Here is a 51,080-nt window from a genome sequence, read left to right as displayed (position 1 = left end):
TGGGCGTGTCCCTCCGCTGCGCTCCGGGCCGGGCTGCGCGCGCCGTAGGGCACGATACGACCGTGCCCAACGGCGCCGGGCCACCGCCGCCACGAAACCCCTGTGGCGGCGGCGTCCCGGCCCTGTCGGGCGCGCATCCCTTACGCGGGTCTCGTCGCGCGAGGTACCATGGGTGTCGCAGGGGCGAGCCTGCGAGTCCGTGCAGAGCAGCCCTTCCGCAGGTCCCGACCGATCGCGCACGAGCCGCCCCGCCGGTCGAGGCATGCCTCGCCCCTACGCGAGCCTCCAACCTCCGCGCCGGGTCGTAAAGTCCACCCTCTCCCGAAGTTGGGAGAGGGTTGCCGCTCTAAGGCGGCGGGTGAGGGCCCCCGCCGCCGCACCGACGTCCGCCTCTCGCACCAAAGCCACAGCCCCGGCCGACGCACCGTCGCCCGGGGCTGCTGCCATCATCGTCCGCGGTCCGGCTCGGCCACCGGACCGGCTCACGCGGCGGCGGCCTCCTCCTCTTCGTGGAAGTCCATCTTCCCCGTGCGGGTCACGCAGTGCTCGCCGCAGCCGAACTTGTAGCGGTTGCGCGCGAACCAGCGGTAGAAGCGGTTGAACAGCTCCCCGAAGAAGGGGACCTTGAACGCCCACCCCAGCAGCCCGCCGAAGGGGAGGATCTTCAGCAGCTGCTCGATGGCGTCGCCCCCCTGCCACGTCTGCCCGCCGGGCCCCACCAGCTGCATCGCCTCCGCGTAGGCGGACGCGGGGATCCAGGGGAAGCGGTCGAGGACCGTGGTGTTCTGGAAGGGGATCACCTCGATCTCGTTGCGGGTGTCCCACCTGCGCAGGAGCCCCACCAGCCGGTTGCACACCTTGCACTGGCCGTCGTAGACCACCGTCCATGGGCGGCCCGACCCGCAGGCCTCCGTCTCCTGCCCGGCGATCACGAAGCGGACCACGGGGAACGTCTTCATGCCGCCTTCGCCTCCGTCTTCACCTCGGTGGCGACCTCGGGCGGGTGCGCCAGCGTCACCTTCACCGTGCACATGTCGGCCACCCGCCTGGCCGCCGCCAGCCGGTTCTCCGGCAGCCCCGGCCACTCGATGTCCACCTCGTAGCGCGCCACCCGGTGCGGCTCCTCCGCGAAGCTCCACCCCACCTCCAGCGCCAGCCCGTCGGCGGGGAGCTTCGCGTGCGTGGCCCACGACTGGAGCACCGCGTAGGTGCAGCTCGCCAGCCCGCTCGCCATCATGTGGAAGGGCGAGTACGTCATGTCGGCCGAGGGCGCCTCGATGGTCATGGGCCCCCCGCCGCCGTCCAGCCGGATGCGCTCGTCCGAAAGCAGCGTGATCTTCAACCCTGTCCTCCCTCGTTCCGTCCTCCCGGCCGCCCCGCCCCGTGCTGCGGCGGGCCCGCGTGCGCGTGCGTGAACGCCGGCGGGTCGCTCGCCGGGAAGCTCTCGTCCGACGCTTCGTCCACCGTCTCGTCGGTGTGCCCGTGCTCCGCCTCGCGGTCGGGGCGGGCGGAAGCGGGGAGGTCGCCGTGCTCTCCCGTGCCCTTCACGGGCTCGGCCGGCGCCTGGTCGGTCGGCTCCGCGGCCATGGGCTCCTCCAGTGGCGGCATCACCCCTTCAGGAGCGACTCGCCGCCGTCGATCCAGATCGGCGTGCCGGTGATGTGGTCCGACGCGTCGGAGGCCAGGAAGAGCACCAGCCGTGCCACCTGCTCGGCGCTGCCGGGTCCGCGCTCCAGCGGCATGTGCCCCTCGGGGAACTCCACCGGCGTCTGCACCTTCTCCAGGTCGCGCTTCTCGGTGTTCTCGTCGATCTCCGTCTCGATGGCACCGGGGCAGATCACGTTCACGCGCACCTTCGACGGCGCCAGCTCCAGCGCCAGCATCTTGGTGAGCGCCACCTGCCCCGCCTTCGAGGTCGAGTAGGCCGTCGCCCCCGTGTTGCTGAAGATGCGCGTGCCGTTCACCGACGAGGTGACGATCACCGAGCCACCGCGCTTCTTGAGGTGCGGCACCGTGTACTTGATGGTGAGGAAGGTGCCCTTGAGGTTGATGCCGAGCGTCTGGTCCCACTCCTCGGGAGTCAGCTCCTCGATCGGCGCCCACACCCCGTTGACGCCAGCGTTGGCGAACACCACGTCGATGCGCCCGTATTCCTTCACCAGCTGCTCGACCGCCGCCTCCATCTCGTCCGGTTTCGAGATGTCGGCCAGCAGCACGGTCCCCTCCCCGCCCGCCTTGCGGATCTCCTCCACCACCTTGTCCAGGTCCTCGCGCGTGCGCCCGAGCGCCCCGATCCTGGCGCCCTCCTTCGCCAGCAGCAGCGCCGCCGCCCGCCCGATCCCCTCTCCCGCGCCGGTGATCAGCGCCACCCGTCCTTCGAGCTGCATCCTGCTCCTCCCTGGTTCCCGTGCTCCCTCGCGAAGCCCGGACCCCTCAGAGATTTTCGTACCAGCACACGAATCTGACCGGGTAATTCCCGTAGGGTCGAGGCATGCCTCGACCGGCAGATGCCAGCCCATGCGCTGGAAGCAGCCACTCGCGCCGGGCCGGCCTGTCTTCGGACTCGCATGCTCGCCCCTACGAAACGCGTCGTGCCATTCACCTCCAGAGTTCTTCATTACATGGCTACTTGAACCACCCCTCTTCCGGCCCCGTGAGCGCCCCGCCCGATGGCTGCCAGGTGGCGACCTCCTCGATGCGCCGGGCCAGCTCGAAGTCCTTGTCGGTGATCCCGCCCGCGTCGTGGGTGGTAAGCAGCACCTTGAGGCGCGGGTAGCTCAGGTGCAGGTCGGGGTGGTGCCACGCCGCCTCGCCCACGAAGCCGATGGCGTTGGCCAGCAGCAGCGTGCGCTGCCAATCCCCCGTCTCGAAGGTGCGGGTGAGGTGCCCCTCCTCGTGCTTCCACGCCGGCAGGTCGCGCTGGAGGCGCTCGGCGATCTCGCGGTCGGTGTAGGGGATGCTCATCGGCTGACGCTCCGGGGCTGAAAGGTGGGAACTGCAGGGGACAGGGAACAGCCTGCAAATAGCAACGGTCCCGCTGGCTGTCCCCTGTTCCCTAGGTCAGCGGAAAGCTCTCCATCCGTTCGTAGCGCGGCGGCCCCCCGCCCAGGTGGCTGCGGAAGAGGACGAACGAATCCACGGTCATCCGCCCGCCGAAGGGCCTCGCCGTCTGCACGTCGCGGCGCAGGTCGGCCGGCGGGTTGAGGCGGCTGAGGGTGAGGTGCGGCGAGAACTCCTTCTCCTCGGGCGCGAACCCGGCGTCCCGCGCCGCCTGCTCGACCTTCGCCGCCAGCGCGCGGATCTCGTCCCTCCCCTCGCCGACGCCGACCCACAGCACCGTCGCCCGCGCCGGCCGCGGGAACGCGCCCAGCCCGCCGAAGGAGAGCCCGAACGCCGGCCCGGCTCCGGTCTCCCGCAGCCCCTCCACCAGGCGCCGGTGCCGCTCCGCGTCCGTGTCGCCCAGGAAGCGCAGCGTCAGGTGCCAGTTCTGCGGCGGCACCGGCTTCCCCGGCACCCGCTCGCCGAACGTCGCGCGCAGGTGCGCCTCCAGCGCGCTCCGCACCTCCCCCGGGATCGGCACCCCCACGAACAACCGCCCCACGCTGGATCGATTCATCTTCCCCACCCTCGACAGGCTCTTGACGCACGAAGCCAGCCCTGATTACTCTCAAGGCGCAAGAAGAGATAACCTGTGGGGAGTAGCCCGCCGGCGGAAGCGTGATCGCGCCGCCGGCACCCGCGGGCCGTCAAGACGGGGCGTCCGGCAGGCGCCCCCGGCCCGCGGGGAGGCCCGGAGCGGACCTCGGCGAGACCACTACGACACGCAACGTGCCGTAGGGTCTCGCTTTTGTTTTGCCCTGCGGCCACACGCGGGAGGACACCTGGCGGACAGCAGCTGGTCCTGGGACGGCGGAGGGGCCTGCCAGCGTGGCGGGAACATTAGGGCACGCGCGTTGCCGGAACGCGTAACCGTCAACGGAGTAGGCAGATACGGCATCCGCGGGGCGGGATCGGCTGATCGTGACCGCGGGGCTTCGCACGCAACGGAGAGAACGATGAACAACGTGAAGGTCTTCCTGCTGATGGCGGCCATGACGGCCCTGCTCGGCGCGCTGGGGAGCGCGTTCGGCGGCCAGAGCGGGTTGATCATGGCGCTGGTCTTCGCCGGGCTGATGAACTTCGTGATGTACTTCGCCTCGGCGTCGATGGTGCTCCGGATGTACGGCGCCCGCGTGGTGGGGCCGCAGGAGGCGCCCGAGCTGTACGCCATGGTCGACCGGCTGCGGCAGCGCGCCGGCCTGCCGATGCCCACCGTGGCCGTGGCCCCGCACGCGCAGCCCAACGCCTTCGCCACGGGGCGCAGCCCCGAGCACGCGGTGGTCTGCGTCACCGAGGGGATCATGCAGATCGTCTCGCGCGAAGAGCTGGAGGGGGTGATCGCGCACGAGCTGGCGCACGTCAAGAACCGCGACATGCTCCTGCTGACGATCACCGCCACCCTGGCCGGCGCCATCAGCAACCTGGCGCACTTCGGCCTGTTCTTCGGCGGCGACGAGGACGACAACCCGGCGACGGGGCTGCTGATGGTGATCCTGGCCCCGATCGCCGCCATGCTCATCCAGCTGGCCGTCAGCCGCCAGCGCGAGTTCAAGGCCGACGCCGTGGGCGCCCAGATCAGCGGCCGCCCGCTGGGGCTGGCGAACGCGCTGCGCAAGCTGGACGCCGCCGCGCACCGGATCCCGATGCACGTCTCCCCCGCCGTGGCCCCGCTGGCCCAGGTGAACCCCCTGGCCGCGTTCGGCGGCGGCCTGACGAAGCTGTTCTCCACGCACCCGCCCACCGAGGAGCGCGTCGCCCGCCTGGAGGCGCTCGCCACGCGCACGGATCCGCGCCTGGCCGCCTGAGCGTATCACGGGGCGCGGGGGGACCCATCCCCCCGCGCCCTTTGCTTTTTCGCCGCGGAACACGCTTCGTAGAAACGCGGTTGCGAGCCGCATCGGCACCGGCCCGCGAAGCCTCGCCCGCGCCGGACTCCGCGTCCACGACGAAGGTTGTCGGCGAGGCTTCCTGCAGTTGTTGCCGCGGCTTCAGCCGCCCGGCAACGGCGCGAGGCCGGCCTCCACGGAGGAGACTCCATGCCCGCGACGAACGTCTTCCTCACCGGCGGCACCGGCTACATCGGCCGCCGCCTGGTCCCCGAGCTGCTGGCCCGCGGCCACACGGTGCGCGCGCTGGTCCGCCCCGGCTCGGAGGGGAAGCTGCCGCCCGGCTGCGAGCCCGTCGTCGGCGACGCGCTGGACCGGGCGACGTTCGCGCACCGGGTCCGCCCGGGCGACACCTTCGTCCAGCTCGTCGGCACCCCGCACCCCAATCCCCGCAAGGCCGCGGAGTTCCGCCGCGTGGACCTGGTCTCCGCCCGCGAGTCCGTGGCCGCCGCGAAGGCCGCCGGCGCGGCGCACTTCGTCTACGTGAGCGTGGCGCAGCCCGCCCCCGTCATGCGCGCCTACCAGGAAGTCCGCGCCGCGGGCGAGGCGATGATCCGCGAGGCGGGGCTCGACGCCACCCTCCTGCGCCCCTGGTACGTCCTGGGCCCCGGCCACCGCTGGCCGTACGCGCTGGTCCCGCTCTACCGGCTCCTGGAGCGCCTGCCGCCCACGCGCGACGGGGCCCGGCGCCTGGGGCTGGTGACGCTGGAGCAGATGGTCGCCGCGCTGGTGGAGGCCGCCGGGAACCCGGCGCGCGGCGTGCGGATTGTCCCCGTGGAGGAGATCCGCCGGGCGCGGCTGGCGCCCGTCGCCGCCGCGCCGTCCGCCCGGAACACCCCCGCCGGTGCCGCGCTATAAGCTCGCTCCCCCGGCGAACCCTGTGGAAGGCAGTGCCATGCTGATCAAGCACCCCGACGACATCCCGTCTTCCGAGATCACCCCGGAGCGGCTCCACCTGGACCGGCGCGAGTTCCTGGCGACCGCGGCGGCCGCCCTGGCCGTGGCCGCCGCGCCCGCGCTCGCCGCCGGCCAGGGCGCGTCCCGGGACCAGGAGGAGGACGCGCAGGAGAAGGACAAGCCGAACTCGTGGGAGCAGATCACCGGCTACAACAACTTCTACGAGTTCGGCACCGACAAGGAGGACCCCGCCCGGTATGCGCCGCGGCTCCTGCGCACCCGGCCGTGGACCGTGGTCGTCGACGGCCTCTGCCGCAAGCCGGGGCGCTACCTGTACGAAGACCTGGTGCGCCCCCACCGCGTGGAGCACCGCGTCTACCGGCTGCGCTGCGTGGAGGCGTGGTCGCTGGTGGTGCCCTGGGACGGGATTCCGCTGCGCGACGTGCTCCGCCGCGCCGAGCCGCTGCCGTCCGCCAAGTTCGTGGAGTTCACCACGCTGCACGACCCGCGGCAGATGCCGGGGCAGCGCCACGACGTGCTGGAGTGGCCGTACACCGAGGGGCTGCGCCTCGACGAGGCCATGCACCCGCTGACGCTGCTGGCGACGGGGATCTACGGCCGGGCGCTCCCGGCGCAGAACGGCGCGCCGCTGCGGCTCGTCGTGCCGTGGAAGTACGGCTTCAAGTCGATCAAGTCGATCGTGCGCATCCGCTTCACCGCCAGCCAGCCGCGCACCGCGTGGAACGTGGCCGCGCCCAACGAATACGGCTTCTACGCCAACGTGAACCCCCAGGTCGACCACCCGCGCTGGAGCCAGAAGCGCGAGCGCCGCATCGGCGAGTGGCTGAGGCGCCGGCCCACGCTCATGTTCAACGGCTACGCCGACCAGGTGGCCTCGCTGTACGCGGGGATGGACCTGCGCCGCAACTTCTGACCGTGCCGCTCTCCCCGCGCGCCGAGCGCGTCTCAAGCCGTCTGCTCAAGCCCGCCGTCTGGACCGGCGGGCTTCTGCCGCTCGCCCTGCTCGCCGGGGCGGTCCTCGCCGGGACCGTCTCCCAGGACCCGATCGAGGACGTGACGCACCGGACGGGGAAGGCCGCGCTCACGCTCCTCCTGGTCACGCTGTCGATCACCCCGCTCCGCCGGCTCAGCGGGTGGAACGGGATCGTGGCGGCGCGGCGGCCGCTGGGGCTCTTCGCCTTCTTCTACGCCTGCCTGCACCTCCTCGTCTACCTCTTCGACCAGTCGTTCTCCTGGGGCTTCGTCGTGGAGGACGTGGCCGAGCACCCGTACGTGACGGCGGGCGCGGCCGCGCTGGGAATTCTGGTCCCCCTGGCCGTCACTTCCACGAAGGGATGGATCCGCCGGCTCGGAAAAGGCTGGCAGAAACTCCACCGTCTCGTTTATCTTGCGGTGGGCCTCGGCGTCATCCACTTCCTGTGGGGAGTGAAGAAGGACGTCCGCGAGCCCCTGATCTACGCCGCGGTGTTCGCCGCGCTGATGGCCTTCCGCCTCCCGCTGCTGCGCGGGAAGAAGCCGCGGAAGGCGGCACGGCGGCCTGAAACCGCGGTCCACACCCCGGCGTAGGTGCCCGGGCCGGAACCCCCGGCCGTGGCCGAGCAAGCGTTGCAAGGAGCCTCGATGAGCCCCGAGACCTACCTGACCATCGTCATGGTCACCGCCATCCTCACCTGCGGCGGCGTCCTGATCTTCCGCCCGATCTCCAGGCGGCTCGGCGCGCTCCTGGAAGTCATGACGCAGCAGAAGATGAAGACCGGGGCGGCGGAGCCGGGCGAGACGGCGCGCATCCGCGAGCTCCTCGTCTCCATCGACAGCCGGCTGACGCTCCTGGAGGAGCGCCAGGACTTCGCGGAGGCCCTGATGTCGGCCGGCGACACCAAGCTGCTCTCCATCCAGAGCGCGCAGCACGCGCAGGAGCGCAACAACTAGCGGCACACCCGTTCAGCGTACCGGCAGCCCCAGGGGGCCTCGCGGACGCGAGGCCCCTTCTTCTTTCGGTTGGATCGATTGGATCGGCGGACGAGAAAGGCAGGTGGCGATGAGAGCGACTTCCGGCGGTGCGAAGCCCTGATCCGCGATCCCGCGGGTCCGGGGGAGTTCGATGCAGGACGATTGAGCGCGCACCCGCGAGAGCGGGAGGCCGGGTGCGCATCCACCACAATGACCGAGGAGGACCGGGCGGGGTGCCGCTCCGGTCCGGAGGATGGTATCTTCATGTCGCGCATGGCTTTCCTGAACGCGAGGCTCCGGGCCTCGCCCGGCGCCCTTCCCTGGCGCCCCCGCGCCGCGGCCGCCCCGGGCCGGCGGCGGCGCGGGATCCTCTTCGCGCACGAGGCCGGGCGGCTCCTGCGCCTGGCCGGCCCGATCGTCGTGAGCCAGCTCGCGGCGATCGGGATGACCCTCACCGACACGCTGATGGTGGCCCCGCTGGGGCCCGAGGCGCTGGCGGGCGTGGCGGTGGCCGCCTCGTTCCACATCGTCACCATCGTGCTGTGCACCGGCACGGTGCTGGGGATGGGGCCGCTGGTGAGCCAGGCGTTCGGCGCCGGCGACCGCGCCGAGTGCCGCCGCGTGCTGGTGCAGGGACTCTGGGTGGCCGCGCTCCTGGCGCTGCCGATCACGGCGGTGACGGCCGCGGGCCGGCCGCTGGCGCACCTGCTCGGGCAGGCGCCCGCGGTGGCCGACGGCGCGGGCGACTTCCTGCTGGCCCTGTCGGGCGGCGTGGCGCCCACGCTGTTCTTCGTGGCCTTCCGGCAGTACCTGGAGGGGATGGGGATCACGCGCGTGGCCATGGTCCTCTCCTTCCTGGGGCTCGTCGTCAACGCGCTGGGCGACTGGGCGCTGATCTACGGCGTCCCCGGCGTGGTCGCGCCGCTGGGGGTGATGGGGTCGGGGCTCGCCACCACGCTGGTGCGCTGGTGCATGCTGGCCGCGCTGGTCGTCTACATGGCCCGGCGGGCGGACCTCACCCCCTTCGGGCGCGAGAGCCTCAGGCCGGTGTGGGCGCGCATCCGCCGCATCGTCTCGATCGGCGTGCCGGTGGGGGCCACCATGGCGGCCGAGGTGGGGATCTTCGCGCTCGCCGCCGTGATGATGGGGTGGCTGGGCGCGGTGCAGCTCGCCGCGCACCAGGTGACCATGAACCTGGCCTCGGGCACCTTCATGGTGGGCGCGGGGGTCAGCCTGGGCGGGTCGATCCGGGTGGGGCACCACATCGGCGCCCGGAACCCGCGGGCGGTCCGGCGGGCGGTGCTGGTCACCTACGGGCTCAGCCTGGGCTTCATGGGCCTGTGCGCCGTGCTGTTCCTGGCCGTTCCCGAGGCGCTGATCGGCCTCTTCACGAAGGACCCGGGGGTGGTGGCCTACGGCGCGCAGCTGCTCTTCATGGCCGCGCTCTTCCAGGTGTTCGACGGGGCGCAGGTCACCGGGCTGATGGTGCTGCGCGCCGCCGCCGACACCCGCGCGCCGATGCTGCTCACCGTGGTCGGCTACTGGGCGGTGGGGCTGCCGGTGGCGTACCTGCTCGGCTTCCACACCCCGCTGCGGCACGTGGGGATCTGGACCGGGCTGGTGGCGTCGCTGATGGTGGTGAGCGTGCTGCTCGCCTGGCGCGTGCGCCGGGTGATCTGGCGGCGCCCCCTGGCGTACTCCATCGCCCCTGCGCCTCGCGCCGAAGCGCCGGAGGCCGCGCTGGCGATGGGCGACTAAAGAGAAAAGCATCACACGGAGTCAACGGAGTCAACGGAGAACAGAAGGGGTTCTCTGTTGACTCCGTTGACTCCGTGTGAGACATGCAGTTCGGATGGGCCGCCGGGCGAAACCCGAAGCCGCCCGATCCCGTTCTCCCCATTCGACATCCATCACCTCTACCTCGGGTCCGACCTCCCATCGTGATCTCTCCGCAGTCCCCTGCCGCGCATGCGAGCGCCGGCCGCACGACCGGGCGGCCCGCCGAAGACGCGCGGCAGACTCCGTTTAAACCCTCCAGAGCCGGGGCGCATCAGAGTGCTCGCGGGTCGGACGGACGACACCCTCACCCGGTCGGAATCGATGGCGACGATGCTGGTTGAGCAGGGCAGTCCGACCGCGAACGCCGACGTGGTGCGGCGGGCGCAGGAGGGCGACGTCGCCGCCTTCGAGCAGCTCTACCGCGAGAACCTGAACCGGGTGTACGCGATCTGCCTGCGCATCTCCGGAGACGGGATGCGGGCCGAGGAGCTCACGCAGGACGTGTTCGTCCGCGCCTGGGAGAAGCTCGCCCAGTTCGAGGGGAAGAGCGCCTTCTCCACCTGGCTGCACCGCCTGGCGGTGAACGTCTGCCTGGGCGAGCGGCGCTCCGAGGGGATCCGGGCGGGGAAGGTGTTCGCCACCGACGAGCTGGAGGCGTTCGAGACGCCCACCCGGCCGCCGGATCCCGGCGAGGCGCTCGACCTGGAGCGGGCCATCGCCACGCTCCCGCCGGGGGCGCGCGCGGTGTTCGTCCTCCACGACGTGGAAGGCTACAAGCACGAAGAGATCGCCCGGATGCAGGGGTCCGCGGTGGGCACCTGCAAGGCGCAACTCCACCGGGCGCGCAGGCTCTTGAGGGAGGCACTGGGACGATGATCACGCACGAACAGGCCCTGGAGCGGCTGGACGACTTCGCCGGCGGCGAGCTGCCGGACCGGGAGCGCCGCGCCGTGCAGCTCCACCTGCAGACCTGCGCCGAGTGCCGCGCCGAGGTCGACGCGCTCCGCTCGCTGCTGGACGAGGCGCGCTTCCTCCCCCGCGAGATCGCTCCCGGCCGCGACCTCTGGGCGGGGATCGAGTCACGGCTGGAGCCGCGCGGGGGCGCGAAGGTGATCCCGCTGCGCCCCCGCTCCGCCTGGGCGCCGCCGCGCTGGATGACGCTGGCCGCCGCCGCCGTGGTGCTCATGATCGGCACCTCGGTGACGACCATGTTCTTCATGCAGCGCGGCGGCGACCCGGCCCCGGACAGGCTGCCCGGGATCGTGGCCGACCAGCCCGCCGCGCCGACGACCACCGCGCTGGTGGCGCTGCAGCCGGCCGAGGCCGAGTACCAGAAGGCCATCGACGACCTGGCCGCCGTGCTGGAGACGCGGCGGAGCCGGCTCGCCCCCGAGACGGTCGCCACGCTGGAGCGGAACCTCCGCATCATCGACCAGGCGATCGCCGAGAGCCGGGCGGCGCTCGAGCGCGACCCGTCGAGCCGCGAGCTGGCGCAGATGCTCTCCGCCGTCTACGACACCAAGGTGCGGATGCTCCAGCAGGCGGTGGAGCTCTGAGGGCGAAGTGCGAAGTGTGTTAGTCCTTAGTGCTTAGTCCTTAGTAGACACCACTGGGCACTGGGCACTAAGACACTAAGGACTAAGGACTGTTGTTATCCCGATCCGAACGAGGGAGAGAACCCCCGATGAAGGCTAAGATCATGGTCCCGGCCGTCCTCGCCGCCACGCTGGCGGCGGCGGGGAGCGCGGGAGCACAGGAGCGGGTGGACCAGCGCCGGAGCACCGGCCCCACCGGGGTGGTGGAGATCCACAACGTCGCCGGCTCGGTGCGCGTGGTGGGCTGGAGCCGCAACGAGGTGCACGTCACCGGCGAGCTGGGGCGCGGCACCGAGCGGCTGGACCTGGTCCCCGAGGGCGACCGGCTGGTGGTGCGGGTGGTGCTCCCCCGCCGCGGCAGCTCGCGCGGCTCCGACATCGAGGTGCGCGTCCCCGCCCGCAAGACGGTGCGCATCCACACGGTGAGCGCCGACGTCGAGGCGCGCGACCTGGCCGGCGACGTGGAGGCCCGCGCCGTGAGCGGCGACGTGGTCGCCCGGGGCCGCCTGCGCGAGGTGTTCGTGCAGTCGCGCAGCGGCGACGCCACCTTCGACGGGCAGGCCGAGCGCGTGCACGCCGAGTCGGTGAGCGGCGACGTGAGCGTGGCCGGCACCGTGCGCGACCAGGTGGAGGCCACCAGCGTGAGCGGCAACGTGGGCGTCACCGCATCCACCGGCGAGGTGCGGGTGAACTCGGTGAGCGGGGGGGTGGAGGTGGGCTCCATGCGCGGCCGCGCCGAGGTCTCCACCGTGAGCGGCGACCTGCGCCTCTCCGGGCGGCAGATCGAGGGCTCGTTCCAGACCGTCTCGGGCAACGTCTTCGTCTCGGGCGACCTGGCCCGCGACGGCACCACCACCATCGAGAGCCACAGCGGCACCGTGGACGTGCGCCTGGCCCCGCCGCTCAGCGTCACGGGCGACGTCACCACCTTCAGCGGCACCATCACCAACGACCTCCCCGGCGCGCGGATCACCCGCCAGTCGCGCCGCGAGCAGCGCTTCACGGTGGGGCGCGGCGAGGCGAGGCTCAGCATCCGCACCTTCAGCGGCGACGTGAAACTCGGCTCGCGGTGACCCCGTAGGAGGCGGCTGAATCCGGTTCAGCCGCCTCTTTTTCTTTCCCGGAGCACCGTCCGATGCTGGGCATCCTCCTCCTTTCCGCCGCCGTGTCCCTCCCTCAGAACGGCGGCGGCGACGACCCCTCCCCGAAGCTCGACGCCTACCGGCTCACCCCCACGGTGGGGGCCCCCACCCTCGACGGAAAGCTGGACGACCCGGTCTGGGCCGCGGCCGACTCGATCGGCGGCTTCATCCAGCGCGACCCCGACGAGGGGCAGCCGGCGAAGTTCCCCACCGTGACCCGGGTCGCCTTCGACCACTCCGCCGTCTACGTGGGCGTCCGCGCCTTCGACCCCGAGCCGCGGAAGATCGTGGCCCAGCTCACCCGGCGCGACGAGGACTCGTCGTCGGACTGGCTGCTGGTGGCCTTCGACTCGCGCCACGACCTGCGCACGGCCTACGTCTTCACGGTGAACCCGGCGGGGGTCAAGCGCGACTTCACCATCGTCGACGGGCAGAACGACGACGTGGGGTGGGACGCGGTGTGGGACGTGGCGGTGGAGCGCGACGAGCACGGCTGGACGGCCGAGTTCCGCATCCCGCTCTCGGCGCTGCGCTTCTCGCCGGGCGGCGACGGGGTGTGGGGGTTCGAGGTCGCGCGGGTGGTGCAGCGCGCCAACGAGCAGAGCTTCTGGGCCCCCCTGCGCCGCGACGACTCGCGCGTGGTGGCCCGCTTCGGCGAGCTGCACGGGATGACGGGGCTCCCCTCGCCGCGCCGCCTGGAGCTGCTCCCCTACATGCTCTCGGGCGTCACCCGCGCGCCGGGTGACGGGGCGGACCCGTTCTACTCGGCGAGCGACTGGCGGGGCTCGGCGGGGATGGACGTCAAGTACGGGGTGACCTCGGACCTGACGCTGGACGCCACGGTGAACCCCGACTTCGGGCAGGTGGAGGCCGACCCCAGCCAGGTGAACCTCACCCAGTACGAGACCTTCTTCCCCGAGAAGCGCCCCTTCTTCACCGAGGGCGCCGACATCTTCCGCTTCGGCATCGGCCTGGGCGACGGCGACGGCGGGAACGAGTCGCTCTTCTACTCGCGCCGCATCGGCCGGGCGCCGCACTACGGGGTCGACGCCGAGTTCGCCGACGTGCCGGGAGAGACCAACATCCTGAGCGCGGCCAAGCTCTCGGGGCGCGTGGGCCGCGGCTGGTCGGTCGGCGCGCTGGGGGCGCTCACGGCGCAGGAGCGGGCCCGGGGGATCGACGACGCGGGCGGGCGCTTCTCGCAGGTGGTGGAGCCGCTCACGGGGTTCGGGATGCTGCGCGGCCGGCGCGACGCCAACGGCGGGCGCACGCAGTACGGCTTCGTGGGCACCGGCGTCTTCCGCCGGCTGGACGGCACCGGGATCGAGGACCTGCCGGGGACCGCGCTGGCGGGCGGGGTGGACGCCTCGCACCGCTGGGGGAACGACGCCTGGATCGCCTCGGGGTACCTGCTGGGCTCCACGGTGCGCGGGAGCGAGGCGGCGATCGTCGGGCTGCAGCAGTCGCCCGCGCGCTACTTCCAGCGCCCCGACGCGGGCCACGTGCGGCTCGACTCGGCGGCCACCTCGCTCTCGGGGTTCGCGGCGAGCTGGCAGCTGGCCAGGGTGAAGGGGAGCGTGCAGGGCGGCCTGCTGGGGATGGTGCGCTCGCCGGGGTTCGAGACCAACGACCTGGGCTTCATGCGCGAGGCCGACCAGGTCACCAACGTCGCTTATCTCGGCTACCGCAGCTTCAAGCCGGGGAAGGTCTTCCGCGGCTTTGGGGTGAACACCAACCTCTGGAACACGCAGACCTTCGGGTGGGAGAACACCTCCACGGGCGGCAACGTGAACGGGTGGGGGGACTTCCTGAACTACTGGGGGATGTACTGGGGCGTCGAGCGCGGGGTGGCGGCGTGGAGCAACGGCTCGCTGCGCGGCGGACCGCTCATCCGGCGGCCGGGCTCGACCAGCGGGTGGGCCGGCTTCTATTCCGACGGGCGCAAGCGGGTGAACGGCGGGGCCGACTTCAACTGGTGGACCGAGGACGACACCGACGGCTGGCGCTACAACGTGTCCTTCAACCTGGGGGTGCGCCCGACGGCGGCCACGCGGATCTCGCTGTCGCCCTTCTACTCGCGCAACCGGAGCGCCTGGCAGTTCGTGGACGCGCCCGGCGACGCGGCCGGGGCGACGCACTACGTGTTCGGCGGGCTGGACCAGCGCACGCTGGGGGTGTCGGCGCGCTTCAACCAGACCTTCTCGCCCACGCTGTCGCTGCAGGTGTACGCGCAGCCCTTCATCAGCGACGGCTCGTTCGCCGACTTCCGCGAGGTGGCGGACCCGCGGGCGAAGGACTTCGCGGAGCGCTTCGCGCCGCTCGGCGAGGCGGGGACGCGCCCGGAGGGGTGGAGCTTCGACGACCCGGACTTCAACTACCGGGCGCTCAACCTGAACGCGGTGCTGCGCTGGGAGTACCGGCTGGGCTCCACGCTCTTCGTGGCCTGGTCGCACTCGCGCGACGGCGCGGCGGACGGCGGCACCGGCCGCTTCCGCCCCGGGGAGGACTTCGACGAGCTGTGGCGCTACCCGGCAACGAACGTGCTGCTGGTGAAGGTGAACTGGTGGATGAGCCTGTGAGTGCGAAGTGCGAGGTGCGAAGTGCGAAGTGCGCGCGCCTCGGCGGGCGTTTGCGCGGCGGCGGGGGCCCTCTCCCGCCGCCTTGGAGCGGCAACCCTCTCCCAAGTCCGGGAGAGGGTGGACTCGATGGGGCTCGGTGCGTGGGCCGGCTGTTCCCTATCCCCTGCGGTTGCGTGAGGGATGCGCGCCCGACAGGGCCGGGACGCCGCCGCCACAGGGGGTATCGTGGCGGCGGTGGCCCGGCGCCGTTGGGCACAGTGGTATCGTGCCCTACGGCGCGCGCAGCCCGGCCCCCTCCAGGGGGACACGCCCAAATCCGTAGTTCGCAGTTCTTTGATCGTAGTCGAATCCCGATGAATCCAACCCGGAGGACGTCGATGCGACACCACGTGATCCTCCCGCTGGCGCTGGCGGCGGCTTCGCTGGTCGCCACGCGGGGCGAGGCGCAGCGGACGGAACGGTTCACCCTGGACGGCTCGCGCGTGGCGGTCTACAACCTGGCCGGCGAGGTGCGGGTGGAGCCCGGCTCGGGGTCGGAGGTGGTGGTGGAGGTCACGCGCGGCGGGAGCGACGCGGGGGAGCTGCGCGTGCGCGAGGGCGAGACCGACGGCGCCGCTTCGCTGGTGGTGCTCTACCCCGACGACCGCGTCGTCTACCCGCGGATGGGGCGCGGCTCCAACACGGAGATGTCCGTGGAGCGCGACGGGACGTTCGGGCGGTCGGGCCGCGTCCTGGGCGGGCGGCGGGTGCGCATCCACGGCTCGGGGTCGGGGACGGAGGCCTGGGCGGACCTGCGGGTGCTGGTGCCCGCCGGGCGCACGGTGTCGGTCAACCAGGCCGTGGGGCGGGTGGAGGTGTCGAACGTGCACGGCGACCTGCGCGTCAGGGGCGCCGCGGCGTCGATCCACGCGCTCGGGACGCGCGGGAGCCTGAACCTGGACACCGGCTCGGGCGGGATCGAGGTGCGCGACGCGCAGGGCGAGATCGTGCTCGACACCGGCTCGGGCGGGGTGCGCGTGAGCGGCGTGAGCGGGCCCCGGCTGAGCGTGGACACGGGGAGCGGCGGGGTGGTGGGCTCGGGGCTCGACGTCGAGAACCTCCACGTGGACGTGGGCTCGGGCGGGGTGCGCCTGGACGCGGTGGACGCGCGGGACATCCTGATCGACACCGGGAGCGGCTCGGTGGAGCTGTCGCTGCGCGGCGACGTGAACCGGGCGCGGATCGACACGGGCTCGGGCGGGGTGACGCTGGGGGTGCCGGCGGGCTTCGGGGCGGAGCTGGACATCGACACCGGCTCGGGCGGGATCGACGTGGACGTGCCGGCCACCGTGCGCCGCGCCGGGCGCTCGCACTTCACCGGCACCATCGGCGACGGCAACGGCCGCGTGGAGATCGACACCGGCTCCGGCGGCGTTCGCGTCCGCCGCAGCTGAGCGAGCCGGCTTCGAACAGAAAACGACAAGCCTCACGCAGAGACGCAGAGACACAGAGGGGTTCTCTCTGCGCCTCTGCGTCTCTGCGTGAGACAAGTCTTTTCCAATCTGGTGATCACCGGCAGCCGGGGCCGATCGGGAGGCGCAGGACGACGGTGCCGTGGGGGCGCTCGGCGGGGCGGAGGGTGAGGTCGTCCTGCAGGCGGCGGAACTGGGCGTTGGCGATGTAGAAGAGCGAGTCGCCCACCACCACGCCGGTCGTGGGGTCCACGTAGGCGGGGTGGCTGCGCTCCAGCACCTCGGCGGCGACGATGGAGTCGCCCGCGGGCGAGAGGACGAAGCGGGTGACCTGCTGGAAGTGCGCCATCCGCTGCACGGCGACCAGCGAGCCGGGGCAGGCGTACAGCCCGTCGACGTCCGCCATGGCGACGGCGGGCGGGTGGCGCAGCGGCTCCATGCGCCCGGTGCGCGGGTCGACGACGCTGATCCCCTCCAGGTGGGCCGCGTAGAGCCGCGACTCGTCGGGCGAGAGGGCGATGCCGTTGCCCCAGTGGAAGCGCGGGCCGCGGGCCAGCGGCTCCAGCGCGTCCGCCCCCGCGCGCAGGCGCCAGACGGCGTTGCCGTGCACGTCGGTGACGTAGAGGTCGCCGCGGGAGGAGACCGCCAGGTCGTTGAAGAGGTGCGCCCCGCGGTCCGGCGGCGCGTGGCGGGCGACTTCGCGGCCGGTGCGCAGGTCGTAGCCGCGGAGCGAGGTCCACCCCCCGGTGCCGCCGTAGGTGCGCGGCGCGGCGGTGTCCCATGTGGTCTCCAGCACCCACAGCCGGCGGCGCGGCGCATCCACTTTGATCCCGATCACCCTCCCCTTCTCTTCCATCGCCGCGAAGTCGCGCACCGAGCCGTCCGGGGCCACGCGGACCACCTCGTGGTGCGCGAGCGAGCCCAGGTACCACGCGCGCTCCACCGGGTCGTAGGCGATGCTCTCGGGGAGCAGGTCGGGATCGCCCAGCGCCAGGGCGGTGTCGCTGCGCACCAGCGGGGCGGCGTTCGCCGCGAGGCGGTCGGCGAGGCCGCGGAAGGCGGCGGAGCCGCGCAGCGCGGTGAAGGCGGTGTCGCGCATCACCGGCACGCCCAGCCCCATCGGCGCCAGGCGCTCCAGCGTGGCCAGCGCGCGGACGGTGTCGCCGGTCAGCGCGTAGGCGCGCGCGAGCTCGTAGATGAGCAGCGGATGGTTGGACGTGAGCCGGTCGAGCGTCTGCAGGTGGCGCAGCAGCTCCGGGTGCGCGCCCGCGCCGTACGCCTCGCGCATGCGCCCGAGCACCTCGATCGCGTCCTCCTGCGCCACGGGCGTCTGCGCGCGTGCGGATGGCGGTCGGCAGGCGGACACCGCGACGAGGGCGAGGATCGGGAGGATGCGGCGCACGGGGACGCTCCGGCAGGGGAGAGGCTCGATGAAACGAGCGAATCCTAACTGCCCTCACGCACATTGAGGAACAGGCGTTCTGTTAGGCGTGGATGAAGGCGGATTCGAAGTGGATCAAGCCGGCGGATTCACTTCCTGCCGCTGCACCAGACCCCGCACACGACCCCACTCCAGCCAGTGCGCGATCATGCGCGATAGCTCACCGCGTTCTTCGGACGGAACGGGGTTCTCTCCGGTGATGGCGCGCAGGGCCCAGAACCAGTTCCGCCCGGTTCGTTCCAGATCGTTCAAGAGGACCGGCAGGACATCCGGACCGAGACCAATGATCTGCTGATAGGCGGAATGCATGAACAGTGTAGTCGGCGATGATTCGTGCTCCGTCTCTCGCTGCCACACTTCCACCAGTTCGCGGAAGCGTCGCGCGACGGCATCTCTCGCCGGCGGATCGATCGCCTCGACGGCCGGGTCGTCGGGTTCCGGAGAAGCAGCCATCTTTAGCCTGGACGTGCAGCGGCTTAGGTTGAAGCAGGTAACGAGCGCTTGGCAACGCTATGAGTCCGAATCGGCATACACAAGCTCGCACCCTCCCCGCCCTGATGCTCCTGCTCGCCGCCTGCGGGGCGCCGCAGGGGGCGACGCGGGCGCGGGACGAGATCCGGCCGCTGGGGCCGGCGGGGGCGCCGGCGAGCGCGTTCCCCGCGGCGGCGCGGCCGGTGGCGGAGATCGTCACCGACACCTGGAGCAGCGAGGAGGCCCGCGACCGCGCCGGCGAGGCCGACACGGTGATGCGGCTGCTGGGCGTGCGCCCCGGGATGCGCGTGGCCGACGTGGGCGCCGGGAGCGGCTACTACACGGTGCGCCTCTCGCCGCGCGTGGGGCGCTCCGGCCGCGTCGTCGCGCAGGACATCGTCCCCGCGTACCTGGAGCGGCTGCGCGAGCGCGTGCGGCAGGCGCGGCTGGAGAACGTCACCCTGGCCCTCGGCGAGCCGCACGACCCGCGGCTGCCCCCCGCCTCGGCCGACCTGGTGCTGCTGGTGCACATGTATCACGAGGTCGAGCAGCCGTACGCCTTCCTGTACAACCTGCGCCTGGCGCTCGCCCCGGGCGGCCGCGTGGCCGTGGTCGACCTGGACCGCCCCACGCAGCGCCACGGCACGCCCCCGGCGCTGCTGCGCTGCGAGATGGCCGCGGTGGGATACGAGCAGTCGGCCTTCCGCGCGCTCCCCGCCGGGAGCGGCTACCTGGCGGTGTTCACCGCGCGCCCCGGCCCGGCGCCGCGCCCGGCGGACATCCGCGCCTGCCCCGCGCCATAGGGGTCCGTCCGCACCGGGAGACGCCCGCTTCGCCCCGCGCAGAGCGCCGTTCGCACCGTGCGGGTTGACGCGGAGCGCACCTTCGTACATCGTTCACCTGCTAAGAAACTCGCACCCGGGTTCCGCGCAACGATTTCAGGCCGGGCGGCATCCAACGCATCGGCTTTCCTCTTTTCCTCCCGTTCGGCACTCACCCTCACCCTCTCCGCAGGAGCAGTTCCGTGAAACGATTCTTCACCTTCGCGCTGTGCGCGGGCGTGGCCGGCTGCGCGTCCGCGCAGGCGGCGCGGCCCGCCGCCGCGCCGCCGCAGCAGGCCGGCGCGCAGCGCACGGCCGCGGCGGCCCCGGGCGCGCGCCCGGCCGGCGCCCCCGCCCAGGAGGCGCGCCCCGCCAGCCCCTTCAAGCCGTGGGCCGAGGTCACCCGCGACGCCACCCGGCGCCAGGGGTGGTTCGACACCTACGAGAAGGGCGACGCGCTCTACCTGGCCATCCCCGCCGACCGGCTGGGGAAGGACTTCCTGATCAGCTACCAGATCGCGCAGGGGATCGGCGCCAACGGCCTCTTCGGCGGCACCATGCTCAACATCTTCGAGGGGAGCGTGGTGGCGCTGGAGCGGCACGGCGACCGGGTGTTCCTGGTGCGCAAGCCGGTGCGCTTCACGGGCCCGCAGGGCTCGCCCACCGAGCAGGCGGTGAACCTCACCTTCAGCCCCAGCGTGCTCGAGTCGGCCAAGATCGAGTCGATCGGCGAGGGCGGCATGCTCCTCGTCAACATCTACGACTGGGTGGTCTCGGACCTCTCGGGCGTGGGCGAGCGGGTGCGCTTCGCGGCGGCCCAGCCGCAGCAGCTGCAGAGCCCCGCGGGCCCGCCCCCGGTGCCGCTGGAGAAGGGGCGCAGCTACGTGGAGAGCGTGAAGGCGTTCCCCTCGAACGTGAACATCCGCGCCAAGCTCACCTTCCGCCCCTCGCAGGCGGCGGGGATCACCTCGGTGCCCGACGGGCGCTACATCCCCGTGACCGTGGCCTACACGCTGGCGCCGCTCCCCGAGCAGCCGATGACGCCGCGCGAGGCGGACGACCGCGTGGGCTACTTCCTGACCGCGCGCAAGGACTTCTCGACCTTCGAGGACAACTTCTTCCGCCGCTACGTCAACCGCTGGCGCCTGGAGCCGGGCCGCCAGGTGGAGGGCGGCCTGTGGGAGCCCAGGGAGCCGATCGTCTACTACCTGGATCCCAACATCCCGGTGGAGTACCGCCCCTACATCAAGGCGGCGGTCGAGGCGTGGAACGTGGCGTTCGAGGCGGCGGGGTGGAAGAACGCCATCCGCGCCGAGATGCTCCCCGAGGGCGCCGACGCCGAGGACCTGCGCTACGCCACCATCCGCTGGAACGTCTCCGACCAGCCGGGCTACGGCGCCATCGGGCCCTCGATCGTGGACCCGCGCACGGGTGAGATCCTGGACGCCGACATCCTGATGGAAGCCAACATGATCAACGGCTTCCGCCGCGACTGGCGCACCGTGGTGACCCCGTCGGCGGCGATCGAGGAGGTGCTGGGCGGCACCGACGGCGTGGGCGAGCGCGCCGCCCTGGCGGCCGAGATCGGCGCGCAGGGGACGCTGCTGCGCACCCTGCTGGTGGAGGCCGGCGTGATCGGGCCGCGCGACCCGGTGCCGATGGACTACGTGGGGCAGGCGATCAAGTGGGTGATGATGCACGAGGTGGGTCACACGCTGGGGCTGCGCCACAACTTCCGCTCCTCGTACGACACGCCGCTGGACCGGCTGAACGACCGCGGCTGGGCCGAGCAGAACGGGGTGTTCAGCTCGGTGATGGAGTACCCGGCGCTGAACCTGCCGGAGCGCGGCCGGGTGGGCTACGCCTACAACCCGGGCGTGGGCAGCTACGACCGCTGGGCGATCTCGTACGGCTACACGACCGACGAGGCGCGCGCGGCGCGGCTGGCGCGCGAGGCGGCGCTCCCCGGACACGCCTTCGGCACCGACGAGGACTCGGGCGGCCCCGGGGCGCTGGACCCCACGGTGAACATCTTCGACCTGGGGCAGGACCCGCTGGGCTGGGCCCGCGCCCGCGCCGACGTGATCCGGGGGATCTGGCCCAAGCTGCCGCAGTACGTGCTGGCCGACAACACCCGCTACGCCGAGCTGACCGACGCCTTCAACGGGCTGATGAACCAGTACGGCCGCACCCTGGCCGTGGGCGTGAAGTACATCGGCGGGCAGTACGTGAACCGCGACCGGGTGGGCGACCCGAGCGGCCGCGCGCCGTTCGTGGCGGTGCCCAAGGCCAAGCAGCGCGAGGCGCTCCAGTTCGTGACGCAGTACGGCTTCAGCGAGAGCTCGTTCGCGATCCCGCAGAGCCTGCTGGCGAGCTTCGGCGCCAACCGCTGGACCCACTGGGGGAACACCAACAACTACAACGGCCGCATCGACTACCCGCTCACCGAGCTGGTGCTGGGGGCGCAGCGCTCGCTGCTGAACCAGCTCACCTCGACGGCGACCTTCGCGAAGATGCGCGACGGGGAGCTGAAGTTCGGCAGCGCGGGCACGCTCACCACGGCCGAGCTGATGGGCGAGCTGACGCGGGCGGTGTGGAGCGAGGCGTACGCCGGTTCGCGCAACATCACCGTGATGCGGCGCGAGCTGCAGCGCGCCTACCTGGACCGCATGACGGAGATGGTGGCGCAGCGGCAGGCCGGCCTGCCGGGCGACGCGCGCGCCGTGGCCCGCGCCTCACTGGTGGACCTGCGCGGCCGCGTCTCGGGCGCGCTGGCGTCGGGCGGCATCGACGCCATGACCCGGGCGCACCTGACCGAGTCCCGCGCCCGCATCGACAAGGCGCTGGAGGCCGGGCTGGACGTGGAGCTGGGGCGGTAAGCGGCTTCGCGAGCACCTGGAGCCGGGCCGGGTCTTCGGACGGCCCGGCAGACGGTTGACGGAGGGCGGCATCCCGCGAGGGGTGCCGCCCTTCGCTCATGGGGTGGTCTGAAAAGTCTCATACCGGATTCCAGGAATCAGTGTGCAATCCGGTCCTTTCGCGAACCATGTCATTCCGAGCGGCGCCGCAGCACCGATCCGGATTCCACACCTCGGCTGGGCGGCGCCCGAGGAATCCACTCACCCCGCCCGGACGCTGGCTCCCTGCATCGGTCCGGCCTCCTGCCGGCCGCGAGTAGATTCCTCGGGAGCCCGGCCGACTTCGGTGGCGAACGCGAGATCGGCGCATCGGGCTCCACTCGGAATGACAGCTTCCCAATGCACAGCGAATCTCGAAAAACGGTATCACACGGAGAAACAGAGAAACAGAGGATCGGGTTCTCCGTTCCTCTGTTTCTCAGTGTGATTCCAATCTTTCGACTTTTCGAGCCAGAACGACGGGGTGTTGCGGCGTGGCGTATCTTCAGGGTCGGTGAGCACCCCGATTTCGATGGAGCAGATGAGCGAAGGCGAGCGGCGGCCGGCGCACCACGGGGCGGATGGGAAGTTCCGCATCCCCTGGCCGATGGAGGCGGGGGACGAGCGGCGCGGGGGCGGCAGCCTCCTGCGCTGGCAGTGGGAGCGGCTCACGCGCGGGGTGCCGCCGGACCCTCCGCGCGGCGCGCTCCCCGTCGTCCCGCACCGGGTGGCGCGGCCGCGCGCGCCGGCGGGTGAGGCCCGCATCACCTGGGTGGGGCATGCGACCTTTCTCGTCCAGGCCGGCGGGCTCAACCTCCTCACCGACCCGGTCTGGAGCAGGCGCGCCTCGCCGCTGCAGTGGCTGGGGCCGGCCCGCTTCGCGCCGCCGGGCGTTCCGTTCGACGAGCTCCCGCCGGTCGACGCGGTCCTCCTCTCGCACGACCACTACGACCACTTGGACGAGGGGACGGTCGAGCGGCTGCGCGAGCGCCCCGGCGGCGGGCCGCGCTGGATCGTGCCGCTGGGCTACCGCGACTGGTTCGCGGAGCGCGGCGTCGCCGGCGTCACCGAGCTGGACTGGTGGGACGAGGCGGAGGTCGCGGGGGAGGCGGGGACGGCGCGGGTGGTCTGCGCGCCCACGCAGCACTGGACGCGCCGCCGGCTGCGCGAGCTCAACGACCGGCTGTGGGCCTCGTACGCGGTGCTGCTGCCGGACGGGCGGCGGGTCTACTTCGGGGGCGACAGCGGCTACTTCGCCGGGTTCGCGGAGATCGGGCAGCGGCTGGGGCCGTTCGACGCGCTGCTGCTGCCGATCGGGGCGTACGAGCCGCGCTGGTTCATGCGGCCGGCGCACATGAACCCGGAGGAGGCGGTGCGCGCCTACGGCGACCTGGGCGGCCGGGGCGCCTTCGTGGCGATGCACTGGGGCACCTTCCGGCTCACCGACGAGGACCCGCTGGAGCCCCCCGGCCGCACCCGCGACGCCTGGCGCGCCGCGGGGCTGCCGCCGCAGGACCTGCACGTCCTCCGGCACGGCGAGACGCTCGTCCTGCGCTGAGCGGACCGGCGTCGTGACGGAGCCCGGCGAACGACTTTTTCTCACGCAGAGTCAGCGGAGGGGTTCTCGGCTACCTCTGCTGACTCTGCGTGAGGCCCGCTGTTCTTCCGAATCCGGGGAATCACGGCTGCTGCGCTCCGCCCGCGCTGTCGTTGCCCGTGGGCGACGGCGTGGTGGGCGACGGGTTGGAGTCCGGCGGCGTCGGGTTCACGGTGCCCGCGGGCGGCGGCGCGGCCTGGATCTGCGTCCCGCTGGCCGCCGCGCCCGGTCCGGTCGTCGCCGCCTGCCCGGTGTCCTGCTGCACCGTGTCGGGGTCGTTGTGCTCCCCCGCCCCCTCGCACGCGGCGAGCGCGAGCAGGGCGGACAGCGTGAAAGCGGCGGCGGCGCGCGTCTTCGACATGGCTCCTCGCTGAATGATCGTCGTTCCGGCCCGTGGTCGCCCGGGGATGGCATCCCGCGTACCACGAGTGCGTCAGCGCGGAAGGGCGTGAGTGCGGGAGTGGACCGGCACTGGGCACTGGGCACTGGGCACTGGGCACTGGGCACTGGGCACTGGGCACTGGGCACTGACTTTCGGCCGTGACCGAAACAGCGCCGAAAGGGTTGCGGGGAAATCGCTTGGGCGTCAATAATTGGGGCCGATCGAACCGGGGGCTCGAAAAGATTCGACCGCGCGGGCGCGAGGGAAACGGAGCGCCCGCCGCGGCCCTTCGTCGCCTCCGGCGGCGGGGATTCCCCGCCCGCGAGTCTTTCCGGCTCCGCGCCGGACCCGTACGATTCATCCTCCTCCACCGTCACCGCGGCGGCCCGCGCCACTCGGCGCCCGCCGCGGAAACCCGTCCGGACCACCATGGCGAAGCATCCTCCCCTGACCGACCAGGACCTGTTCGAGATCGAGGCGCTGGCCTGCGACGCCACCCCCGGCCCGTGGGAGGCCCAGACGGTCCTCGACTTCCAGACGGGGGAGAGCACGCGGGTGGTGGCCCACGCGCCGCCGGGCTCCGACGAGTACGTCTACGTGGTGGAGCGCGACGCCGAGCCCACGGAGGAGGACCAGCGCTACATCGCCGCCATGCACCCCGACGCGGCGCTGGGGCTGGTGCGCGAGATCCGGCGCCTGCGCCGGGTGGAGGAGCGCTACGACAACCTCTGCTCCATCCTGCAGCACCTGAACACCTTCCTGGAGCGGCGCGGGCTGGTGTCGCAGGCGCAGCGCTTCGTGGAGGTGCGCGCCCAGCTCGAGCGCCTGCACCCGGAGGGCCGCGAGCAGGACGCCGCCGGCGCGGCACCCGCCCCGGCGCGCAGCCGGGGGCGCTCCGTCTCGGTGGTCTGACGCGCGGGGCGCCTGGCGGCGCCCCGCTTTTCATCACCCGCTCTCCCTCTCCGGCAGGGCCGCATGAGGATCCGCGCGATCCGGCTCCCCGACCGCTTCTACCTCCCCCGCACCGACGCCGACGGGCGCGAGGTGCGCGACGTGATGCCCTGGGAGGGCGCGGTGAGCTACGCCACCGACGGGCAGCGCCTGGGGATCCAGTTCGAGGACGGGCGGGTGATGTGGCTGGGCCGGGCCGCCGCGGCCGAGGTGCAGCCCCCCTCCGCGGGATCCGCCGACGGGCCCGGAGCGCCGGCGCCGGTGCCGAGCCTGGACGCCTTCGCGGAGGACTTCGAGGGCGTGAACATGGACGCGCTGGTGGAGGGGCTCCGCAACTACATCGACCTGCACCCCGTGCTGAAGACGGTGTGGCGCGACGACCTCCAGGCGCTCGACGCGCTGCGCGGCCGCGCCCCCCATCACGGGGACGAGGACGCCGACGGCGCGTAGAAGGCCCATGGACGGACGAGGCGAGGGGCGGCTCCCGGCCGGGGAGCCGCCCCTCGCTCGTTTCCCTTCGGCCCAGGCTCAGCGGTAGCCGCCGTCGCCCTCCTGCGCCCGCGGGTTGATGATCTGCTCGGCCAGGGCGGTGAGCCGGTGGTCGGTCTCGCCCTCCTCGTCCAGCGTGGTCTGCAGCGTCCGGGCCTGGTCGCCCAGGCCCAGGCGGTCGGCGTAGGTGCGCACGCAGCCGTAGCCGGCGATCTCGTAGTGCTCCACGCGCTGCGCGGCGGCGATCAGGCCGGCGTCCAGCGTGTCGGGGTCGCCCTTCTCCTTGATCATCTCCTGGCCTTCCTTGAGGAGGCCCTCCATCCCCCTGCAGTGGTGGCCGCCCGGCTTCTCGCCCAGCCCGTCGAAGATGGTCTCCAGGCGCTTGACCTGGTCGTGCGTGACGCGCTCGTGCTCTTGGAACGCGGCCTTCAGCTCGGGGTTGTGCGCCTTCTCGGCCATCATGGGCAGCGCCTTCAGGATCTGCGTCTCGGCGCTGTACAGGTCCTTGAGCTGCTCCACGTAGAGGTCGCGCAGGGAATCCATCGACATTCGTCCACCTCCTCCTCTAAAGATCCACCCGGTCCGCCGTCCATTCCGTTCACAGGCGGGGTGGAGGGACGATGCAGGGGGAGTGCCAGACGGCCGGTGCGAAGTGCGAAGTGCGAAGTGCGAGGTGCCCAGTGCCCAGTGCCCAGTGCCCAGTGCCCAGTGCCCAGGTGTCGAGTCTTGTGCGTTGTCATCCTGAGGCCCGGACACACGGAGCCGGCCCCCGCCTGGATGATCGCAGGGCCGAAGGATCTACTCGCCCTGGCACGTGGGCCGGGCGGCGCAGGGCCTGCCTGCGCCAGGCCTCTGATACCGGATTCCAGGAATCAGTGTGCAATCCGGTCCTTTCGCGAACCATGTCATTCCGAGCGGCGCCGCGGCACCGATCCGGATTTCACACCTCGGCTGGGCGGCGCCCGAGGAATCTACTCACCCCGCCCGGACGCTGGCTCCATGCATCGGTCCGGCCTCCTGCCGGCCGCGAGATTCCTCGGGAGCCCGGCCGACTTCGGTGGCGAACGCGAGATCAGCGCATCGGGCTCCACTCGGAATGACAGCTTCCCAATGCACGGCGAATCTCGAAAAACGGTACGATTCCTGGTTGCTCATCCGGAGTCGTATTCGCATGAGTGACCCGGATGAAGCAGACAGGATCCGTGACGCTACCGCGCCCCACCCACTTGGCGAGGTGAGAAGATTCTTCGGCCCTGCCGTCATTCGTGCGGATGCCGGTCCGGTGTGGCCGGGCCTCAGAATGACGGCATGGCCTGGTGATCATCTGGACCCGGCGGGTTCCGGTTCCAACGTCGTAAGTGGCGCGCGGGCTTCATTCTTCCGGCGCCGGGCGGTATCTTTCCTCTCCATCATCGTCCGCCCTCTCCCCTCACCGGTCCGTGCTTCGACTTTTCCGTCTTGCGACGTTCGTCTTGGCCGCCGTGCTCGCGGGGTGCGGCTTCAGCGTCGGGCCGGCGCCGCAGACCACCACGCGCTCGGTGGAGCAGGAGGCGTTCTGGAGGCGGCTGGCGCAGCTCTGCGGCCGGGCGTTCGAGGGGCGGATGACGGAGGGGACCAGCCCGGGCGACTCGGTGTTCCTGCAGAACCGGCTGGTGATGCACGTGCGCGACTGCGGCGCCGACGAGGTGCGCATCCCCTTCCAGATCGGGCCCGACGCCTCGCGCACCTGGATCGTGTCGAGGGTGCGCGGGGGGCTGCGCCTCAAGCACGACCACCGGCACGAGGACGGCACCGAGGACCCGGTCTCCAGCTACGGCGGCGACACGCGCACGGCGGGCACCGCGGCGCGGCAGGACTTCCCCGCCGACACCTTCACGGCGCGGCTCCTCCCCGTGGCGGCCACCAACGTGTGGACGCTGGAGGTGGAGCCCGGCCGCACCTTCGCCTACACGCTGCGCCGCGAGGGGACCGGCCGGCGCTTCCGGGTGGAGTTCGACCTGGCGCGGCCGGTGGCGCCGCCCGCGCCCTGAGGCGCGCTCCCGCACCCGAAACCGCACCGGACCGGGGCTCGTAGTCCAGCCCCGCAACTCTGCGGAAGACACGGACTTCGGCCCCTCCATCCCCCGGGGAGATCCCGGGAGACTGGCTTCGTCGAGATGTACGGAATCGCAGGACTGCTGACCGGCCGCACGCTCGCGGGCCGCTACCTGATCGAGGCGGTGATCGGCCGCGGCGGGATGGGCGCCGTCTACCGCGCGGTCGACGAGCGGCTGTCGCGTCCCGTGGCGGTGAAGGTCATCGGCACCGCGACGGTCGACCCGGCCGAGCACGCCCGGCTGCGCCAGCGCTTCCACCGCGAGGCGCGGGCGGCGGCCGCGCTGCACCACGCCAACGTGGTGCAGGTGCACGACTTCGGCACCGACCCCGAGCTGGACCTGGACTTCCTGGTGATGGAGCTGCTGCGCGGCGAAGACCTGGCCGCGCGGCTGGTGCGCACCGGGCCGCCGCCGCTGGCCGTCTCGCTCTTCATCCTCCGCCACGCGGCGCGCGGGCTGGCCGCCGGCCACCGCGCCGGGATGGTGCACCGCGACGTGAAGCCCGGCAACATCTTCCTGGAGACGGAGGGCGACGAGGCGCGGGTGAAGGTCCTCGACTTCGGGATCGCCCAGGTGGAGAGCGAGGAGGGGACGCTCACGCACCTGACGCAGTTCGGGCGCTCGCCGTTCTCGCCCGCGTACGCCTCGCCCGAGCAGCTGCGCGGCGAGGAGGCGATCACCCCCGCGTCGGACGTCTTCAGCCTGGCCGCCGTGGGCTACCAGCTCGCCACGGGGAGGCGCCCCTTCACCGCGGCGGAGCCCGCGCGGGTGGCGGCGGAGCTGGCCGAGTCGCTCCGGCTGCTGAAGGAGCGCGCCCCGGCGCTGGACGACGCCACGGCCGCCGTCCTGGTGCGCGGCCTGGCCTGGGACCCGGCCGAGCGCTACGCCGACGCCGGGCTGATGGCCGACGCGCTGGAGGGACGGCCCGTCGCCGCGGCCGCCCCCGCCGCCGCCCGCCCGTCCGCTCCCGCCCCGGCGCGCCCGGCCGTGGACCTGGGCGACCAGACGAAGCTGTACGCGCCCGGACCGACCTCGTCCACGCCGGAGATGCGCCCCGCCGCCGCACGCCCCGCCGCCGAGCAGACGCAGCTCGCGCCGCCGCCCGCCGCGCGCCGGCCGATCCAGGCGAGCTTCCCCGGGGCGGACCAGGTGCCGCAGCGCCGGCCCGCGGCGCCCCCGGCCGCCGCGCCCGCGCACCTCCCGCCGCAGGGGGCGCCGTACGCCGCGCAGCCGCGCAGGCCGGGGCCGGTGCGGCGCTTCTTCCGCGCGCTGTGGGACTTCACCGTCACCACCGTGGCGCTGGCGCTCTTCGTGGGCGCGTGGGCCACCGCCATCATGGGCGTGGCGAACGGCGACGAGCGGCGGGTCTACCTGGGCGCGGCGGCCTCGGTGCTGCTCACGCCCCTGGCGGTGCACCGGCTCACCGGCCGCCGCGGGCGCTACGGCTTCGGCGTGGCCGGCTCCATCCTGGCCACCATCGGCGCCGTCTACGCCGTCGGCATGGACGCGGACCCGGCGATCGGGCTGGCGGCCATCTTCGGGCTGCAGATCCTCGCCTGCTTCGCGATGTCGTGGCTCACGCGCCGCAAGCCGAGGGACGAGGAGGCGTGGCAGGCGGGGGCGTAGGAGTACGAAAGTACGGGGGTACGGGGGTACGGGAGTACGGAGGGGATGCGCGGCCGGCGCATCCCCTCTTCCGTTTCGTCCGCCGTCTACCGTCGGCGGGGGCGGGGCGGTACTTTGCCCGGGCTTTCCCAGATTCCCCACACGCGAGGTCCCGCCCGTGCTCGTTCGCTTCGTTCCGGCGGCGCTGCTGGCGTCCGCCACGCTCCTCTCCGCGCAGCAGCCGATGCCGGGGTACTCCGCCGAGGCGGCCGCCCGGCAGCGAGCCCTGGAGGCCGCGGCCGTGCGCGCCGCCTCGCCCGAGCGCATGGCGGCGCACTCGCGCGCGCTCTCGGCCGAGACGCACGTGGCGGGCACCCCCGCGCAGGCCCGCACCCGCGACTACGTGCTGGGCGCCATGCGCCGGCTGGGGCTGGAGACGGAGGTGCGCGCCTACCCCGTCTACCTCCCCCACGCCACCTCGGCGCGCGTCTGGCGCGTCTCCCCCAACCCCGTGGAGCTCCGGCTGGCCGAGACGCCGGTGCCGGGAGACTCGACCTCGGCGCTCTGGCAGTACCCCACCGTCAACGGCTACAGCGCGCCGGGCGACGCGTCCGGCGAGGTGGTCTACGTCAACTACGGGCTGGTCGAGGACTACGCGAAGCTCGACTCGCTGGGCGTCTCGGTGCGGGGGAAGGTCGCCGTGGCGCGCTACGGGCGCAGCTTCCGCGGGATCAAGGCGCGCGAGGCGGAGCGGCACGGCGCCGTGGCGCTCATCCTCTACAGCGACCCGCGCGACGACGGGTACGCGGTGGAGGACGTCTACCCCGAGGGGCCCATGCGCCCCGACCAGGCGGTGCAGCGCGGGAGCGTCTTCAACGGCGCGGGCGACCCCTCCACGCCGGGGTGGGCGTCGGCGCCGGGCGCGCGGCGCCTTCCGGCGGACAGCATGGCCGTGCCGCGCATCCCCGTGGTCCCCATCGGGTACGCCAACGCGGCGGAGCTGCTGCGCGGCGTGCGCGGGACCGACGTGCCCAACGCCTGGCAGGGCGGGCTCCCCTTCCGCTACCACATCGGCCCCGGCCCGGTCGTGGCCCGCGTCCAGGTGCGCACCGACGCGGCGGAGCGGCCGGTGAAGGAGATCTGGAACACCCTCGGCTACGTCCGCGGCGCGGAGCTCCCCGACGAGTACGTGGTGATCGGGGGGCACCGCGACGCGTGGGGGCCGGGGGCGGTGGACAACGTGAGCGGCACGGCCAGCGTGCTGGAGGCGGCGGCCGCGGTGATGGAGCAGGTGCGCGCCGGCAACCGCCCGCGGCGGACGCTGGTGTTCGCCACCTGGGACGCCGAGGAGTGGGGGCTGATCGGCTCCACCGAGTACGTGGAGGAGGACTCGGCGCGGCTCTTCCGCGGCGCGGTGGCGTACCTGAATCAGGACGTGGCGGCCAACGGGCCCAACTTCGGCGGGGGTGGCTCGCCGTCGCTCAGGGCCGTGCTGCGCGACGTCGCCCGCCTGGTGCCGGACCCCTCCGACAGCGGGAGCGTGTACGCGGTGTGGCGCAGGCGCGCGAACGTGGCCGACTCGCTGGAGCCGGCGATGGGCGACCCCGGCGGCGGCTCGGACTTCGCGGGCTTCTACAACCACCTGGGAATCCCGCACGCGGACTGGGGCTTCGGCGGGCCGTACGGCGTCTACCACTCGCAGTACGACTCGCGGCGCTGGATGACGAGCTTCGGCGACCCCGGCTACCGCTACCACGCGGCCGCCGCGGCCGTGGGGACGGCGCTGCTGCTGCGCCTCGCCAACGCCGAGGTGCTCCCGTACGACTACGCAGAGTTCGCGCGGACCATGCGCGGCTACCTCCCCGCCCTGGAGGAGGCGCTCGGCGCGAAGGGGTGGGACCGGGCCGCCGCCGGCCCGCTGCGCTCCGCGATCGACGCGATGGAGCGCTCGGCGGCGGACTTCGCCCGGGCGCGCGACGCGGCGCTGGCGGGGCGGGCGGAGCGGGGCCGGCTCGACGCGGCCAACCGCGCGCTGCTGGGCGTGGAGCGCGCGCTCACCCGGCCGGAGGGCCTCCGGACGCGCCCCTGGTACCGCGCCCTGATCTACGCGTCGGACGAGAACAACGGCTACTCGACGATGGTCTTCCCCTCGGTCAACGAGGCGGTCCGCGCCGGCGACCGCGCGCTGGCGGAGCGCGAGATCGCCGACCTGGCGCGGCGCTTCCAGGCCGCGACGAGCGCGCTCGACGAGGCGGCGCAGGCGCTGGCGGGAGGGCGGTAGACGACGGATCGAGGGATGGAACGATGAAAGCGAGAGGCCGCCCCCGGAGCGAATCCGGGGGCGGCCTCGTCGTCTCTGTCCTACCGGCGCGTCAGGCGCAGGCGCCGGCGGCGATCAGCACCACCCAGTAGTGGCCGTAGCGCGAGCCGGGCGCGTGCACGTACCCGACGCCGTAGTCGGTCTGCGCGCGGTAGAAGTCGCCCAGCCCCAGCAGGTGGGTGCGGTGCCCGGTGGAGCCCATCCAGGCGCCCCACGCCGCCCGCGGCGAGGCGTACCCGCCGCCGAGCGACTCGATGTTGTTGCCGGACGGCCGCGCGTCGTACAGCACGGGGAGCCGGAAGCCGGCGCGCGTGACGTGCGTGTTGGCCCCCAGCCCGTCGGGGTCGGTGTGGCCGAAGTAGCCGCGCCGCGCCATGTCGGCGGCGCGGGCGCGCGCCACGCGGGCCAGCGTGGGGTTGAAGCGCATCCCGTGGCGCGCCTGGCCGGGCGCCGTCTCCAGGATCGACGCCAGCTCCTGCTCCTGCGGGTTGGCGGCGAAGCCCGCGCGCAGCGTCGCCGCGTCGGCGGCGCAGCCGAGCACGTCGCGGGTGGCGGCCAGGGTGGCGCGCGGAGCCGCGTCCTCGACGCGGTACGCACCGGCCGTGCACCCGGCAAGCGCAATAGAACACAGCGCGCCCACCGAAAGGCTGCGTAGTACTTTCATGGCTGTGTGGGGTTCGAGGCGGAACTCGGCGGGCTCATTTGGCAGGATCGGGACCAATCACTTCCCGGTGCACCGGTCGCAGAAACACCAGCATTCGCAAGGAATTTTCTCTATCCAGAAAGTCGGCCGCCCTCTCCGACGTGGAAATTTTTTCCGGGATTAGAAAAGATGTGCAGACCGGCGCCGGATGTAGTCGATCTTGCGACCGCAGTACGTATCGGATCCCGGTATTGCGACATGGATCAGTATCGGTCCAACACCATTGCAGCCGAGGGCCGTAACAGGGGGAGAAACAGTCGTCGCCAGCGGCTCCGGCGGGTCATGGCGACGGCTCCGCCCGCGAACGCCGCCCATCCCGCGTACGCAACCCGGGGGGACCGAAAACACGGAGCGAGTGCCCCTGCAGGACCAGGGTCACTCACTCCATTACGTGCTCAGGGGATCAGTGGCAGGTGGTGCGGCCGGTGTCGCGGAAGGTGCCGGAGACGGGGATGAACTCCCAGGTGTAGGCGTCCGCCTCCAGGGTGAGCTTGATGACGCCGAACGTCTGGTTGTAGCGCACCTCGCTGTTGGCGACCGGCGCGTTGAACTGGTACAGGGCGCGGCCGCCGGTGCCGACGAGGAACTGGCGGATGCCCCGCGCGGGGTCGGCCGCGCCGGTGGGAGTCTGCGGGGCGAAGCGCTCGTAGGCGTGGTCGTGCCCCACCAGCACCACGTCGGCGCCGGCGTCGTAGAGCGCCTGCCAGAGCGGCTGCATGGCGGCGTTGTTCCCGTGCAGGGACGAGCTGAAGCGCGGGCGGTGCCAGTACGCCAGCGTGCAGCGCGCCGGGTGCGCGGCCAGGTCGGCGCGCAGCCACTGCTCCTGGGCGGAGCCCGCGGCCACGGGGAGCTCGCTGTTCAGGCTGACCACGTGCCAGGCGCCCAGGTCGTAGCTGTACCACCCCTCGGCCGGGTTGCCGGCGGCGGCGCCGAAGTAGGCGAAATAGCCCGCGGCGCCCGGCGTCTGGTACTCGTGGTTGCCGGGCGTGGGACGGGTGCGCGCCTTGTGGCGGCCCCAGGTGGGATGGTAGCAGTCGCGGTACTCCTGCTCCGACCCGTTCTCGTACGCGTTGTCGCCCAGCACGGCGACCGTGCCGTCGATGCCGTCGAGGAGCGCGGCCGTGGCCTCGTCGCCCGTGCTGCGGCAGTCGGCGATGTCTCCCGCGGCCACCAGCACGGCGGATGGGGGCGGGGGCGGGTCGGCGGGCCCGGAGCTGCAGGAGCTGCAGGACCAGGCGGCGAACGCCGGCAGCAGGGCGAAGCGGCGGATGCGCATCTCTTCTCCATCTCACGTGGTCGGGACAGGTTTCTCCGCCCGACCGGAAAAAGCGTGCGAGAGGGGAGGACACGGAGAGTCGGCGGCCCCGCCGTCGTCCGTGCGGGCGTCGGCAGGGCCGGGGCCCGGCACGATGGGCTCACCCGGCGCGCAGGCGACCCCGGCACGAGCGCCCCGGGCAGGGATGCTCGTACCGGGGCCGGGGTGTTCCGGCGCTCAGTGGCAGGTGCCGCGGCCGGAGTCGCGGAAGGTGCCGGAGGTGGGGATGAACTCCCAGGTGTAGCCGTCCTCCTCCAGGGTGAGCTTGATGACGCCGAACGTCAGGTTGTAGCGCACCTCGCTGTTGGCGACGGGCGTGTTGAACGGGTACAGGTCGTTGCGGCCGCCGGTGCCGACGGTGAACTGGCGGATCCCCCGCGCGGGGTCGGCGGCGCCGGTGGGGCCCTGCGGGGCGAAGCGCTCGTAGACGTGGTCGTGCCCCACCAGCACCACGTCGGCCCCGGCGTCGTACAGCGCCTGCCAGAGCGGCTGCATGGCGGCGTTGTTCCCGTGCCGCGACGAGCTGAAGCGCGGCCGGTGCCAGTACGCCAGCGTGCAGCGCGCCGGGTGCGCGGCCAGGTCGGCGCGCAGCCACAGCTCCTGGAGCGAGCCCGCGGCCACGGGGAGCTCGCTGTTCAGGCTGACCACGTGCCAGGCGCCCAGGTCGTAGCTGTACCATCCCTCGGCCGGGAGGCCGGCGGCGAGGCCGAAATAGCCGAAGTAGCCGGCGGCGCCGGGCGTCTGGTACTCGTGGTTGCCGGGCGTGGGACGCGTGCGCGCCTTGTGGCGCCCCCAGCTGGGATGGTAGCAGTCGCGGTACTCCTGCTCCGAGCCGTTCTCGTACGCGTTGTCCCCCAGCACGGCGACCGTCCCGCCGATGCCGTCGAGCAGCGCGGCCGTGGCCTCGTCGCCCGGGCTGAGGCAGTCGGCGATGTCGCCCGCGGCCACCAGCACCACTGACGGCGGTGGCGGAGGAGGAGGAGGGGGGGGCGGAGGAGGCGGCTCCGGCGGCGGTGGCGGCGGCGGAGGAGGGGGCGGCGGAGGCGGCTCCGGCGGCGGCGGAGGAGGAGGCGGCGGTGGAGGCGGCTCCGGCGGCGGTGGCGGCGGAGGAGCAGGGGGCGGCGGAGGCGGCTCCGGCGGCGGCGGGCGCGGCGGCGGGGGCGGCGACGGCGGCGGCGCGGGCGGCGGAGCCGGGGGAGGCAGGTCGGACGGGCCGGTGATGCAACTCCACGAGGCGAGCGCGAGCAGCAGGACGAGGTGGCGCATGCGCATCTATTCTCTGTCTACAGGGGTCGGACAGGCTTCCGCCCGAACGGCAGGAGCGTGCGAGGGGGGCGGACCGGGGCGGGGGATGCCACGGCTCCCGGCGAAGAAAGCCCCGCAGATTACGTGGGGATGGCCCGGTCGAGCAAGATGCTCGTCACACGGCGGACACCGTTCAGGATCGTTCGTGCAATTGAAGGTCATCCTGAGGGAGCCGCTGCGCCGAGCCTGCCCCGCCACCGATGCCTGGCGGCGACCGAAGGATCTACTCACCCAAGAGCGAGGCCGGCCTCCGCGCACTGCATCTGGCCACCAGACATGCGGAGTAGATCCCTCGGGTCGCCACCGCGCCCCTCGGGATGACATCTGTTCGGCCGATTCCGCTGTTCAGGCGCATCTGGCATCAGAAGACGGCGGCCCGCCGTTCGTCCGCTCTGCGCCGTCGGCGCGGTCAGTCCGCGCCCACGGGCTGCCGAGCGCGGTGAAAAGACGTTTTCTGGATCTCACCCAGAGAAACAGAGGAACGGAGAACTGAACTGGAGTCCTCGGTTCCTCTGTTTCTCTGTTTCTCTGTTTCTCTGCGTGAGGCTTTCCCCTCCCGCCCGATCAGGAAGGCGGCTCGGGCAGCCCGGCCAGGATCGCGCGCAGCGCCCCGGCTTCGGCGGTGGCGCCGACCTGGTCGAACCCGGCCACGGCCTCCTCCAGCGCCTCGCGCGCCTCGGCCGCGCGCCCCAGGTCGCGCAGGAGGAGCCCCCGGTCGCGCTGCACGTCGGCGCGCGTCACCGGGTCGGGGTGGCTGCGGGCCAGCTCCAGCGCGCGGGCCAGGTGCGCCTCGGCCCCGGCGTCGTCGCCGTTGGCCCGCGCGGCCGCGGCCAGCACGCGCACCACCTGGGCGGTGCCCGTGGGGTCCGACAGGCGCTCGAAGCGCTCCAGGGCCCTGAGCGCCATGCTCTCGGCCAGGCGCCCGTCGCCCGAGCGGGCGCGCAGCAGGGCCCGCTCGGCCTCGGCGATGGCCGCCACCTCCTCGGTGTCGCTCTCGGCCGCGAAGTCCATCGCCCGGCGGTAGTGGGCGTCGGCGTCGGCGTCGAAGCCCAGGTCGCGGAAGGCGAGGCCCAGGTTGTAGTGCGTCTGCGCCAGCCCGCGCCGGTTGCCCATGCGCGTGTAGCCGGAGATGGCGCGCTGGAAGTACGCCAGCCCCTCGTCGCGCCGGCCGCGCAGGTGGGCCAGCGCCCCCAGCCCGTTGGAGGCGCGCGCGGCGAAGTCCACGTCGCCCCAGTCGCTCGCCCGCTCCAGCAGCTCGGCGAAGCGCCCCTCGGCCTCGGGCATGCGCCCCGACTCGAAGAGCGCCACCCCCAGCACGTTGAGCGCGCGCAAAGACAGCCGCCGGTCGCCGCGCCGCCCCGCCAGCGCCAGCACGCGCTCGGCCAGGGGCACGGCCCGGTCGGGGCTGCCCGTGCGCCAGAGCGCGTCGGCCAGGAGGAAGGCCACCTCGGGCTCGGCGAAAAGCTCCGTTTCGGACACGGAGCCCAGCCTTTCGACGAGGGTGGACCACTCCCGGCCGCCGGCGAGGGTGCGCGCCTCCTCGAGGAGGCCGGCGGGGGGGGCGGCGTCGGTCACGGGATCATTCGCCGGCCATCATGAACTTGCTGAAGCCCAGGACGTCGGCCTCGGCCTCTTCCAGGTCCACGTCGATGGCCGTCAGCAGCTCGTCCCAGGTGGACTGCCCCGCCTCCTGCCGCCAGATGCTGAACTGGAAGTTCCGGTCGCGGTCGTCGATCACGCCGTCGGCGTTGAAGTCGCGGTCGGCGTAGCGGAAGCTGATCTCCAGCTCGGCCGGGTGGTCGCGGCTGAAGACGAGCCCCGCGGGGAGGAACTCGAACTGGAAGAGCGCGGGGTCGATCACGCGGACGGTGATCAGCACCGAGTCGCCGCGCTGGAACGCCCTCCCGTCGGGATAGCGCAGCAGGGCGTTGCCGGGGATCTTGAACTCCAGGCAGTCTTCCCCGTTCACGTACGGGATCGACCGCTCGGTCCCGTCGCCGGCCTTGGCCCAGAACGAGATCTCGCGGGTCGCCAGCGCCGGGGCGTCGGCGGCCTGGCGCAGCACGATCAGGTCGCCGCTGGGGACGCCGGTCTCGGGGCCCGAGGGGTCGCCGCAGCCCCCGAGCGCGGCGAAGAGAGCCGTCAGGGCGACGGCGAGACGGTTTCGGATTCGCATGGTCATGGACTTCGGGAAGTAACACTGCGACGCGTTCGCGTTGACAGAAAGGGGAGCAAGGGGCGCACCGGGGTGAAAACCCGCGTGGCGCCTTGCTTTCCGCGGAAACGTCCTGTCCCGGGCCGCGACGCGGTGTCTCATTCCGGGACATCCTCCTCGATCCCCTCCAGCAGCCGGTACAGCCGCGAGCGCGAGATCCCCAGCGCCTCGGCGGCCGCGCTCTTGTTCCCCTCGAAGCGCTCCACCATGGCGAAGGCGGCGGCGCGCTCGATCTCGCCCAGGGTGGCCGGGAAGGGGATCGCGCCGTTCGAGGCGGGCGCGGCCGCGGCGGGCGCGGGGCCGGGGAAGAGGTCGGCCGGGTCGACGCCGCCGTCGCCCAGGAGGAGGGCGCGCTCCAGGGAGTTGCGCAGCTCGCGCACGTTCCCCGGCCAGGTGTGCGCGGCGAGCGCCCGGCGCAGCTCCGGGGTGACGGGCGGCGGGTCCATCCCGTACTGCCGGGAGAGGGTGCGCAGGAAGTGCTCGGCGATCAGGAGCACGTCCTCGCCCCGGTCGCGCAGCGGCGGGAGGTGGATGGGGATCACGCTCAGCCGGTAGAAGAGGTCCTCGCGGAAGTCGCCGCGCTTGACCGCCGCCGCCAGGTCCACGTGCGTGGCGGCGATGATGCGCACGTCCACGGTGCGGCCCTTGAGCGCCCCCAGCCGCCGCACCTGCTTCTCCTCCAGCACCTTGAGCAGCTTCCCCTGCAGGGTGAGCGGCAGGTCGCCGATCTCGTCCAGGAAGAGGGTGCCCCCGTCGGCGGCCTCGAAGAGCCCCGGCTTGGCGGTGCGCGCGTCGGTGAACGCCCCCTTCTCGTGCCCGAAGAGCTCCGACTCGATCAGGTTGGCGGGGATGGCGTTGCAGTTGAGCTCCACGAACGCCCCGGCCGCGCGCGGGCCGTTGTAGTGGATGGCCTGCGCCAGGAGCTCCTTCCCCGTCCCCGTCTCGCCGGTGACCAGCACGGTGGCGCGGTCGCGGGGGATGATGCGCGCCGCCCGGTCGAGCGCCGCGCGCAGCTGCGGGCTCCTGCCGATGATGCGGCCGAAGTCGAAGGCGCTGCGCTCGGCCTCGGCCAGGCGGCCCCCCGCCGCGCGCGCCTCGCGCCCCTTCGCCCGGTCGGCCAGCTCGGACCGGAGCGCCTCCAGGTCGCCCGGGAGGGCGAAGTAATCCCCCGCGCCCGCGCGCACGAGGGCGGCGGCCAGGCGGTGGTCGGCGCTGGCCCCCACCACCAGCGCGGGCGGCGCCCCCGCGGCCGCCAGCGCGCGGAGCAGCGGCTCGGCCTCCTCCTCCACCCCGGCCACGTTCACCAGCAGGGCCAGGGCGTCGGCGGCGGGGGCGGCGTCCTCGGCCGTCTCCACCACGCGCGCGCTCGTCCCGGCCGCGGCGGCGAGCTGCGGCCAGAGCGCGGAGAAGCTGTCGGAGCGTGCGACGACGATCAGCTCGGTCACGGGCGTCGGGGGAGGGGCCGGCGGGCGGGGCGCGCGTCTCGCCGCACGCCAGCGGTGTAGCGCAACGAGACGGTTATAGCGAGCGGCATCGAATCGCGCCAGAGCGGCGTGCGAGGGGAAAAGCAAGTGTTTTCACGGGTTTGCGGGTCCTGAAACCCCGGACGGCGGCCGAGGGTCCACCCGTTGCCTTACCAGGGGCCAGGTCCGCACCACACCACCGCCGCACGGGCGGCCACCGCCAGACCCTTATTGGAGGTTACGATGTTCGCCAGGAAGCTGCTGTACCCGCTCGCTCTCGCCCCGCTGGCCCTGGCCGCGTGCAGCGATTCGCCCACCGGCTCGGGGAGCGGTGCGTCCGACGTGGCCCTGCGCTTCGGCGTGGTGGGCGCGCCCGGCGCCTCCGCCTCGTCGGGCGCGCTCTTCCAGACCGCCGCCGGCCAGCTGGTCGTCACCGGCGCCAACGGCACCCTCACCTTCGACGGCATCCGCGTGATCGTGGAGGAGTTCGAGCTGAAGGGCGACGACGACGTGAACCCCTGCGAGAGGAACGGCGGGGTCGACGACTGCGAGGACTTCGACGCCGGGCCGTTCTTCGTCGACCTTCCGCTCTCCAGCGCCCCGATCTCGGTGTCGACGGGCGCCGTGCCGCCGGGCACCTACCGCGAGGTGGAGTTCGAGGTGGAGGACCTGGACGACGACGAGGAGAACCCGGCCGAGGCCGCGCGCATCGCGCAGCTCTTCCAGCAGATCCGGGCGCAGTTCCCCGACTGGCCGCGCGACGCCAGCATGCTGGTGACCGGCACCTTCACCCCCACCGGCGGGCAGCCGCGCCCCTTCCGGGTGTTCATCGAGGCCGAGATCGAGGTGGAGGTGGACCTGAACCCGCCGCTGGTGGTGACCGAGGGCTCCACTCAGGACGTGTCGATCCTGCTGGACCCGGCCGCGCTCTTCCGCCAGGGCGGCAACGTGGTCGACCTGTCGGCCCAGAACGGCCGGCTGCTCAGGATGGAGCTGGAGGTCGAGAACGGCTTCTCGGGCCGCAGCGGGAGCAATTCCGGGCGGGGCTGAGACGACCCTGAAAGACGGTACAGGGGACAGGGTGAAATCCTGCTTCCCTGGAAGCGAGGGGGGAGGGGCCCGGCTGGGGGGTTCCCTTCCCTCTCGTGTTTCGACGACGACTGCTTTGCCTCACGCAGAGGAAGCAGAGGTAGCAGAAGACTTCACAGCGCTTGGCGGAAGATCGTTCCAATAGCAGATCCGGAAGGCCTCACACGGAGAAACGGAGGACGGAGGACCGGAATCCTCCGTTGCTTGGTTTTCCGTGTGATTCCCAGTCTGTTTGGACCAGGACGATGCCCGGCGGTGTGGTGATGGCAGCGCTCGGACGCAGTTTCCTCTGCTGTCTCTGCTTCCTCTGCGTGACGCCGTTCCTGGTCGGCCGGACGGCGAAGAATGTCCGCCTCGTTCAACCTTCCCGCCCCTTCCGGCATCCAAGACCCGGTCGTGCGAAACCCGCACGATCGCGTCCCCGTATTCTACATTGTAGAATCACCGACCACCGTCCCGCGCCCTACTCCACGCGCACCGATGCTCCCCCGCCTCCCCGCCGCGATCCTGCGCGCCCTCCTGCCGTACGCCGAGCGGGACGAGGTGCTGGCCGACCTCGCCGCCGAGCACGCGGAGCGCGAGGCGGCCGACGGCCGCGGGGCGGCGCGGCGGTGGGTGTGGGGGCAGGTGCTCGGCTCCGTCCCCGCGCTCCTGCGGCGGAGTTGGTGGCGCGGCTGGAGCGGGTTCGAGCCGCGGGCGAACCGGATGCGACCTGGAGGTCCGATGCTGGAGAGCTGGATCATGGACGCGCGCTACGCGGTGCGCCGCCTGCGCGCGCGTCCCACCTACACCCTGCTGGCCGTGCTCACCCTGGCGCTGGGCGTCGGCGGCACCGCCGCCATCTTCGGCGTCGCGCGCGGGCTGCTGCTGGACCCGCTGCCGTACCGGGCCGAGGACGAGGTCGCGGTCTTCTGGTTCCCCGCGAGCTGGACGGAGGAGGAGTTCCTCTACCTGCGCGGCAACTTCCCCGGCTTCCAGCAGGTGGCGGCGTACCGCTCCGAGGACGCCACGCTGGAGCTGAGCGGCGCCCCGGCGCGCCTCCTCCCCGGCATCGCCTCGTCGTCGGAGCTCTTCCGGGTGCTGGGCGTGCGGCCGGAGCTCGGGCGCGGGCTGCAGGCGGGCGACGACGCCCAGGGCGCCGAGCCGGTGGCCGTGCTCTCCCACGGCCTCTGGCGCGAGCTGGGGGGCGACCCGTCCCTCGTGGGGAAGCGCATCCGCCTCGACGGCGTTTCCCGCACGGTGGTGGGGGTGATGCCGGCCGGATTCTGGTTCCCCGATCCCACGGTGCGCGTCTGGCTCGCCGCGCCGCTCGACCCCGAGGGCCGCTCGGGGAGCTACACCTTCGTGGGCCGCGTGGCGCCGGGGCAGAAGGTGGACGCGATGAGCGGGCCGCTCGCCCGGCTCAAGACCATGCTAGCCGAGCGCTTCGAGTACCCGGAGCAGTGGGACAAGACGCGCGAGCCCTCGCTCACCCCGGTCCGCGAGTTCCTCCTGGGGAAGCTCAGGCCGGCGGTGCTCGCCACGGTCGCCGCCATGGCCCTCATCCTCCTCATCGCCTGCGCCAACGTGGCCGCGCTGATGCTGGGGCAGGTGGAGGGGCGGACGACGGAGCTGGCGGTGCGCACGGCCCTGGGCGCCGACCGCGCCCGGCTCACCCAGCAGCTCGTGGCCGAGGCGCTGCTGGTGGGCGCGGTGGCCGGCGGGATCGGCGCGGCGCTCGCCGCGGGGGCGTTCCGCCTGCTGGTGGGCGCGCTCCCGCTCGGCGCCTGGGCCGAGAGCGTGTCGCTGGACTGGAGCGTGTTCTGGGCGGCGATGGGGGTCGCCCTGCTGGCCTCGCTCCTCGTGGCGCTGGTACCCGTGGTGGCCCTCTGGCGCGGCGACCTGCGGAGCGCGCTGGGGCGGCAGCGCACGGGCGGGATCGGCGGGCGCGGCGGGCGGCTGGAGGGCGGGCTGGTGGTGGCGGAGGTGGCGCTCGGGGTGCTGATGGCCGCCGGCGCCGCGCTGCTGGTGCGGAGCGTATCCAATCTCTACGCCATCGACCCGGGCGTGGACACCCGCGGCGTGGCGGTGATCGACGTGGCCCTGGGCGCCGACGTCCCCACCGAGCGCCGGCAGCAGACGGTGCGCGAGCTGGTGGCGGCGCTCGGCCAGCTGCCGGGGGTGCGCTCGGCCGGCGCGGCCCAGAAGATCCCCCTGCGCGGCTCGGGCGACAACTGGGGCCTCGCCGTGGTGGGGCGCCCCGACCTGGAGGAGAGCACCACGGCCTTCCGCATCGTGACGCCCGGGTACTTCCCCACCATGGGGATCGCGCTCCGGCAGGGGCGCCTCTTCGGCGGCTCCGACCGGCCCGGCGGCGAGCGCGCGGTGGTGGTCAACGAGGCGCTCGCCCGCAAGTACTTCCCCGGCGTGAGTCCCGTCGGCCGGCTCGTCTCCACCGGCTTCGACAGCGCCGGGGAGCGCATCGTGGGCGTGGTGGAGGACGTCGCCGAGGGCAGCCTCACCGACCAGGCCGAGCCCGCGCGCTACATGCTCTACGACCAGATCCCCTACGCCCCCGAGGGGAACACGCTCGTGCTGCGCACCGACCGCCCCGAGGACGCGGCGGCGGTGCTCGACGCCGCGCGGCGCACGATCCAGCGCACCGCCCCCGGCGTGGCCGTCCAGAAGGCGACCACCATGGAGCGGGTGCTCGCGCAGGCGGTGGGGCCGGCGCGCCAGGTGATGACGCTGCTGACCCTGCTCACGGGGCTGGCGCTGGTGCTGGGGGCGGTGGGCGTCTACGGGGTGATCTCGCACTTCGCCAGCCGCCGCCGGCGCGACTGGGGGATCCGCGTGGCGCTGGGGCTCAGGCCGTCGCGCGTGGTCGCCCTGGTCGTCCGGCACGGCGCCGCGCTGGTGGGCGGCGGGATCGCGCTGGGCATCGTCGCGACCCTCGTGCTGGCCCGGCTACTCGCCTCGCTGCTGTACGGCATCGGCGCCGCCGACCCGCTGGCCCTGGCCGCCGCGGCCGCCGCCCTGATGACGGTGGGGCTGGTCGCCGCGTACGTGCCGGCGTGGCGCGCCAGCCGCGTGGACCCGGCCGAGGTGCTGCGCGAGCAGTGAGTGCGGGCCGTATGATCAGCCGATCAGGGGAGGCGGCCGTGACCGACGAAGTCCCGCTCGGATCGTTCGAGGAGCAGGTGATGGTCGCCGTGGTGCGCGCGCGCGGCGAGGCGTACGGGACCAACGTCCGCCGCGAGATCGAGAGCGCCACGGGGCGCGGCGTGGCGGTGGGCGCGGTGTACGCCACGCTGGACCGGCTGGAGGCGAAGGGGCTGGTCGCCTCCGACCGGGCGGGCACCGGCGGCGCGTCGCGGCGGCTGTTCACCGTGACCGCCGCGGGCGCGCGGGCGCTGGTGGAGACGCGCGCCATGCGGGAGCGGCTCTGGCACGGCGTGGACGTGCGGCGCCTCCTCGCGCTGGGAGGGACGTGATCCCAGAACCCTGAAAAGAATAGTCTCACGCAGAGACGCGGAGAATCCCTGGCGGTTTCTCTGTGTCTTTGCGTCTCTGCGTGAGAAAAAGTCTTTTCTCCGACTCGACGATTACTCCCCTCGCGTCAGGCTCGCCGCCATGTTCGGGTGGAAGGCGCACTTGTACGCCCCGATCCCGTTCTCCGGCACCACCAGCCGCCACGACGCGTCCTTCGCGATCGATCCCGAGTCCCACAAGCCGTCGCCCGCCGTGGCGGTGTGCGGCACCGGGTCGCGGTTGGTGAAGACCACGGTGTCGCCCGGCGCCACGCCCAGCTCGGCCGGGCGGTAGACGAACGCCGTGATCTCCACCGCGTGGGTACGCGGAGCCCTCTCGCGCCCCGCGCACCCCGCGGCCGCCAGGGCGAGGAGGACGGCCGCGGCGCGGAGTGCTCCCCGCCTGGCCACCATCACGCCCCCTGCAGCGAGCCCTGGATCTGCTTCGCGCGGTCCAGGTGCGCCTGCACGGCCGGGCGCACGGTCTGGAGCAGGCTCTTCAGCTCCGCGTTCTGCGCGCTCGGGATCAGCGTCTGGTCGATGGCGTCCAGCACCTGCTGGTGGTACTGCACCTCGTGCTCGATGTAGGCGCGGTCGAACTCCGCCCCGCTCAGGCCCTGCAGCTGCTGCACGTTCTGCTCGCCGCCCTGCGTGAGGCTCTGGCTGGTGGGGTTCTGCTCCGGCGTCACGCCCAGGCGGGTGACCAGGTCCACCGCCTGCTTGTTCACGCCCGAGTGGTCGGTCACCATCATGTTGCCGAAGTCCTTCACCTGCTGGTTGCTCCCCTTCGTCTTCGCCAGCTCGCCGGCGGCGCTGTCCACGGCGTTGGCCGCCACCACGATGGCCGCGATCTGCGGGTCGGTCACCGTGGCGGCGGCCGTCGCGGGCGGCGTCGGCGGCGGGCTGGGGGAGACCGCGGTGGCGGTGCTGGTGTCGGCGGTGGCCGCGACGTCGTCTTCGTCGCCGCCCTTGGCGCAGGCGGCGGCCAGGAGCAGCGCGGGGATGGCCAGGGCGAGCGCCAGGGCGCGGCGGGTCTCGGGAGTGCTGTGGGCCATGCTGGTTTCCTCCGGTCGATAGTGAACACAGGTACCGCGGGTGATACGGCACGCGCGCCGGGCGTGGATCTACGTCTCCACGGACGCGGTGGACGGGGAAGCTAATCCGGATCTTCCGTTTGTCAATAATTTTGTTGACTTACTGGACCTGCGGCTGCATTTTTGCTACAGTCCTCGGGCAACCGAAAGGAGCCGGCATGCAATCGAGAGGGTGGAAGGAGCGGCTGCTGGGGAGCACGCGGGGGCGGATCATCACGCTGCTGCGGCGCTCCGAGCGCACCGTCAACGAGCTGGCCGACGAGCTGGGGCTCACCGACAACGCGGTGCGCACGCACCTGGCCGCGCTGGAGCGCGACGGGCTGGTGGCGCTCACCGGGGTGCGCCGGGGCATCGGCAAGCCCGCGCACCTGTACGCTTTGACCGGCGAGGCCGAGACGCTCTTCCCGCGCGCCTACGGCGTGGTGCTGAAGACGCTGGTGGACGCGATGCGGCGCTCGCTCCCGCCCGACCAGGTGGAGGTGCTGGTGTCCGAGACGGGCCGCCGCCTGGCCGCCGGCCTCCCGCGCGCCACGGGCGACCTGTCGCGCCGCGCCGAGGCGGCCGTGGCCGTGCTGGCGGAGCTGGGCGGGATCGCCGAGTGGCGGGTGGAGGAGGGCGCGGCCACCATCCGCGGCTTCGGCTGCCCCCTGCGCGAGGCCGTGGACGAGAGCCCGCTGGTCTGCCGCATCGCCGCCGCGCTGCTGAGCGAGGTGGTCGGCTACGATGTCGAGGAGTGCTGCGCCCGCGGCGAGTCGCCGAGCTGCCGGTTCCAGTTCGGCACCGCCAGTGCGTGAGGAGAAAGTGCGAAGTGCGAAGTGCGAACGGCTCGTAGCCGCGACGCAATCTCGTAGGGGCGAGGCCTGCCTCGCCCGTGCCGAGCCTGCCCGTGCGCAGAGTCTGAAGCACGCGCTGAAGGAGCCCGCGCAGGCGGGCTTTTCGCTTTTGTAGCCGCGTCTTCAGGCGCCTCCTGCTCGAGGCGCGCCCCTCACGTCGGCGGGCGGATGATGCGGTAGCGCGCCTTCACCATCTCGAAGATCCCGTAGCCGGCGAGCCCGAGGGCGACCAGGCCCAGCAGCCACGGCCCGTACGGCGCGCTGCGCAGCGACTCCAGGGCGCCGCCCAGCGCGCGCGCCTCGCCGGGGTCGGCGGCGAGCGCGGCGCGGCCCAGGAAGAAGCCGATCAGGCAGAACACCACCCCGCGCGCCGCCAGCCCCGCGCGCGACGCGGCGACGAACATCGGCCGCGACTGGGGGCTCATCCGCGACAGGTCGAGCCGCTTCCCCAGGTCGGCCTTCCACGCGCGGTAGATCTGGCGCAGGCCGTAGGCGGCGATCCCCAGCCCGACCGCGCCCACCAGCCAGGGGCCGGCCGGCTGCTCCATCAGCGTCCCCGTGCGCTCGCGCACCTGCGAGTCGCCCCCGCCCGGCCCGCCCGAGCCCATCGCCATCCGCACCGCGGCCACCGCGAGCCCCGCGTGGAAGACGCCGGTGACGAGCGCCCCGGCGCGCGCGGCGAGCCCCTTCGCGTCAGTTCCCTTGTGCTCCGGGTCGAGCAGCGCCTGGACGAGCCGCCAGAGCGCGTACCCCGCGAGCCCCACCGCCAGCGCGATCAGCAGCGCCTTCCCGAACGGCTGGCGGAACACCTCCACCAGCGCCCCCTGTGGCCCCTCCGCGTGTCCCTTGCCGAGCGCCGCCTGCGCCGCCATCCAGGCGATCACCACGTAGACCACCCCGCGCGCGAAGTAGCCGATGCGCGCCAGCCGCTCGATCCACGGCGCCGCCTCGCGCTTCATCCCGCGCGCCGCCCGCCTCACCTGCTCGACCGGAATCTCCGCCATGGCTCCCCCTGTTCAGCGTCGCCGCGCCCCTGTGCAAGGAGCGTGACGGACGTCCGCAGGAACCTCGGAGACGCCGCTTCCGGACGAGGTGGGGCTGGTCCGGTGCGTCGAAGCCGTCCTCCAGGCGGCGGATAGTAGATCCCTCGGGCGCCCCGGCTTCGGTGCGGAGATGAACTCCGTCGCGGCGCCCTCGGGATGACATCATCGCGTGACGGGACTCACGCTGTCGCACTCTCGCACTCTCGCACTCTCGCACTCTCGCACTCTCGCACTTTCGCACTTTCGCACTCCCCCGTACTTTGGGCGGCGCTTCGCCGGGCCCGCGGTCCGGCAATCCAACCGATCCAGAGGTGAACGTTGGCGGACAACAGCTTCGACATCGTGATCATCGGCGCCGGGCCGGCGGGGTACGTGGCCGCCATCAAGGCCGCGCAGCTCGGCTTCAAGACGGCGTGCGTGGAAGAGGTGGCGCTGGGCGGCGTGTGCCTGAACATCGGCTGCATCCCCACCAAGGCGCTGCTGGAAAGCGCCGCCATGATCACCCACCTGGGCCACGCGAAGGAGTTCGGCGTCACCGTCGGCGAGCTCAAGCTCGACCTGGCCCAGGCCGTCAAGCGCAGCCGCCAGGTCTCCGAGCGCCTGGTGAAGGGGATCGGCTTCCTCTTCAAGAAGAACAAGGTCACGCACCTGGCCGGCCGCGGCCGCATCGCCGGCAAGGGCAAGGTCGAGGTGACGGGGAAGGACGGGAAGGCGCAGACGGTGTCGGCCAGGCACGTGATCATCGCCACCGGCTCGGCCCCGCGCGACCTGCCGTTCCTCAAGATCGACCACGACCGCGTGTGGGACTCCACCGACGCGATGATGGCGCAGGAGACCCCGAAGACGCTCGCCATCGTGGGCGCCGGCGCCATCGGCTGCGAGTTCGCCGACGTCTACGCCGCGTTCGGCACCAAGGTGACCATCATCGAGGCGCTGGACCGCGTGCTGCCGCTGGAGGACAAGGACTGTTCGGCGGTGGTGGAGAAGAGCTATCGCAAGCGGGAGATGGACATCTTCACCGGCGCGCGGCTGGAGAAGGCCGACGTGCGCAAGGACGGCGTCACGCTCACGCTGAAGACGGCGAAGGGCGAGACGAAGACGATCGAGGCCGAGCGCGTGCTCCAGGCCGTGGGCCGCGCGCCGCTGGTGCAGGACATCGGGCTGGAGAAGGTGGGGATCCAGCTCACCGAGCGCGGCTTCATCGCCATCGACCGGCAGATGAAGACGAACGTGGAGGGCTTCTACGCCATCGGCGACGTGGCCGGGCCGCCGCTGCTGGCGCACAAGGGCTCGCACGAGGGCGTGGCGTGCGTCGAGGCCATCCACGGCGACCCGCACGCCGGGATCGACTACGCCAACATCCCCAACTGCACCTACTGCCACCCCGAGATCGCTTCCGTCGGGCTGACGGAGGAGCAGGCGCGCGAGCAGGGGTACGACGTGGACGTGGGCGTCTTCCCCTGGAGCGCCAACGGCCGCGCGCTCACCGCGGGCGACACCGACGGCTTCGTGAAGGTGGTGCGGGACAGGAAGTACAGCGAGGTGCTGGGCGCCCACATCGTGGGGCCGCACGCCACGGAGCTGATCGCCGAGTTCGTGGTGGGCCGCCACCTGGAGACCACCGTGGAGGAGATGGACCGGGCCATGCACCCGCATCCCACCCTCTCCGAAGCCGTCGCCGAGGCCGCCCTGGCCGCCCTCGGCCACGCGCTGCACATCTAGCCGCGGCAGCCGCCGATGCGAGCGAGGCCGGCTCCGGATTCGATCCGGAGCCGGCCTCGACGTTTGGGTGCGCGTCCAAACCGTCAAAAGTTACAAACTGGACGACTTGCCCGGCAACTGTCAATCTCGTGCTCCAGGGCTGGTGTGCGATGACCGTGGCAGAAGCGATCGAAGCGTTCCTCTTCCACTGCCGCTACGAGAAGAACCTGAGCCCGAAGACGCTCAGAGCGTACGCCACCGACCTTGGGCAGTTCGCCAGGTTTCTGGTCTCGCTCGGAGAGCCTTGCCAGATCGCGGAAGTCGGGAAGGAGGAGCTTCGCGCCTTCATCAAAGCGCAGTACGAGCACCTCGCGCCGAAGAGCGTGAAGCGGAAGGTGGCGACCTTGAAGGCGCTGTTCGGGTACTTGGAGCGGGAAGATGCGGTGGCAGTTAGCCCCTTTAGGAAGATGGCGGTGCGCATCAAAGAGGAGCGGCGGCTCCCGCGGACCGTGCCGCTGTCGGAGCTGAAGCGCCTGTTCACGCACCTCTACCAGCTCAAGCAGGCGTGCGCTGATTCTGCCTCGCCCGAATACCACACCCTGCTGCGCGACATTGCGGTGCTTGAAGTGCTGTTTGCCACCGGCGCCCGGGTTTCGGAAGTGTGCCATCTCACTGTCGAAGACGTAGACTTGCGGAAGGGTTGGATTCGCATCATGGGTAAGGGAGGACGTGAACGAGTGATTTATCTGTGTAATGTGGAGACTCTATCTCTGCTGCGCGATTACCGGGCAATCGCGCACACAAGCACGCCCGCCTATTTCTTTCGGAATCAACGCGGAGGTCGGCTCTCGGAGCAGTCCGTGCGCGCAATGCTGAGCAAGTACACCAGCGGAGCCGGTCTCCAGCGGTCTGTAACTCCTCACATGGTCCGGCATTCAGTGGCTACATTACTGCTGGAGGAAGGCATGGACATCCGCTATATTCAGCAACTTTTAGGGCACACTTCAATCACCACTACCCAGATCTATACTGAGGTGCACCCTCCAAATCAGCGACGGCTCCTCGCGAGAAAACATCCGCGCCGTCGCTTCCACCTGAGTCCGAAATAATAGAGTCGAAGATCTAGCTGGAGCCTGAGAATTTGCGCTCGCTTAGCTCGACTATTATACTATGCTCGGTCTATTCGAGCCCTTTTCTCCAGCCTGCCTAGGCCTTCTGCCCATCCAGATAGGATTTCCGAGTCACCTCACTGGATAACAAGGAATTATCGTGGGCATTCTTCGCGCAGTCCTCAGAATTGTGCGCCCGCCTTCGTCGTTACTTGCCTTCTTATCCGTCCTCCTACCTTTGCTGGTACGAACGAGTGATCTGAGCTTTAGCCTGCAGAAAGCACTTCCGCTTCTCTTTGGCAGCATGTGCACGTTCATCGTCAATGACCTCGACGATGTCGAGAAGGACAGGATCAATCATCCAGACCGGCCTTTGCCGAGCGGCGAGTTGAAACCCGCGTTTGTCGCCGTCCTGTATTACTGCTGTCTCGCGTCGACATTGCTGTCGATCCGTTTTGGTATCGGCACAAATCCGATCTCCTTCCTCTATTACCTGGGATTGATAGCGGCCATCAGCTACAGGTACGTCGTGGAGTATCTGCCTGTTATCAAGCCGCTTTACGTCGCGCTGGTATCGACCGGACCCGTGATCCTTATCGTGCAGTACTCCCCTCGTGAACCCAGCCTCTATGCGGTGGCGGTAGCGGTCTTCTTCTTCATGCTCGGCCGGGAGCTGTGCAAGGATTTACCAGATCGCCCCGGCGATCCTGCGTCGTTCCTGCACACCCTCGAGCCGCGCCGAGTCGCGCTCATCTCGGGTGTGTGCCAGACGGCTGGGGTTGCACTCGTGTCGCTACGAGTCGAAACCGTTCTCGGGTTCCTGAACATCCTGCTGATGGCCCTGCTAGTCGTGCTCTCTTATGTTTTCTGGCTCCGCTGGGGCCGTCTTACAACCGCTCTCGGACTGATGAAAGGCACGATCTTCCTTGGACTTTTCTTTTTGATATAGCATCCGGATCGCAGCGACACCAATTACTGTCCTCTGACTAACGCGTTATGAGCGGCTCCAGCACCATGACCAGAATCGTTATTCCGATCGGTAGATCGCTCCATGATAATTGCAAGCTGTACTGTAACTCCTCACGATACATTTTCTCGAACTCCATCAGGCGGAGCTTTTTTTCGAACCCGCTCAGGGTCGCGTTTTTTATTTCCTCATGTAGGCTTGCGAGTTCAATATCAATCGATTTGTCATAGATTTTCCGTAGCACTTCACGTGGATAGAAGTTAAAAATCAGAAGTACGGGCGTTGCAATGATGACCGGCAGTAGCAGGAAGACCTGCGCACTCCGGCCAATGAAACTATCGTACAAAAATGGCGCGCCGTAGTAGCTTCGTACACCAAGATAAACCCCAATAAGAGCCAGAATCGACACCGTTTGAACATATGTATTTACAGCGTCGAGCTTCCGCTCTTTGAAGAGATGCCGGCGAGGATTCTGAACGTATGTGTTGACAACGTTGAGTTCACGCTGTTTGAAGAGATTACGAGTAACCTGAACATCGAGCAGGGAGTGAAGCATCATCCCGGCGTAGCGGATCTTGCGTCCAGCATAGCTGGCAAGCCCACATTGCAGACAGCCCGCGATCAGCATCACCTCTTCTGCTATGCCATAGAGCGGAAAATGGCAAACCTGAAGAACTATGAAGCCAATGATGATCATTTCCGATGCAAAGACAATCGTACGGCTGAGGCTGGAATACCTTCGTTTGTTCTCAAAGTAATCCGTTGTTGAGAGCTCCTCCGTTGTGAACGTTGCCTCGATGGCATTGGGTATCATGTGCTGCGAGCTGCCGATCAGCAAAGCGGTCACAACGCCTAGTCCAAGCGTTACGAGCGTGTTGAAGGGCCCGATGTACATCCTCAGGAACTGCTGGGCTTCCTCTCTCCCTTCTACTGCGTGGATAAGGGCTGTGCCGGCAAGGCCGTAGACCAGGCTCACACCAAACCCCATGAATACAAGCCACATGAAGTGAATCGGGGAGGGCGATCGCACGATAATTCCTTGTTATCTAACAAGAATGCACCCTTGAGCTGTACCCATTACCGCGCAACTACAATCGGCTACACGGTCGAATGCTTGATGGATGATACCACTTTGCAGAGCATCGTTCGGGTACAGCTTTCTGATAAAGCCTCACACAGAGGACACAGAGAACACAGAGAAACTTCAATCGCGTCTTCAGTTCCTCCGTGTTCTCTGTGTCCTCTGTGTGATTCCCAATCTGTTC

At 71.5% G+C, this 51,080-nt stretch carries 47 protein-coding genes; 27 read left to right on the top strand and 20 right to left on the bottom strand.

Annotation, left to right across the window (positions count from 1 at the left end; all coding sequences use genetic code 11):
- Positions 1–482: 482 nt before the first annotated feature.
- The 6 genes from VF746_09755 to thpR all read right to left on the bottom strand — a co-directional run bounded on the left by VF746_09755 (position 483) and on the right by thpR (position 3,616).
- A complete protein-coding gene (locus tag VF746_09755; protein ID HEX8692693.1) occupies positions 483–959 on the bottom strand; it encodes a DUF393 domain-containing protein in 477 nt (158 codons plus the stop codon).
- On the bottom strand, positions 956–1,342 hold the full coding sequence (locus tag VF746_09750; protein ID HEX8692692.1) for an OsmC family protein: 387 nt from the start codon (positions 1,340–1,342) through the stop codon (positions 956–958). Before VF746_09750 ends, VF746_09755 begins: the two co-directional genes overlap by 4 nt.
- Positions 1,339–1,587, bottom strand: a complete 249-nt coding sequence (locus tag VF746_09745) for a hypothetical protein (GenBank protein ID HEX8692691.1) — start codon at positions 1,585–1,587, stop codon at positions 1,339–1,341. Before VF746_09745 ends, VF746_09750 begins: the two co-directional genes overlap by 4 nt.
- A 20-nt stretch (positions 1,588–1,607) precedes the next feature.
- On the bottom strand, positions 1,608–2,387 hold the full coding sequence (locus VF746_09740; GenBank protein HEX8692690.1) for an SDR family NAD(P)-dependent oxidoreductase: 780 nt from the start codon (positions 2,385–2,387) through the stop codon (positions 1,608–1,610).
- 238 nt (positions 2,388–2,625) lie between these two features.
- Positions 2,626–2,964: a 4a-hydroxytetrahydrobiopterin dehydratase gene (locus VF746_09735; protein HEX8692689.1), complete on the bottom strand. Its 339-nt coding sequence runs from the start codon at positions 2,962–2,964 to the stop codon at positions 2,626–2,628.
- Between the two features lie 91 nt (positions 2,965–3,055).
- Positions 3,056–3,616, bottom strand: coding sequence for an RNA 2',3'-cyclic phosphodiesterase (gene thpR, locus VF746_09730; protein ID HEX8692688.1), 561 nt, complete (start codon positions 3,614–3,616; stop codon positions 3,056–3,058).
- 439 nt (positions 3,617–4,055) lie between these two features.
- On the opposite strand from thpR, the gene VF746_09725 reads away from it, so the two are divergent.
- The 11 genes from VF746_09725 to VF746_09675 all read left to right on the top strand — a co-directional run bounded on the left by VF746_09725 (position 4,056) and on the right by VF746_09675 (position 16,381).
- On the top strand, positions 4,056–4,904 hold the full coding sequence (locus tag VF746_09725; GenBank protein ID HEX8692687.1) for a zinc metalloprotease HtpX: 849 nt from the start codon (positions 4,056–4,058) through the stop codon (positions 4,902–4,904).
- A 231-nt stretch (positions 4,905–5,135) separates the two neighbouring features.
- Complete coding sequence (locus VF746_09720; GenBank protein HEX8692686.1) at positions 5,136–5,843, top strand: NAD(P)H-binding protein; 708 nt, start codon at positions 5,136–5,138, stop codon at positions 5,841–5,843.
- Between the two features lie 37 nt (positions 5,844–5,880).
- Positions 5,881–6,816 carry a protein-methionine-sulfoxide reductase catalytic subunit MsrP gene (msrP, locus tag VF746_09715; GenBank protein ID HEX8692685.1) on the top strand — a complete coding sequence of 312 codons (936 nt, stop codon included), beginning with the start codon at positions 5,881–5,883 and terminating at the stop codon, positions 6,814–6,816.
- A gap of 2 nt (positions 6,817–6,818) precedes the next feature.
- On the top strand, positions 6,819–7,469 hold the full coding sequence (locus VF746_09710; GenBank protein ID HEX8692684.1) for a protein-methionine-sulfoxide reductase heme-binding subunit MsrQ: 651 nt from the start codon (positions 6,819–6,821) through the stop codon (positions 7,467–7,469).
- Between the two features lie 54 nt (positions 7,470–7,523).
- The gene (locus tag VF746_09705) at positions 7,524–7,832 is read left to right on the top strand and encodes a hypothetical protein (GenBank protein ID HEX8692683.1); all 309 of its coding nucleotides are present in this window, start codon (positions 7,524–7,526) and stop codon (positions 7,830–7,832) included.
- 285 nt (positions 7,833–8,117) lie between these two features.
- Entirely contained in the window at positions 8,118–9,611 is a 1,494-nt protein-coding gene (locus VF746_09700; GenBank protein ID HEX8692682.1) for an MATE family efflux transporter, read from the top strand.
- Positions 9,612–9,953: 342 nt separating this feature from the next.
- Positions 9,954–10,508, top strand: coding sequence for an RNA polymerase sigma factor (locus VF746_09695; protein HEX8692681.1), 555 nt, complete (start codon positions 9,954–9,956; stop codon positions 10,506–10,508).
- Positions 10,505–11,188, top strand: a complete 684-nt coding sequence (locus VF746_09690; GenBank protein HEX8692680.1) for a zf-HC2 domain-containing protein — start codon at positions 10,505–10,507, stop codon at positions 11,186–11,188. The genes VF746_09695 and VF746_09690 overlap by 4 nt, the downstream gene beginning before the upstream one ends.
- A gap of 128 nt (positions 11,189–11,316) precedes the next feature.
- Positions 11,317–12,300, top strand: coding sequence for a DUF4097 family beta strand repeat-containing protein (locus tag VF746_09685; protein ID HEX8692679.1), 984 nt, complete (start codon positions 11,317–11,319; stop codon positions 12,298–12,300).
- Positions 12,301–12,362: 62 nt separating this feature from the next.
- Entirely contained in the window at positions 12,363–14,948 is a 2,586-nt protein-coding gene (locus tag VF746_09680) for a DUF5916 domain-containing protein (protein ID HEX8692678.1), read from the top strand.
- A gap of 377 nt (positions 14,949–15,325) precedes the next feature.
- Positions 15,326–16,381: a DUF4097 family beta strand repeat-containing protein gene (locus VF746_09675; protein HEX8692677.1), complete on the top strand. Its 1,056-nt coding sequence runs from the start codon at positions 15,326–15,328 to the stop codon at positions 16,379–16,381.
- Between the two features lie 115 nt (positions 16,382–16,496).
- Here the strand turns inward: VF746_09675 and VF746_09670 are convergent, their stop codons facing one another.
- The gene (locus VF746_09670; GenBank protein ID HEX8692676.1) at positions 16,497–17,801 is read right to left on the bottom strand and encodes a hypothetical protein; all 1,305 of its coding nucleotides are present in this window, start codon (positions 17,799–17,801) and stop codon (positions 16,497–16,499) included.
- A gap of 114 nt (positions 17,802–17,915) precedes the next feature.
- Positions 17,916–18,293, bottom strand: coding sequence for a hypothetical protein (locus VF746_09665; protein ID HEX8692675.1), 378 nt, complete (start codon positions 18,291–18,293; stop codon positions 17,916–17,918).
- 59 nt (positions 18,294–18,352) lie between these two features.
- On the opposite strand from VF746_09665, the gene VF746_09660 reads away from it, so the two are divergent.
- The 3 genes from VF746_09660 to VF746_09650 all read left to right on the top strand — a co-directional run bounded on the left by VF746_09660 (position 18,353) and on the right by VF746_09650 (position 23,587).
- Complete coding sequence (locus VF746_09660; GenBank protein ID HEX8692674.1) at positions 18,353–19,114, top strand: methyltransferase domain-containing protein; 762 nt, start codon at positions 18,353–18,355, stop codon at positions 19,112–19,114.
- Between the two features lie 221 nt (positions 19,115–19,335).
- Positions 19,336–22,011: a zinc-dependent metalloprotease gene (locus VF746_09655; GenBank protein ID HEX8692673.1), complete on the top strand. Its 2,676-nt coding sequence runs from the start codon at positions 19,336–19,338 to the stop codon at positions 22,009–22,011.
- Positions 22,012–22,570: 559 nt separating this feature from the next.
- A complete protein-coding gene (locus VF746_09650; GenBank protein ID HEX8692672.1) occupies positions 22,571–23,587 on the top strand; it encodes an MBL fold metallo-hydrolase in 1,017 nt (338 codons plus the stop codon).
- 121 nt (positions 23,588–23,708) lie between these two features.
- On the opposite strand, the gene VF746_09645 is transcribed toward VF746_09650, so the two are convergent.
- Positions 23,709–23,987 (bottom strand): hypothetical protein, encoded by a 279-nt coding sequence (locus tag VF746_09645; protein HEX8692671.1) that lies wholly within the window; start codon positions 23,985–23,987, stop codon positions 23,709–23,711.
- Positions 23,988–24,437: 450 nt separating this feature from the next.
- Here VF746_09645 and VF746_09640 point away from each other — a divergent pair, with 450 nt between their 5' ends.
- Together VF746_09640 and VF746_09635 are read left to right on the top strand one after the other, a co-directional pair.
- Positions 24,438–24,920: a hypothetical protein gene (locus VF746_09640; protein ID HEX8692670.1), complete on the top strand. Its 483-nt coding sequence runs from the start codon at positions 24,438–24,440 to the stop codon at positions 24,918–24,920.
- A gap of 63 nt (positions 24,921–24,983) precedes the next feature.
- Entirely contained in the window at positions 24,984–25,409 is a 426-nt protein-coding gene (locus VF746_09635; protein HEX8692669.1) for a hypothetical protein, read from the top strand.
- 78 nt (positions 25,410–25,487) lie between these two features.
- Here VF746_09635 and VF746_09630 read toward each other — a convergent pair whose 3' ends face one another.
- Positions 25,488–25,997, bottom strand: a complete 510-nt coding sequence (locus VF746_09630) for a ferritin-like domain-containing protein (GenBank protein ID HEX8692668.1) — start codon at positions 25,995–25,997, stop codon at positions 25,488–25,490.
- Between the two features lie 923 nt (positions 25,998–26,920).
- Between VF746_09630 and VF746_09625 the strand changes: the two genes are divergently transcribed.
- The 3 genes from VF746_09625 to VF746_09615 all read left to right on the top strand — a co-directional run bounded on the left by VF746_09625 (position 26,921) and on the right by VF746_09615 (position 31,430).
- Positions 26,921–27,478 carry a hypothetical protein gene (locus VF746_09625; protein HEX8692667.1) on the top strand — a complete coding sequence of 186 codons (558 nt, stop codon included), beginning with the start codon at positions 26,921–26,923 and terminating at the stop codon, positions 27,476–27,478.
- 126 nt (positions 27,479–27,604) lie between these two features.
- Complete coding sequence (locus VF746_09620) at positions 27,605–29,170, top strand: serine/threonine-protein kinase (GenBank protein HEX8692666.1); 1,566 nt, start codon at positions 27,605–27,607, stop codon at positions 29,168–29,170.
- A 157-nt stretch (positions 29,171–29,327) separates the two neighbouring features.
- Entirely contained in the window at positions 29,328–31,430 is a 2,103-nt protein-coding gene (locus VF746_09615; protein HEX8692665.1) for a M20/M25/M40 family metallo-hydrolase, read from the top strand.
- 91 nt (positions 31,431–31,521) lie between these two features.
- On the opposite strand, the gene VF746_09610 is transcribed toward VF746_09615, so the two are convergent.
- The 3 genes from VF746_09610 to VF746_09600 all read right to left on the bottom strand — a co-directional run bounded on the left by VF746_09610 (position 31,522) and on the right by VF746_09600 (position 34,441).
- Positions 31,522–32,133, bottom strand: coding sequence for a CAP domain-containing protein (locus VF746_09610; protein HEX8692664.1), 612 nt, complete (start codon positions 32,131–32,133; stop codon positions 31,522–31,524).
- A 442-nt stretch (positions 32,134–32,575) separates the two neighbouring features.
- Complete coding sequence (locus VF746_09605; GenBank protein HEX8692663.1) at positions 32,576–33,448, bottom strand: metallophosphoesterase; 873 nt, start codon at positions 33,446–33,448, stop codon at positions 32,576–32,578.
- A 216-nt stretch (positions 33,449–33,664) separates the two neighbouring features.
- Entirely contained in the window at positions 33,665–34,441 is a 777-nt protein-coding gene (locus tag VF746_09600; protein ID HEX8692662.1) for a metallophosphoesterase, read from the bottom strand.
- A gap of 11 nt (positions 34,442–34,452) precedes the next feature.
- Between VF746_09600 and VF746_09595 the strand changes: the two genes are divergently transcribed.
- A complete protein-coding gene (locus VF746_09595; GenBank protein HEX8692661.1) occupies positions 34,453–34,707 on the top strand; it encodes a hypothetical protein in 255 nt (84 codons plus the stop codon).
- 649 nt (positions 34,708–35,356) lie between these two features.
- Here VF746_09595 and VF746_09590 read toward each other — a convergent pair.
- The 3 genes from VF746_09590 to VF746_09580 form a co-directional block, all read right to left on the bottom strand.
- On the bottom strand, positions 35,357–36,367 hold the full coding sequence (locus tag VF746_09590) for a tetratricopeptide repeat protein (protein HEX8692660.1): 1,011 nt from the start codon (positions 36,365–36,367) through the stop codon (positions 35,357–35,359).
- Between the two features lie 4 nt (positions 36,368–36,371).
- The gene (locus tag VF746_09585; GenBank protein HEX8692659.1) at positions 36,372–36,968 is read right to left on the bottom strand and encodes a hypothetical protein; all 597 of its coding nucleotides are present in this window, start codon (positions 36,966–36,968) and stop codon (positions 36,372–36,374) included.
- A 137-nt stretch (positions 36,969–37,105) separates the two neighbouring features.
- Positions 37,106–38,452, bottom strand: coding sequence for a sigma-54 dependent transcriptional regulator (locus VF746_09580; GenBank protein HEX8692658.1), 1,347 nt, complete (start codon positions 38,450–38,452; stop codon positions 37,106–37,108).
- Between the two features lie 261 nt (positions 38,453–38,713).
- On the opposite strand from VF746_09580, the gene VF746_09575 reads away from it, so the two are divergent.
- The 3 genes from VF746_09575 to VF746_09565 all read left to right on the top strand — a co-directional run bounded on the left by VF746_09575 (position 38,714) and on the right by VF746_09565 (position 43,032).
- Positions 38,714–39,520, top strand: coding sequence for a hypothetical protein (locus VF746_09575; GenBank protein ID HEX8692657.1), 807 nt, complete (start codon positions 38,714–38,716; stop codon positions 39,518–39,520).
- 519 nt (positions 39,521–40,039) lie between these two features.
- Entirely contained in the window at positions 40,040–42,661 is a 2,622-nt protein-coding gene (locus tag VF746_09570; GenBank protein ID HEX8692656.1) for an ADOP family duplicated permease, read from the top strand.
- A 38-nt stretch (positions 42,662–42,699) separates the two neighbouring features.
- The gene (locus VF746_09565) at positions 42,700–43,032 is read left to right on the top strand and encodes a PadR family transcriptional regulator (GenBank protein HEX8692655.1); all 333 of its coding nucleotides are present in this window, start codon (positions 42,700–42,702) and stop codon (positions 43,030–43,032) included.
- A 111-nt stretch (positions 43,033–43,143) separates the two neighbouring features.
- On the opposite strand, the gene VF746_09560 is transcribed toward VF746_09565, so the two are convergent.
- Positions 43,144–43,482 (bottom strand): hypothetical protein, encoded by a 339-nt coding sequence (locus tag VF746_09560; protein ID HEX8692654.1) that lies wholly within the window; start codon positions 43,480–43,482, stop codon positions 43,144–43,146.
- Positions 43,482–44,123 carry a DUF4142 domain-containing protein gene (locus VF746_09555; GenBank protein ID HEX8692653.1) on the bottom strand — a complete coding sequence of 214 codons (642 nt, stop codon included), beginning with the start codon at positions 44,121–44,123 and terminating at the stop codon, positions 43,482–43,484. The genes VF746_09560 and VF746_09555 overlap by 1 nt, the downstream gene beginning before the upstream one ends.
- A 197-nt stretch (positions 44,124–44,320) precedes the next feature.
- On the opposite strand from VF746_09555, the gene VF746_09550 reads away from it, so the two are divergent.
- On the top strand, positions 44,321–44,956 hold the full coding sequence (locus VF746_09550; protein HEX8692652.1) for an ArsR family transcriptional regulator: 636 nt from the start codon (positions 44,321–44,323) through the stop codon (positions 44,954–44,956).
- Positions 44,957–45,147: 191 nt separating this feature from the next.
- On the opposite strand, the gene VF746_09545 is transcribed toward VF746_09550, so the two are convergent.
- Positions 45,148–45,999, bottom strand: coding sequence for a DUF1206 domain-containing protein (locus VF746_09545; protein ID HEX8692651.1), 852 nt, complete (start codon positions 45,997–45,999; stop codon positions 45,148–45,150).
- A 357-nt stretch (positions 46,000–46,356) separates the two neighbouring features.
- Here VF746_09545 and lpdA point away from each other — a divergent pair, with 357 nt between their 5' ends.
- The 3 genes from lpdA (at position 46,357) to VF746_09530 (ending at position 49,797) form a co-directional block, all read left to right on the top strand.
- A complete protein-coding gene (gene lpdA / locus VF746_09540; protein HEX8692650.1) occupies positions 46,357–47,760 on the top strand; it encodes a dihydrolipoyl dehydrogenase in 1,404 nt (467 codons plus the stop codon).
- A 149-nt stretch (positions 47,761–47,909) separates the two neighbouring features.
- Positions 47,910–48,848, top strand: coding sequence for a tyrosine-type recombinase/integrase (locus VF746_09535; protein ID HEX8692649.1), 939 nt, complete (start codon positions 47,910–47,912; stop codon positions 48,846–48,848).
- Between the two features lie 160 nt (positions 48,849–49,008).
- Positions 49,009–49,797 carry a UbiA family prenyltransferase gene (locus tag VF746_09530; protein HEX8692648.1) on the top strand — a complete coding sequence of 263 codons (789 nt, stop codon included), beginning with the start codon at positions 49,009–49,011 and terminating at the stop codon, positions 49,795–49,797.
- A 37-nt stretch (positions 49,798–49,834) separates the two neighbouring features.
- Here VF746_09530 and VF746_09525 read toward each other — a convergent pair whose 3' ends face one another.
- Positions 49,835–50,818: a hypothetical protein gene (locus VF746_09525; protein HEX8692647.1), complete on the bottom strand. Its 984-nt coding sequence runs from the start codon at positions 50,816–50,818 to the stop codon at positions 49,835–49,837.
- Positions 50,819–51,080: the final 262 nt, after the last annotated feature.

Source organism: Longimicrobium sp., from assembly GCA_036389795.1.
In the GTDB taxonomy this organism is placed as follows: domain Bacteria; phylum Gemmatimonadota; class Gemmatimonadetes; order Longimicrobiales; family Longimicrobiaceae; genus Longimicrobium.
This window is presented reverse-complemented; position numbering and strand designations above follow the sequence as displayed.

Bases quoted from the DNA above. Each gene is read 5' to 3' on its own strand.
- VF746_09755 (HEX8692693.1), bottom strand. From the start codon at position 959: ATGAAGACGTTCCCCGTGGTCCGCTTCGTGATCGCCGGGCAGGAGACG.
- VF746_09745 (HEX8692691.1), bottom strand. From the start codon at position 1,587: ATGGCCGCGGAGCCGACCGACCAGGCGCCGGCCGAGCCCGTGAAGGGC.
- VF746_09740 (HEX8692690.1), bottom strand. From the start codon at position 2,387: ATGCAGCTCGAAGGACGGGTGGCGCTGATCACCGGCGCGGGAGAGGGG.
- VF746_09735 (HEX8692689.1), bottom strand. From the start codon at position 2,964: ATGAGCATCCCCTACACCGACCGCGAGATCGCCGAGCGCCTCCAGCGC.
- thpR (HEX8692688.1), bottom strand. From the start codon at position 3,616: ATGAATCGATCCAGCGTGGGGCGGTTGTTCGTGGGGGTGCCGATCCCG.
- VF746_09725 (HEX8692687.1), top strand. From the start codon at position 4,056: ATGAACAACGTGAAGGTCTTCCTGCTGATGGCGGCCATGACGGCCCTG.
- VF746_09720 (HEX8692686.1), top strand. From the start codon at position 5,136: ATGCCCGCGACGAACGTCTTCCTCACCGGCGGCACCGGCTACATCGGC.
- msrP (HEX8692685.1), top strand. From the start codon at position 5,881: ATGCTGATCAAGCACCCCGACGACATCCCGTCTTCCGAGATCACCCCG.
- VF746_09705 (HEX8692683.1), top strand. From the start codon at position 7,524: ATGAGCCCCGAGACCTACCTGACCATCGTCATGGTCACCGCCATCCTC.
- VF746_09700 (HEX8692682.1), top strand. From the start codon at position 8,118: ATGTCGCGCATGGCTTTCCTGAACGCGAGGCTCCGGGCCTCGCCCGGC.
- VF746_09695 (HEX8692681.1), top strand. From the start codon at position 9,954: ATGGCGACGATGCTGGTTGAGCAGGGCAGTCCGACCGCGAACGCCGAC.
- VF746_09690 (HEX8692680.1), top strand. From the start codon at position 10,505: ATGATCACGCACGAACAGGCCCTGGAGCGGCTGGACGACTTCGCCGGC.
- VF746_09685 (HEX8692679.1), top strand. From the start codon at position 11,317: ATGAAGGCTAAGATCATGGTCCCGGCCGTCCTCGCCGCCACGCTGGCG.
- VF746_09680 (HEX8692678.1), top strand. From the start codon at position 12,363: ATGCTGGGCATCCTCCTCCTTTCCGCCGCCGTGTCCCTCCCTCAGAAC.
- VF746_09675 (HEX8692677.1), top strand. From the start codon at position 15,326: ATGCGACACCACGTGATCCTCCCGCTGGCGCTGGCGGCGGCTTCGCTG.
- VF746_09665 (HEX8692675.1), bottom strand. From the start codon at position 18,293: ATGGCTGCTTCTCCGGAACCCGACGACCCGGCCGTCGAGGCGATCGAT.
- VF746_09660 (HEX8692674.1), top strand. From the start codon at position 18,353: ATGAGTCCGAATCGGCATACACAAGCTCGCACCCTCCCCGCCCTGATG.
- VF746_09650 (HEX8692672.1), top strand. From the start codon at position 22,571: ATGAGCGAAGGCGAGCGGCGGCCGGCGCACCACGGGGCGGATGGGAAG.
- VF746_09645 (HEX8692671.1), bottom strand. From the start codon at position 23,987: ATGTCGAAGACGCGCGCCGCCGCCGCTTTCACGCTGTCCGCCCTGCTC.
- VF746_09640 (HEX8692670.1), top strand. From the start codon at position 24,438: ATGGCGAAGCATCCTCCCCTGACCGACCAGGACCTGTTCGAGATCGAG.
- VF746_09635 (HEX8692669.1), top strand. From the start codon at position 24,984: ATGAGGATCCGCGCGATCCGGCTCCCCGACCGCTTCTACCTCCCCCGC.
- VF746_09630 (HEX8692668.1), bottom strand. From the start codon at position 25,997: ATGTCGATGGATTCCCTGCGCGACCTCTACGTGGAGCAGCTCAAGGAC.
- VF746_09620 (HEX8692666.1), top strand. From the start codon at position 27,605: ATGTACGGAATCGCAGGACTGCTGACCGGCCGCACGCTCGCGGGCCGC.
- VF746_09610 (HEX8692664.1), bottom strand. From the start codon at position 32,133: ATGAAAGTACTACGCAGCCTTTCGGTGGGCGCGCTGTGTTCTATTGCG.
- VF746_09605 (HEX8692663.1), bottom strand. From the start codon at position 33,448: ATGCGCATCCGCCGCTTCGCCCTGCTGCCGGCGTTCGCCGCCTGGTCC.
- VF746_09585 (HEX8692659.1), bottom strand. From the start codon at position 36,968: ATGCGAATCCGAAACCGTCTCGCCGTCGCCCTGACGGCTCTCTTCGCC.
- VF746_09575 (HEX8692657.1), top strand. From the start codon at position 38,714: ATGTTCGCCAGGAAGCTGCTGTACCCGCTCGCTCTCGCCCCGCTGGCC.
- VF746_09570 (HEX8692656.1), top strand. From the start codon at position 40,040: ATGCTCCCCCGCCTCCCCGCCGCGATCCTGCGCGCCCTCCTGCCGTAC.
- VF746_09560 (HEX8692654.1), bottom strand. From the start codon at position 43,482: ATGGTGGCCAGGCGGGGAGCACTCCGCGCCGCGGCCGTCCTCCTCGCC.
- VF746_09555 (HEX8692653.1), bottom strand. From the start codon at position 44,123: ATGGCCCACAGCACTCCCGAGACCCGCCGCGCCCTGGCGCTCGCCCTG.
- VF746_09550 (HEX8692652.1), top strand. From the start codon at position 44,321: ATGCAATCGAGAGGGTGGAAGGAGCGGCTGCTGGGGAGCACGCGGGGG.
- VF746_09545 (HEX8692651.1), bottom strand. From the start codon at position 45,999: ATGGCGGAGATTCCGGTCGAGCAGGTGAGGCGGGCGGCGCGCGGGATG.
- VF746_09535 (HEX8692649.1), top strand. From the start codon at position 47,910: ATGACCGTGGCAGAAGCGATCGAAGCGTTCCTCTTCCACTGCCGCTAC.
- VF746_09525 (HEX8692647.1), bottom strand. From the start codon at position 50,818: ATGTGGCTTGTATTCATGGGGTTTGGTGTGAGCCTGGTCTACGGCCTT.